This window comes from Endozoicomonas sp. Mp262, assembly GCF_025643335.1.
In the GTDB taxonomy this organism is placed as follows: Bacteria; Pseudomonadota; Gammaproteobacteria; order Pseudomonadales; family Endozoicomonadaceae; genus Endonucleibacter.
Window position 1 is genome coordinate 173,014 of record NZ_CP092489.1, and the last position, 57,671, is coordinate 230,684.

General features: G+C 47.3%; 36 protein-coding genes (2 of these 36 only partly in view). 18 read left to right on the forward strand and 18 right to left on the reverse strand.

Annotated features, from left to right (window positions below):
- Window positions 1-106 carry the 5' portion of a UDP-N-acetylmuramate:L-alanyl-gamma-D-glutamyl-meso-diaminopimelate ligase gene (gene mpl, locus MJ595_RS00685; protein ID WP_263080606.1) on the reverse strand. 1,241 nt of this gene lie to the left of the window's left edge, so the window shows 106 of its 1,347 coding nt (coding positions 1-106); it begins with the start codon at window positions 104-106; its stop codon lies beyond the left edge, outside the window.
- A gap of 170 nt (window positions 107-276) precedes the next feature.
- Here mpl and MJ595_RS00690 point away from each other — a divergent pair, with 170 nt between their 5' ends.
- Complete coding sequence (locus MJ595_RS00690) at window positions 277-1,545, forward strand: 6-phosphofructokinase (RefSeq protein ID WP_263080607.1); 1,269 nt, start codon at window positions 277-279, stop codon at window positions 1,543-1,545.
- A 276-nt stretch (window positions 1,546-1,821) separates the two neighbouring features.
- Window positions 1,822-2,868, forward strand: a complete 1,047-nt coding sequence (locus tag MJ595_RS00695) for an FUSC family protein (protein ID WP_263080608.1) — start codon at window positions 1,822-1,824, stop codon at window positions 2,866-2,868.
- A gap of 326 nt (window positions 2,869-3,194) precedes the next feature.
- Here MJ595_RS00695 and MJ595_RS00700 read toward each other — a convergent pair whose 3' ends face one another.
- The 7 genes from MJ595_RS00700 to rpiA form a co-directional block, all read right to left on the reverse strand.
- Window positions 3,195-3,713 carry a threonine/serine exporter family protein gene (locus tag MJ595_RS00700; protein ID WP_263080609.1) on the reverse strand — a complete coding sequence of 173 codons (519 nt, stop codon included), beginning with the start codon at window positions 3,711-3,713 and terminating at the stop codon, window positions 3,195-3,197.
- Window positions 3,713-4,504, reverse strand: coding sequence for a threonine/serine exporter family protein (locus tag MJ595_RS00705; RefSeq protein ID WP_263080611.1), 792 nt, complete (start codon window positions 4,502-4,504; stop codon window positions 3,713-3,715). The genes MJ595_RS00700 and MJ595_RS00705 overlap by 1 nt, the downstream gene beginning before the upstream one ends.
- A gap of 114 nt (window positions 4,505-4,618) precedes the next feature.
- On the reverse strand, window positions 4,619-6,052 hold the full coding sequence (locus MJ595_RS00710) for a diguanylate cyclase (RefSeq protein WP_263080613.1): 1,434 nt from the start codon (window positions 6,050-6,052) through the stop codon (window positions 4,619-4,621).
- A gap of 54 nt (window positions 6,053-6,106) precedes the next feature.
- A complete protein-coding gene (locus tag MJ595_RS00715; RefSeq protein ID WP_263080615.1) occupies window positions 6,107-6,697 on the reverse strand; it encodes a chemotaxis protein CheB in 591 nt (196 codons plus the stop codon).
- Complete coding sequence (locus MJ595_RS00720; protein ID WP_263080617.1) at window positions 6,694-7,518, reverse strand: protein-glutamate O-methyltransferase CheR; 825 nt, start codon at window positions 7,516-7,518, stop codon at window positions 6,694-6,696. The genes MJ595_RS00715 and MJ595_RS00720 overlap by 4 nt, the downstream gene beginning before the upstream one ends.
- Entirely contained in the window at window positions 7,515-11,687 is a 4,173-nt protein-coding gene (locus tag MJ595_RS00725) for a response regulator (protein WP_263080618.1), read from the reverse strand. Before MJ595_RS00725 ends, MJ595_RS00720 begins: the two co-directional genes overlap by 4 nt.
- Window positions 11,688-12,189: 502 nt before the next feature.
- Entirely contained in the window at window positions 12,190-12,864 is a 675-nt protein-coding gene (gene rpiA / locus MJ595_RS00730; RefSeq protein ID WP_263080619.1) for a ribose-5-phosphate isomerase RpiA, read from the reverse strand.
- Between the two features lie 138 nt (window positions 12,865-13,002).
- On the opposite strand from rpiA, the gene ilvA reads away from it, so the two are divergent.
- Window positions 13,003-14,544, forward strand: coding sequence for a threonine ammonia-lyase, biosynthetic (gene ilvA, locus MJ595_RS00735; RefSeq protein ID WP_263080620.1), 1,542 nt, complete (start codon window positions 13,003-13,005; stop codon window positions 14,542-14,544).
- 526 nt (window positions 14,545-15,070) lie between these two features.
- On the opposite strand, the gene MJ595_RS00740 is transcribed toward ilvA, so the two are convergent.
- The 6 genes from MJ595_RS00740 to MJ595_RS00765 form a co-directional block, all read right to left on the reverse strand.
- Window positions 15,071-15,415: a hypothetical protein gene (locus MJ595_RS00740; RefSeq protein ID WP_263080621.1), complete on the reverse strand. Its 345-nt coding sequence runs from the start codon at window positions 15,413-15,415 to the stop codon at window positions 15,071-15,073.
- A 134-nt stretch (window positions 15,416-15,549) separates the two neighbouring features.
- Window positions 15,550-15,984 carry a type II toxin-antitoxin system VapC family toxin gene (locus tag MJ595_RS00745; protein ID WP_263080622.1) on the reverse strand — a complete coding sequence of 145 codons (435 nt, stop codon included), beginning with the start codon at window positions 15,982-15,984 and terminating at the stop codon, window positions 15,550-15,552.
- Window positions 15,984-16,223, reverse strand: coding sequence for a type II toxin-antitoxin system prevent-host-death family antitoxin (locus MJ595_RS00750; protein ID WP_263080623.1), 240 nt, complete (start codon window positions 16,221-16,223; stop codon window positions 15,984-15,986). Before MJ595_RS00750 ends, MJ595_RS00745 begins: the two co-directional genes overlap by 1 nt.
- 167 nt (window positions 16,224-16,390) lie before the next feature.
- Window positions 16,391-16,834 carry a response regulator gene (locus tag MJ595_RS00755; RefSeq protein WP_263080624.1) on the reverse strand — a complete coding sequence of 148 codons (444 nt, stop codon included), beginning with the start codon at window positions 16,832-16,834 and terminating at the stop codon, window positions 16,391-16,393.
- Between the two features lie 15 nt (window positions 16,835-16,849).
- On the reverse strand, window positions 16,850-18,109 hold the full coding sequence (locus MJ595_RS00760; RefSeq protein WP_263080625.1) for an HlyD family type I secretion periplasmic adaptor subunit: 1,260 nt from the start codon (window positions 18,107-18,109) through the stop codon (window positions 16,850-16,852).
- Between the two features lie 23 nt (window positions 18,110-18,132).
- Window positions 18,133-18,735 (reverse strand): hypothetical protein, encoded by a 603-nt coding sequence (locus tag MJ595_RS00765; RefSeq protein WP_263080626.1) that lies wholly within the window; start codon window positions 18,733-18,735, stop codon window positions 18,133-18,135.
- A gap of 222 nt (window positions 18,736-18,957) precedes the next feature.
- On the opposite strand from MJ595_RS00765, the gene MJ595_RS00770 reads away from it, so the two are divergent.
- The 14 genes from MJ595_RS00770 (at window position 18,958) to MJ595_RS00835 (ending at window position 34,499) form a co-directional block, all read left to right on the forward strand.
- Window positions 18,958-20,244: a TolC family protein gene (locus MJ595_RS00770; RefSeq protein ID WP_263080627.1), complete on the forward strand. Its 1,287-nt coding sequence runs from the start codon at window positions 18,958-18,960 to the stop codon at window positions 20,242-20,244.
- A gap of 25 nt (window positions 20,245-20,269) precedes the next feature.
- A complete protein-coding gene (locus MJ595_RS00775; RefSeq protein ID WP_263080628.1) occupies window positions 20,270-21,901 on the forward strand; it encodes a hypothetical protein in 1,632 nt (543 codons plus the stop codon).
- 11 nt (window positions 21,902-21,912) lie between these two features.
- Complete coding sequence (locus MJ595_RS00780) at window positions 21,913-22,902, forward strand: M23 family metallopeptidase (protein WP_263080629.1); 990 nt, start codon at window positions 21,913-21,915, stop codon at window positions 22,900-22,902.
- Window positions 22,903-23,044: 142 nt separating this feature from the next.
- Window positions 23,045-23,641, forward strand: a complete 597-nt coding sequence (locus MJ595_RS00785; RefSeq protein ID WP_263080630.1) for a restriction endonuclease subunit S — start codon at window positions 23,045-23,047, stop codon at window positions 23,639-23,641.
- A 12-nt stretch (window positions 23,642-23,653) separates the two neighbouring features.
- A complete protein-coding gene (locus MJ595_RS00790) occupies window positions 23,654-25,183 on the forward strand; it encodes a type I restriction-modification system subunit M (RefSeq protein WP_263080631.1) in 1,530 nt (509 codons plus the stop codon).
- Entirely contained in the window at window positions 25,176-25,994 is an 819-nt protein-coding gene (locus MJ595_RS00795; protein WP_263080632.1) for a PDDEXK nuclease domain-containing protein, read from the forward strand. The genes MJ595_RS00790 and MJ595_RS00795 overlap by 8 nt, the downstream gene beginning before the upstream one ends.
- Window positions 25,991-26,152, forward strand: coding sequence for a hypothetical protein (locus MJ595_RS00800; protein WP_263080633.1), 162 nt, complete (start codon window positions 25,991-25,993; stop codon window positions 26,150-26,152). The genes MJ595_RS00795 and MJ595_RS00800 overlap by 4 nt, the downstream gene beginning before the upstream one ends.
- Window positions 26,142-27,350, forward strand: a complete 1,209-nt coding sequence (locus MJ595_RS00805) for a restriction endonuclease subunit S (RefSeq protein ID WP_263080634.1) — start codon at window positions 26,142-26,144, stop codon at window positions 27,348-27,350. Before MJ595_RS00800 ends, MJ595_RS00805 begins: the two co-directional genes overlap by 11 nt.
- A complete protein-coding gene (locus MJ595_RS00810) occupies window positions 27,350-27,619 on the forward strand; it encodes a hypothetical protein (RefSeq protein ID WP_263080635.1) in 270 nt (89 codons plus the stop codon). The genes MJ595_RS00805 and MJ595_RS00810 overlap by 1 nt, the downstream gene beginning before the upstream one ends.
- Before the next feature lies 1 nt (window position 27,620).
- Entirely contained in the window at window positions 27,621-28,673 is a 1,053-nt protein-coding gene (locus MJ595_RS00815; RefSeq protein WP_263080636.1) for a PDDEXK nuclease domain-containing protein, read from the forward strand.
- A gap of 103 nt (window positions 28,674-28,776) precedes the next feature.
- Window positions 28,777-30,159 carry an AAA family ATPase gene (locus MJ595_RS00820; RefSeq protein WP_263080637.1) on the forward strand — a complete coding sequence of 461 codons (1,383 nt, stop codon included), beginning with the start codon at window positions 28,777-28,779 and terminating at the stop codon, window positions 30,157-30,159.
- Window positions 30,143-30,337, forward strand: a complete 195-nt coding sequence (locus tag MJ595_RS00825; RefSeq protein WP_263080638.1) for a hypothetical protein — start codon at window positions 30,143-30,145, stop codon at window positions 30,335-30,337. Before MJ595_RS00820 ends, MJ595_RS00825 begins: the two co-directional genes overlap by 17 nt.
- A complete protein-coding gene (locus tag MJ595_RS00830; RefSeq protein WP_263080639.1) occupies window positions 30,337-33,699 on the forward strand; it encodes an HsdR family type I site-specific deoxyribonuclease in 3,363 nt (1,120 codons plus the stop codon). The genes MJ595_RS00825 and MJ595_RS00830 overlap by 1 nt, the downstream gene beginning before the upstream one ends.
- Complete coding sequence (locus MJ595_RS00835) at window positions 33,699-34,499, forward strand: M48 family metallopeptidase (RefSeq protein WP_263080640.1); 801 nt, start codon at window positions 33,699-33,701, stop codon at window positions 34,497-34,499. The genes MJ595_RS00830 and MJ595_RS00835 overlap by 1 nt, the downstream gene beginning before the upstream one ends.
- Window positions 34,500-34,885: 386 nt before the next feature.
- On the opposite strand, the gene MJ595_RS00840 is transcribed toward MJ595_RS00835, so the two are convergent.
- Complete coding sequence (locus tag MJ595_RS00840) at window positions 34,886-36,337, reverse strand: hypothetical protein (protein ID WP_263080641.1); 1,452 nt, start codon at window positions 36,335-36,337, stop codon at window positions 34,886-34,888.
- Here MJ595_RS00840 and MJ595_RS00845 point away from each other — a divergent pair.
- Window positions 36,311-37,984 carry a transposase gene (locus tag MJ595_RS00845; RefSeq protein ID WP_263078486.1) on the forward strand — a complete coding sequence of 558 codons (1,674 nt, stop codon included), beginning with the start codon at window positions 36,311-36,313 and terminating at the stop codon, window positions 37,982-37,984. The two genes, MJ595_RS00840 and MJ595_RS00845, sit on opposite strands and share 27 nt — an antisense overlap.
- A 4-nt stretch (window positions 37,985-37,988) precedes the next feature.
- On the opposite strand, the gene MJ595_RS00850 is transcribed toward MJ595_RS00845, so the two are convergent.
- From MJ595_RS00850 to MJ595_RS00860, 3 genes are all read right to left on the reverse strand, one after another.
- Window positions 37,989-38,228 (reverse strand): hypothetical protein, encoded by a 240-nt coding sequence (locus tag MJ595_RS00850; RefSeq protein ID WP_263080642.1) that lies wholly within the window; start codon window positions 38,226-38,228, stop codon window positions 37,989-37,991.
- 809 nt (window positions 38,229-39,037) lie between these two features.
- Window positions 39,038-41,125, reverse strand: a complete 2,088-nt coding sequence (locus MJ595_RS00855) for an ATP-binding cassette domain-containing protein (RefSeq protein WP_263080643.1) — start codon at window positions 41,123-41,125, stop codon at window positions 39,038-39,040.
- Window positions 41,126-41,173: 48 nt separating this feature from the next.
- Window positions 41,174-57,671, reverse strand: the 3' portion of a protein-coding gene (locus MJ595_RS00860; RefSeq protein WP_263080644.1) for a hypothetical protein. The gene runs 9,266 nt beyond the window's last position; only the last 16,498 of its 25,764 coding nucleotides appear in the window; the start codon falls outside the window, past its right edge — the gene reads right to left on this strand; its stop codon occupies window positions 41,174-41,176.

The window sequence follows — 57,671 nt, forward strand, 5'->3', positions numbered from 1 at the left end:
GGTAAACGTGCTGGTCAGAGCCAGACACCTTAATACCGAGTTCTCTGGCAAGTATGGCCAGACTCCCCATAAAGGTTCCACATATTCCCAGAATGTGTACGTGCATCAACCGCCTCCAGCCTAGAAATACTCTGCCCGGCAATAAAAAAGTACAGCCACGGGCACAGTATTGGAAATCAATAGTATATCAACCACAGTAATTAACTTTGACAGAAATACCGTTTCAAATCATGCTGATGTTCACAATAAGAAGCAGAAACCAGGAGTATTTGGAATATGGCCAAACAACATGCACTTTACGCGCAATCGGGTGGCGTTACGGCAGTTATTAATGCCAGTGCCTGTGCCGTCATTGAAACAGCCAGGCGATACAGTGACCGGATTGATACCGTCTATGCTGCTCACAACGGCATTCTCGGTGCGCTTCGGGGAGAGCTCATTGATACCAGCCAGGAGTCCGATGAAACTATTGGCGCACTGCTTCGAACCCCCGGAGGCGCTTTCGGTTCCTGTCGTTATAAATTAAAGCCATTTGAGGAAAGCCAAGATGAATACCGGAGACTGATTGAGGTTTTTCAGGCCTACAATATCGGCTATTTCTTTTACAATGGCGGTAATGACTCCATGGACACCGCCCTCAAGGTTTCACAACTCAGTAAAAAGCTGGGTTATCCCATTACCTGTATTGGCATCCCCAAAACCATCGATAATGACCTGGCAGTCACTGACAATTGCCCCGGTTTCGGCTCCGCCGCCAAATACCTTGCTGTTTCCACAAAGGAAGCCAGCCATGACATCGCCTCCATGTGTGATACCTCAACCAAAGTCTTTGTTATGGAGGTGATGGGCAGGCATGCAGGTTGGCTGGCAGCAGCGGCAGGCCTTGCGGCCAGGCAGGCAGGAGACCCGCCTCATATTATCGTTTTTCCTGAAGCGCCCCTGAATAGAACCCATTTTTTAAGCAAGGTCCGGCAAACAGTGGAAGCCAAGGGCTATTGTGTAATAGTGGCTTCTGAGGGAGCAAAATACGACGATAACAGCTTTGTTTCTGCCTCCACCACAGTGATTGACTCCTTTGGTCATCACCAGCTTGGTGGCGTAGCTCCTGCCCTTTGCACGCTGATCAAAAAAGAACTGGGCTATAAATACCACTACGCAGTGGCCGACTACCTCCAGCGCTCAGCCCGACATATCGCTTCAAGGGTTGATGTTGAACAGGCCTATGCGGTAGGAAAAACGGCAGTGGAATTAGCTGTCACCGGTCATAATGCCGTTATGGCTTCTATTGTCAGGGAATCCAGCACTCCTTATCGCTGGTCAACCAGCCATGTTGCCCTTAGTGAGGTGGCCAACTTCGAACGAAAACTGCCCGGGAATTACATTTCAGCTGATGGGTTCGCTATAACCAGGGCATGCAGGGAATATCTGGAACCCCTTATAGAAGGAGAGGAATATCCCCCCTATTTAAATGGCCTGCCACGGTTTGCGAAATTAAAAAAGGTATTTGCAGAAAAAAAAATCAAAGCACCTTTTGCAGTGGCTTAAACAGGAATTAAAAGAAACCCTGACCCGGATATTTTACAAATCTAAACATACCTGATCGAGTCATCACATGAAATTAAATAATTAATCCAGTGACTCGACCGGGTAACCAAAAACTGTAGTTTAAGCCGTTATACGTTTTAAGTCTTTTTTAGCCCCGATACAATTCCAATTGCCAGCAACACAAAACTACTCTGCTAGCATTACTTATTGCTGTATCTGTCAGGCAGGCGGAGAATAGTCATTAAAAGCATATTTTTTTCCCTGCCAAATCCTCTCATGAAATTACAAGATCGGCTGGAAGGCCTTATTTTTTCCCATTACCGCACCGTGAATGCTGTAAAAACAACGTTAGGTGTGGCTATTGGCCTTTACTGTATGATCATTCTTGCCATGCCTCACTCCGCATGGATGGTTGTAACCACTATTGTTGTTATGAGTGCCATGCCCCAGGTGGGTAGCGCTGTTAATCGGGCAAAGTTGCGTATTGCCGGCACCCTGGTTGCCGCTGCCATTGCCTATGCATCCTTATTTTTCTTTGGCCCAAACCCCGTTTATATTGGCCTGACTATCGTGATAGGCACTTTATTATTTTCCTACATGGCCACTGATCGCGAACTTGGCTATGCGGGGACTCTAGCAGCCCTAAGTCTTGCCATCATGCTTGGCTATGGCTCTGCGAGCATTGAAGATGTAAGCTGGCGCCTGGTCAATATTATTGCCGGCTCTGTAATCGCTTTAGTGGTCAGTGCTGTGGTTCTACCCATTCGAGCTAAACGCAAATTGACGCTTAACACTGCAACCAGCCTGGCTGCACTGGCAGAACTCTACAACCACTATCGGGCTTCAGACCAGGTTTCTGACTATATGCGGGATATGCTCTATAAAGTCTACCAGCAAATTCCTGTGCAAAGACGATTACTGGCGGAGTCAATTCATGAAAGCCAGCATATCCGCATGCATGAAAGTAGCTATGAACGATTAATATCCCTGCAACGATCCCTGGCTGCTATTTTGGAGCTACTGTTTGAAACATCCTGGCGTAATGGTTCTCTTAATACAGAAGAGGAAGAGAGTTTATTACAGCGCTTCCATGGCCATTTTAATGGAGCACTGATGGAGTTGAGCGATGCCATACGGAAAGAAACGCGAATAGATACGAATAAAACCCTGGGCCAGCTGCATAAGCTTGCCCATGAGTTAAAGCATTTTGCTGGCCTCAGGGATATACATGCCAGCTCATACCTCTGGCTGCACTTACAAATGAGTCGAGAGCTGGAAGAGGTAGCCCACTATATCAACTCTGTTTCCCGCACTCCTTCATAGCGTTAAACATTAAGCTCTTAGAACCTGTCAAAACACATTCCCGATACCCTCTCTAGCCTGGGAGTGCATATCTCTCCAAGCTATAACAGTTAGAGGTATCCGTATGCATTACCAGCGAGGAGAGGGTGTCGCGAAACTGAATGCAGCGTGCACAAAACGAGATTGATTCTCTTTTTTTAACCACAGAGACACGGAGGCACAGAGTTTTTATATCTTTAAACTATAAAACTCCGTGCCTCCGTGGTTAATAAAAATAACTTTCGCGACAACCTCAGGACGCTGGGAACGTGACTAATTTGAAATAATTTACTAATTATACTGCTCCGTTACTGTGATTTAGGCTCTGTTTTCCTACGTAGCCACCTTAAGAGCTTAATTTCTTTGACACTGCGATTTTTAAACAATAAAGACGGAAGTGAAACCCCCACAGCCAGAGCCAATAAAATAAAAATGGTATTCAGGCCATTGCTGGCAGTTTGTAGTAAAAACTCTGCCGATACATCCGACGAACGACTGATTTCCATCAATCCCATCATGGTTCGATAGGCAAATACGCCCGGAACCATCGGAATAACAGAGGGAAAAACAAATACCATGGTTGGTGTATGAACCCAGTGAGCCAGCTGGACGCCTATCAGGCTAATAAAGCATGAGGCAACCAATGAGCCAACAATCAAATCAAGGCCGTTCATAAGAGCGATTGAGCGGGATCCATAGGCTACGGATGCCAGAACTGCAACAGCCCATAGTGCCCTTTTCGGCACAGTAAAGAATATGGCAAAGCCCAGTGCTGCCAGGGAAGCCCAAAAACAGTTAGTGATGACCAGAATTATGGTAGAAGCCATTATAACTTGCCTATGCCCAATAACGCCGAACTCAAAACAATACCCAAAGCAATCGCAAAGGCCATAACGGTCACCTGCATGGCCCTTCCCTGCCCAGTCACAGTATGGCCCTGCAATAGATCAATAACCGCATTGATCATCGGCACCCCGGGAATCAAAAACAGCACCGAGGTGGCTACTGCTATTTCAGGGCTTATCCCCAGATGGAAAACAATGCCCAAGCCACTTATACCACTTGATGTAAACGATGCAGCACAAATACTAAGAGGCAGATTATAACCAGAAGATAAAAACCTGCTCCGAACCAGAAAACCGGCAGCCGTTGCCACTCCTGCCAATAAAACAGCAAGTAGCTCCCCTCCTGCCAGATAACAGAAGGCCATACCGGCAAGGGCAATCATGGTTATGATCACTGGCTTGGGGTAGTGAGGCAAACTTTTCAATCTCTCAACTTCAGTCCGAAGTTCAGCAATGGTCATTCCCTCCAGACAGAGCTTCCAACTCATCCGGCTTACACCAGAGACTATGCCTAAATGAACACCATAGCTCTTTATCCTTCGAAAAACAGTGTAGTGCGCTCCTGTGTCACAGGGATCAGAGAGTGTCAGGGTAATCCCTGCAAGGGAGAATAAAATTTCTTGCTCATAGCCAAGAGCCTTGGTAATTCGATGCAGATTACGATTGACCCTTTCCGTATGAGCGCCAGAAGACATCAACAAGACGGCAATATCAAGTAATAAATCAGCGCATTTGCGCTGACGAAGCCCTGGCAAGGCAACAGGCGTATCCATGTCAGTACAGCAGATAAAACGTGAAGTGTTGAATGGTTGATTTTGCGATAGTTTGTCAATAGCTGCAAGACATAACGATTTGCAACACCCTGTTTTCTGTCAGTGCATTTACCTTTAGTCAGACTTTTTTTTATTTCCAGCTACCGGGTTACGAAGTCCCTGGTTTGGCTCAGCTCCAGACACCGGCTTTACTTTATTAAACCGGTTATTATTCCATGGTTTCGATATGTCTGAATAAAAGCGATAGCCATTACGACCTTCCTTTTTAACCACATACATTGCCTGATCTGCCGCCTTTATCAGTTCGTCAGGAGACTTTCCCGCATCAGGGTAAGTGGCGATACCTAAACTGGTGCCAACGGTTCGCTCATCATCTCCAAATTCATGGGGTGGTCGCATTTCTTCCAGAATCTTTTCAGCAACAATTCTTGCGTCCTCCGGGTCTCCCACATCATCTAAAATTATGGCAAATTCATCCCCCCCAAGCCTTGCAACCATATCTCCCTTTCTGATACAGGATAACAAACGCCGGGCAACACTGGTCAATAGTTCATCACCGGCATCGTGTCCAAGGGTGTCATTAATGTCCTTAAAATGATCCAGATCCAGAAACATAACGGCAGTAATTCTCTTTCTTCTATCGCTTCGAGCCATGGAAGCGCCAAGGAATTCACGAAACAATGTTCGATTGGCCAACCCGGTTAGCCCGTCATATTTCGCCATACGAACCAGTTTATCTTCCAGTTTTTTACGTTCAGTAATGTCTTTAAAGACCAATACAGCACCCTTGACTCTCTTTTTATCATTGACTAATGCCGCCAGGCTGTACTCTGCGGGAAAACTCCGTCCTTTTTGGCTATAGATTGCCGCTGTTGTCTGAACATTCTCTCCTTCACCCAGACATTTCTGCTTAATATCTGATTGATTCCATAACGCCTCGACATCCCCCTGTGTTTCATCAAAAAGGAATTGACTGATATGTTTTCCTGACAGTTCTTTCTCAGTACCCTCCAGAATTTTACAAGCTGCCGGATTAATAAAAGAGATTTCTCCATCTATATCCAAGCCCACAATACCTTCTCCTGCACAATGCAGCAGAAGCTCATTCTTGGTACTAATCCAACGTAATTCGTTGGTCACTGCTTCCAATTCCAGCCGCTGTTTTTCCAGTTGTAAAAAAACTTTTACCTTACCCAACAGGATGTCCGGATTAATAGGCTTGGAAAGATAGTCAACGGCTCCGGCCTTGTAACCTTTGCTGACATAAGCCTGGTCTTTATTAATGGCTGTAACAAAAATAATGGGAATGCTGGCTGTTTGTTTATTACTATGAAGCAGGGCCGCGGTTTCAAAGCCATCCATACCTGGCATCTGCACATCCAGTAAAATCACGGCAAAATGATGATGAAGCACCTCTGCCAGAGCCTCTTCACCAGAACTCACTTTATGCACTTTCGCTCCCAGGGGTCTGAGAAGCTTATCCATAGCCAGCAAATTTTCTGGCCGGTCATCTACCACTAGAATTTTTACTTTGCCGCTATCGTCCATGACAGCCCCATGATAATTCAGGTCAGATTTAAATCATCCTTCAAACTATACGTGTTATGCAACCAGGCAATTCAAAAAATGGCTAATTTCCCCAAGGGTCATTATCTGATCGACGCAGCCAGTGGCTATTGCCGCCCGGGGCATCACATCCACTTCTGCTGATTGGGGCTGCTGAGCAATGGTATATCCCCCGCCCCTGGCAACAGAGCGCACACCCTCTGCCCCATCTTCATTAGCGCCCGTCAAGATAATCGCAAGCAGCCTCTCACCATAAACATCAGCCGCTGACTGAAACAACACATCTATAGAGGGCCGAACATAACACGCTTTCTCATCAGTATTAAGGCAGAGCAATTTCCGATTCTCCACAAGCATATGATAATTGGAAGGTGCGATATAAACACAGCCTGCTTCAATAACTTGCTTATCCCATGCTTCAACGATCGTGAGGTCTGTCAACTTATTAAAAACCGTCACTGCGCCCCCCCTGTCATCAAGACCAACATGCTTGGCAATAAAAATAGGGAAAGAAACGGCCCTGTTCGTTTGGGCAAGAATATCTGTTATTGCATTCACCCCGCCAGCAGAAGCTCCAATGACCACTGCATCAAAAGTACGAAAATTACTTTTATTAATACCTGTCACTCTTTTTTCCTGTATATTCGCTGGCATAAATCGAGACTTTCCAGGCGTTCAGCCACTTTACAAAACCGTAGATTCTCCCGTTTACCAATACATAAAATACCAAAAGGACAAAGGCTATCAACTAACGTACCCAAAACCCGCTCTTGCAAAATTTGATTGAAGTAAATCAGAACATTGCGACAAAGCACCAGGTTCATTTCGCCAAAAACACCATCGGTAACCAAGTTATGATTTGCAAATGTTATTTTCTTTGATAGTCGATCATTGAGCTTGAATGAGTCATACATCTGATAACCATAATCACTTAATTGGGTTTGACCACCAGACTGTCGGTAATTACCTTCGTAGCGCTCAAGCTGTTTTGATGAATAAATGCCTTTCCGGGCTATAGATAGCGCCTGATCGTTGAAATCAGTGGCATAAATCTGACAACGATCAAGAAGCCCTTCTTCCTCTAGCACAATGACCATGGAGTACACCTCTTCCCCTGTAGCACAACCTGCATGCCATATTTTTATAAAGGGGTAGGTTTTTAATACAGGAATAACCTGTGTTCTCAGCACCTGAAAAAAATCCGGGTCACGAAACATTTCTGTAACAGGTACCGAAAGTTGTTTTACAAAGAGAGAGAATGAGTTTTCATCATACAAAAGCAATGAAATAAGATCGCTGATATAAGAGCGATTGACCTGACCAAGAAATTTTCTGACCCTGCGCAATAATGAAGCCCTGGCATAATTATGAAAATCATAACCATAATGACGCTCTATAGCATCAAGTAACAGTGACAGTTCAAGAACATCCTTTGAATCTGTGCTCACTTCGATAACCAGACTTTTAACATGGCAACCAGCTTGTCCATATCGACGGGCTTGGTCATATAATCATTTGCCCCGGCATTTATACAGTTAGAACGATCTTCCGCCGTAGATTTAGCTGTCAGTACAATGACCGGCAGGTCTTTATATGACTTGTGATTTCTCAATGCCCGGGTCGCCTCAAAACCATCCATAACCGGCATCATGATATCCATCAAAACCAGCTCCACATCACCTTCGTCGTCCAACTTTTCAAGGGCCACTTTACCATTGTCAGCGATAACAACGTCCATCCCCATTCCTTGAAGCGCTTTTGATAAGGTGAATGTATTTCTAAGATCATCATCGACCAATAGTACTTTATGACCTTCCAGGGTCTTTTCTGAAACCGGTGTCACCAGGTTGTCTTTTTCTCCTGCAGAAGATACTTTTTCAACCGAATGCAAAAATAAACTCACTTCATCTAATACCCTATCTTCTGAAGCACTGTCTCCCTTTAAAACCATGGTATTTGTATACATCTGGAATTCATTATGCTCAGCTTCGGTCATTTCCCTGGCAGTGTGAACGATGACAAACGGCATCCTTTCCCCTAAATGCTCCCTGGTTTTCTTCAGAAATTCAATGCCACTGGAATCCTCAAGATCACAGTCCATAACCAGGCACTGCCATGGATTATCATATATTAAGGACTCAGCCTCCCGGGCTGTCGCTGCCAAGGCCACATCGATACCTTTGTTCGTCAAAATACTGCCCAAATGATCTCGAGCCTGTTTATCACTATCTAAAATCAGAACCCTGTTCAAATCACCCTGCAGCATATTGCTGAGTTTTACAAAGGCTCTGTTTAACTCTCCCATGGAAACAGGCTTGAATAAATAGCCAATCGCCTCATCCATTGTGGCAGATGCAGGGTCTCGGCCAGAAATGATGTGAACCGGTATGTTTTTTGTTGAATCCCTGGACTTCAGCTCAGTGAGCACATCCTGTCCATCCATATCAGGAAGCCCCAGGTCCAGAATAATTGCATCAGGCCGCACTGCCTGTGCCAACTGAAGGCCACTCGTTCCAATATCTGCATGTATATATTGAAAACTGTGTTTTTCTGCAATACGTTTAAGAATATCTACAAAGTTTGGATCGTCTTCAATTAATAAAAGGCAGGGTTTCTCTGGATCTAATTCAGGAATATTGAGGGAGTCTTCTGTGTGGTTCGCTTCTGTTTCTTTCAGTTTCAGACGAGTTTCGCCCATATCGCTGTTACTGATTTGTTCCTCACCATCAACAATGGCAACTTGATAACTATCCGCATATACCTTTTCCCTGGTCAAGGAGGATACTGGGTTATCAGGCAATAACACGGTGAATGTTGTCCCCTCCCCTTCAACACTATCGAGCTCTATCAGTCCTCCAAGCATACTGGAAAGCTCTCTGGAAATGGCAAGCCCTAACCCTGTCCCGCCATATTTCCGGCTGGTAGAGCCATCAGCCTGTCTGAAAGCATCAAAAATTGCAGACTGCTTGTCTTCAGGTATCCCTATGCCGGTGTCCCTTACAGAAAATGCAACATAGCTATCTTCCCCATAGCGCCCTTTTCTAACAGCAGGAAATACCTTTACATAAATTCCACCAGACTCCGTAAACTTAAAGGCATTGGACAGGAAATTCTTGATAATTTGCATCAATCTCTGACTGTCAGACAGAATGGTTTGAACAGTCCCCTGTTCAAGGGTGACTGAAAAATCAAGATTCTTCTTTTCAGAAAGGGGTTTAAACAGCGTATTAATACCATTACACAACTCAGAAACATCAACATCCTCGAAATTAATAATCATCTTTCCTGCTTCAACCTTGGACAGGTCAAGAATGTCATTAATCAGCTCAAGCAGTTCATTACCACTGTTGTATATAACCTGAGCGGATTCTTCTTGATCCTCTGTCAGGTTCCCCTCATCATTTTCAGCCAGCATTTGAGCCAATACCAGCAGAGAGTTTAGAGGGGTTCTAAGCTCATGGGACATATTAGCCAAAAATTCAGATTTATACCGGCTTGTCTGCTCTAACTCCTTAGCCTTTTCTTCAATGGCCTTTTTGGATTGCCGGATATCGTAGTTCTTCTTTTCAATTTCTTCCTTTCGCTCCAGGAGAAGTTCACTTTTTTCTTCAAGCTCTGCATTTGATCGTTGAAGTTCTTCACTTTGAGCCTTTAACTCTTCTTCTGATTCCTCCAGAATGGCTGCCCTGCTTTCTAACTCCTCATTCACCGTCTTTAGTTCTTCCTGCTGTTCTTTCAACACCTCAGACTGTTTTGTTGTTTGCTCAAGAAGCTGGTTGACACGGTTCCTGTACTGTCCTGAGTTAATGGCAATAGCCACATTTTCAATGGACTGTTTCAGGAAACTGGACTGCTCTTTCGATACAGACCTAAGCAAAGCAAACTCTAAAACACCTTTAAGCTCATCTTCATAAATCAGTGGAACGATTAAAACACTACAGGGTCTCGTACTTCCCAGGCCCGATTCAATCACCATGTAGTCGGCTGGAATATCAATAATTTCTATAGTCTTTTTTTCCAGTGCGGCCTGACCAACAAGACCATCACCAAGTACAAACTTATTGGCATGTTGCTTACGGGTTCTCCATGCATAGGTTCCCATAAGATGTAAGGACTGATCCTCACTTAACACATACATTGCTCCTGTCTGGAATCCCAGATAACGACAATAAAAAGCAACAATATTCTCACAAAGATCAACGATGGAGAGATCACCACGAAGACTATCATTCAAGCTTGCCAAGCCTTCCTGCAACCAACTACGCTGCTCATTTTCATTACTAATATTACGCAGCTTCTCTGTCATTTCCTTAAAACTACGACTCAACTCGCTAATTTCAGAATTAGCATCAAGGATCTTCCCCTGGACATAATCACCAGAAGCCACTCTCTTTACCCATGATGTAATAATATTGATGGGTTTGACCACACTCCTGGCCACCAGGGCAGCAAATACAAATACAAATACAAATACAATAAAAACGGCATAAAGTAATCGTTCACGCAAATCTTTGATGGGATGAAAAACAGAATCCTCCAGAACCTCGGATACAAGAAAAAATGAAGTGCCTTTCACCACCACGGGATGAAACATACCGAGAACCGTTTCATTATGAAATCCTTTATAGCTTTCTATATGAGATGATGCCTGAATACGTTTTGCCTGCTGATCAGTTACATTTTCAATTTCATCATGGTGTTCATGATGAGTATGCCTGGAATGCCCATCATGAACATGCTCCATGTGTTCTTCTTTTTCTGTATACTCTCCCGTTTCCTGGTCAAAATGAGCCAGCCATGACCGGTATAATGGATTACCTTTATTCAACCTGAGCTTTGATACAGGTGAATACTGATTCCCATAAACAACATCCCCCCTTTCATTAACCAGATATACATTAATATTTTCTTCTACATGCATCATTGATGCATAACCCTTGAATAAGTCCTGAACCAAGCCTGCAGATAGTTTAACTGCAATATACCCCATATTCTTACCGCTATTGCTTAAGGGCTTTACCATATAGCTGGATAGCGTATTTTTATCGCCATGCCCCCGCAGCGCACCATACCTTGTATCCCCACTTTCAATACTTGCCTTGACAGTCTTTAAAAAAAGGGTATTTTCAATATCACTGTTAAATATACTCTTACCAATAAAGCCATTTTGACTGGTAGAATAAATAATCCCTCCTTTGTCATCTAAAACAAAAAAGTCCGCATAACCATATACTGAAATAAAGCTACTAAATAATGGAGAGTAATACTTAAAAACCCTTTGATATTCATTATTTCCAAATAAATTATTGAAATTCATGCCTCCAGACATCATTATTTCTTTTACATCCTGTACCATTTTTTTGGCATTTACTTCCTGATAACTTAAATTACTCTCAACTGCGTCAAAAAAATCATACAGCCTGTGAGCAAATAAAAAGTTTGTATGTGATAGTCGTTGATATTGGCTAGCCCTTATAGAATCTTTCCCTTTTTCATATTCAAGGGTTCCGATGACCATCAATGGCCCAAGTGACAAGACAAAAAACCAAAAAAACAGCACCATCCCCAGCTTTTTTTTCAAAGTTACCTTATCGGCCCCGGCCATGACTGTATTCATACCCCATCCTTTGTAAAAAAACGCCAAGTTAAAACAATAAGTTCCTCCCTATTTCATCGTATCTTTGATAGAAAATTTAAGCAGTTATTTGAAAAACAGCCTCTAAGCACCCGCAGGCTTCTGCTGACTCTTTAGCCAGTCCAGGGAATATTTTTTATTACTAATTAATATTAAAATAACTCCAGTCATACAAAGTTAGCGAATAACATCAAACTAATACCTATATCTAACTGCATACCTCTAACAACTTCACTAATATTTATATATCTGGACGTAATAATTCAGGTTCAAGCTGTTATTCAAGGAGGTACTATGGATATGAACCAGGATGAAGACCTTAGCTTCAAAGAGATTTCTATCCTTGCAGCATCTTTTGGCTTACTACTAGCATCATTGCACTTCCTTCTCCACAGTCTGTTTTAACCCGTTACTGAGAGTGATTGTCTCAGTCTGCTGGCATCCCTGCCAGTCAGATTGGTTCAATAGAGAGAATCCCGAACCCCTAGGCTCTGTTAACCTCCTTTACCCCATCCGTAGTCCCAAGCAGCATCACGTCAGCTGATCTCAGGGCAAAAATCCCGTTAGTCACAACACCGGTAATTTGATTAATGCGTGTCTCCAGTTCTTTAGGGTCAGTTATCTTGAGATTCCAGACATCCAGGATGATGTTACCGTTATCCGTTACAACCCCTTCACGATAGGCAGGATCACCTCCCAGCTTAACCAGCTCTCTGGCCACATAGCTTCTGGCCATTGGAATAACTTCCACCGGCAGTGGGAATTCACCAAGAACATCCACAGACTTGCTTTCATCAGCAATACAAATAAATTCATCAGCAACCGCTGCGACAATTTTCTCCCGGGTGAGAGCCGCACCACCGCCTTTTATCAGATGCAGCTGGTCATTGGCCTCGTCAGCACCATCAATATAAAACCTCAGGCCCTGAACTGAATTCAGGTCATAAACAGGTATACCATGGGATTTTAACCGTTGGGCAGATGCCTCAGAGCTGGCAACACAACCATCAAAGGCGGCCTTATGGGCCGCCAGGGCATCAATAAAGTAATTAGCAGTGGAACCGGTGCCAATGCCAATCACCATATCATCTTCCAGAAATGGTACGATACGCTGCAATGCAGCTTCTGCGGTAGCTTTTTTCAATTCATCCTGTGTCATGATGGAGGGTTCCTTAAATATCCAGATTATGAAAAGGCGATAAGTATACAGCGTCCGGGGTGGTTTCAGGGTGAAAAAAATTAATTTAGAATGAGCTGTGGTTTAGCTTAATAAATAGATAAAAAGCAGCAATTAAGAATGACCCATAACTATATCAGAAAAATTCTTGAGTCCCGGGTATATGATGTAGCCACTGAAACCCCCATTCATCCTGCATCATTTCTTAGCCGTCGGCTCAACAACCAGATATTGATCAAGCGTGAAGATCTCCAGTCCGTCTACTCCTTTAAAATTCGTGGTGCCTACAACAAAATATCCTCTCTGACACCCGCAGAGAAAAAGCGGGGGGTAGTCACTGCTTCCGCCGGGAATCACGCCCAGGGTGTTGCACTGGCTGCCAGTAAACTGGGTATCAATGCCGTCATCGTGATGCCGGGCACAACCCCAGAGATTAAAATCCGTGCTGTTCGTGCCCGGGGGGCGCAGGTCATTCTAAGGGGGGATACCTTTGATGAAGCCCTGGCTCACTCAATGGAACTGGTGGAACAGCAGGGTTACAGCTACATTCACCCCTATGATGATCCAGAGACCATTGCCGGCCAGGGAACCATCGGAATGGAAATTCTTCGCCAGCATAGCGGAGATTTAACCGCCATTTTTATACCGGTTGGCGGAGGTGGGCTGGCCGCCGGAATCAGTGCCTATATAAAATACCTGCGACCAGAAATAAAAGTCATTGGCGTAGAGTTTGAAGAGTCCGCCTGCCTAAAGGCCGCACTTGAGAAAGGAAGACCCGTCACCCTCCACCATGTGGGCTTATTTGCCGATGGTGTTGCTGTTGCCCGCATAGGAGAAGAAAGCTTCAAGCTGTGCCAGGAATATATTGACGAAGTTGTCACAGTGACCTCGGATGAAATCTGCGCAGCAATCAAAGATATTTTTGACGACACCCGTTCTATCACTGAACCTGCCGGTGCCTTGGGCACTGCCGGCCTGAAAAAATACATTGAGGAAAAAGGCCTTTCCGGGCAAACCCTGCTAGCCATTAACAGTGGTGCCAATATTAACTTTGATCGACTGCGCTATGTCTCCGAAAGGGCTGAAATTGGCGAGAAAAGAGAGGCCATACTGAGTGTCACCATTCCAGAGCAACCCGGCAGTTTTAAACAGTTCTGCGAGCTACTGGAACGCCGGAATATTACTGAATTTAACTATCGTTACCATGATCCGGAAAACGCCAGGATTTTTGTAGGTGTCCAGGTCAGTCCTGACCAGCTGCCCATTGCCAGGCTCGTTGAAACATTGATCAACAAACACTATGCAGTAGAAGATTTAACAGACAATGAGTTAGCCAAGCTTCATATCCGCCATATGGTAGGTGGGCATACCGCTGCTGTGAAACACGAACGCATATACCGTTTTGAATTCCCCGAAAGACCCGGCGCACTCCTGAACTTTCTTACCAAACTGGGCAGTGATTTCAATATCAGTTTATTCCATTACAGAAATCATGGGGCGGCCTATGGCAGGGTTGCCGTGGGCCTGGATATTCCTCCAGAGAAGAAAGACCATATAGAAAGGTTTCTGGATGAAATTGGCTATAGCTATAAGGAAGAGACAGAAAACAGCGCTTACCAGAGTTTTCTGGGCAATGGTGAGCCTGTAAGCAATTCTGTGTAAACGCCGCTTTTAAATTACAACCTCGGCATGACTGTGAAAATCACTGCTGGCATGCATGCCCTTCTGTGGGAAGTTGACTCAAACTTAATACCACTTCGTGTCAGTATAATCCACATGCTGGCCGTTTTCTCCTGAGAGTTGCCCACCTAAACTGCCAGGTTTTACCCTATAATAAACTGGGCGTACTTTCTCTAAAATAACTCTTAGCAGAAGCAAAAAAACTGGTTAGCACATCCAACTCAAAAGATAATACCGTCACTTGTATGGTTGATTTTTTAGTTGGAACGGGTAAAGTGACAGCTATTCTTGAAAACTGTGTAGCTTACCGAATTATAAAGAAACTTGGAAATCAGTTTTCGCAAACCATTTCTCATAAAATATAATTATATCAATAGGTTAACCTGTTTTTTAGCGGGAATGGTTGGTAAAGTGAAGCCCACTTTGAGCTGTAACTGGAGGCCTTATGTAGTGGTTTGAACAGTGTATGGCTCTTGTTTGAGAATATGCTGAAATATCGTAGCTGCTTTTAACGAAAAGCATTCATGATTGCACCGATCATAAGCAATAAAATTAATCCAGCTCCTACAAAAATGGCTAGTTCAGGTATTAGGAGAAATAATGCACCTGCTACGGAACATAATATAAGAGCATCTATTCCATCTTTTTTTGATTTTTCAAATCGTTCATGAATATAAAGCACACCAAAGAAAACAATAAGGAAATACCCAAAATATATTCCATCACCTGTAGATTCTCCCTGCCAATTATTGTACCTAGCATAAGCAAAGTTAGGTAGAAAGAGATAAGCACCTGTTAAAAAAATTATTTTTAGCATTCTTCCTATCCTTTGATACATTTCAACTTGAGCCATAACGCGAAAATCTGGTGAGGTACAATATCTCCCAAACCGCTCCAACATAGAAATTACAATTTTCTAGCCCTTTGACTAGTGCGGTTTAGTATAGGGTTATTGGGACAGTTATCTTTAAAAACTCCGGTGTTCAATTAATTTTTACCCTTGAGATATAACTTCACACCGGCCTGTTTTGCTGCAAGTTCTAAAGCATCATCCAGTGTTGCCAAGGGCAATCCTTCACGTATTGCAAGTTCCAAATAAGCTGCATCATAGCTACTGAGCTTATAGCTTCTGGCAAGCCCCAGCGTTCGGCTAAACGCCTGATTAGCAGTCAATGGATCAATATATATAGGTAGGTTTTCCAATTGGGCAATAAAGCCTTCACTCTGCCCTGGATCAATTTCACCACGACGCTCTGAACGAGATACTACATTACATACCTCTAAATGCCAGAGATTGGGAACCAGTGCATCAACATGAGCCAGCGTTGTCATTACATCTTCTGCATACTGTTGGTCTGCAACATTATTTGTCACCATCAGCCAACGCATCGTTACTGAATTATCCAGAACAAAATCAGTCATTACCGGCGGCCTTCTTCACGAATAGCCTTTAAATCTTCATCAGAGACTACAGTTTTTTTCATCTGTAAGAGATTGTTGATAGCCGCCTGAGCCTTTAATCGGCTTTTGGCACGACTTGGAATCAAGTCGGCAATGGGTTTGCCCCGATTGGTAATGGTAAACGCTTCACCCGCTTCAACACGACGTAGGATTTCGGGGAGCTTGGTTTTTGCATCATAAGAACCGATTTCTTCAAGCATGTCAGGAGCCTCTTTTGTCTTTATTTATATAGACCAGTATATAAGTCTACTAGCTTGTCTTCAAATGAACAGACCATATTTATAGTCTAATAAGCATTCAATATACAGCTTGTTTTTTACGAAACAAAAAAGACCATTCTATTCTTACTACCCTGACAAATTTAGAGTCACTTCTGGCTGTCCTGTAGCTCTTTCAGCTTACTTTCACACTCTCGTCTACGTCTGATCTCATTACGTAAACGAAAGGCAGCCCGAATCCTGGCTGCAAACTCAACCCGGTTCACATATTTACTGACAAAGTCGGTAGCCCCGGCATCAAAGGATTTTTTTAATGTTTCCACATCGGTATCACCTGTCACCATAATCACAGGGATATCAGACAGTCTGGGGTCTTGCTGCAGCTTTTTACAAACCTCAATGCCATTAATATCCGGCATCATAATGTCCAGTAAAATAAGATCAGGGGTCAGCGTTTCAAGCAGGCTGAGCGCTTCATTTCCCCCGGAAGCATTCTCAGTCTCATACCCCTGTGATTCAACGATTTTGGTAAGAATCTTTAAATTGGTTCGATCGTCATCAACAATCAACACTTTGCTAGTTTGCTCATCCACAGCCCAGTATCCTTATTATGTTTCTGTAGCGGTAAACTGAAATGTCTCCCGTAAAGGCCCCAACAGATAACCTAACAGCGTCCTCTTACCTGCCAGAATATTAACATCAACAGTCATTCCCGGAATCAGCAGATTATTTTCATCAAACCCTGGTGTTTCGGTTTCAATAACGGCCCTGTAATAGTTTTGATAAACGCCTTCCTGTTGATAAGTATCGGCACTCACCTCCTTTATAATGCCAGAAAGCGCCCCAAATACCGAGTAATCATAGGCTGATACACGCACATGCACTTGCTGTCCGGGCCAGACCTTGGCCCTGTCAAAGGGCGCAATTCTGGCCTCCACCATTAAAGGTACGCCATCGGGCACTATCTCGGCAAGAACCGTACCCGGTGCAACCACTTCCCCAAGGGTATTGACGTGGAGCTTATGCAGTACGCCTGTCACGGGTGACTTTACTTCCTTGCGAGACTCCCTTTTCCTGGAGGCAAGAATCTGCTCTTTGACCTGGGCGATCTCCGCCATGGTACTGTTGTAATCATCCTGAGCTTCCTCCATAAAGTCTGTTAACAGCTTTTCCTGCTTTAACTTCAGTTCGCCCAACTCCGACTCAATCACTACCTTCTGCTTAATAGACTGATTGATTCGGGTCTCTATTTTTAACAGGGCCATTTTTTTCTGTAATTGATTTTGAATAGAGCCAGCGCCGTCTTTAAGCAAACTGGACAGTATATCTAACTGCTTTTGAGCCACAGCACGTTCATTATTCAAGTCATGGATCACCTGACTACTTTCCTCAAGCCTGGCCGACTCCCGGTTAACCTGGGTTTTGACGATAGATTGCCGTTCCTGTAATGCCTTTTTTCTTTTCTGATAGAGTTCAAGCTCATTGAAATAATAACTATTGGTCTTGGCTATAGCCTCTACACTGTCCTCCAGATCAACCCCATTCATCTCGGCATAGAGCCTATGTCCTCTGGCAATCAGGCCATTCAACCGTTGTTTTTTGACACTGATATTTTCCGTCAGGGTTGGATTCTGTACGGTAAACAACAAAGAGCTTTTATCCACCCGCTGCCCTTCCATGACATGCATTCCTGCCAATATGCCACCTTCCAGGTGCTCAACTATTTTATTATTGGTAAATGTTGTCACCCGGCCTTCGCTCTTCACCACAATATCAATATTGGTGAATGAGGCCCATAAAACAAACAGACCTATAAATAATGTAATAGATAAGGTAATTGAGTATTTAACAATAATTTTTCTACTCATGTACGAAAACAAGTGCATATAAGCTACTCTGCCAGCTGAATTAACACTTCATTCTTATTTTCTTTACCCGAATCATCCACCCGGACTTTCAGGTTTTGTTTTGGCACGCCCAAATCGGTAAAGACTTTTCTAATGGCCATCACTCTATTGAACGAGACATAGTAGGACGTGGTTGTCGCCACATCACTACTATGAAGCAAGCCCACAATAATCACCTTACGACTCTTGATTTTCTCCAGATTTTCCTGAATCCACTGATTCAATTCATCATTGGCTTCAGGATTCATAAGGGCACTGAGATCCTGATATTTAACCCGGATCCTTTCTTCCCCGGTACTCAGGTTAACTGTCTTGATTTGAACTTCATCCGCTTTGGCCTCGGATACAATTTCCTTGGCAGAATCGGACTTCAGGCTTATGGCATTGCCCACATTGGCTTCATCAGACTTTCCAGCGGCCTTCACTTGCTGCTCCACCAGAGCCGCAGCAATATCTTGCCCCACTTGTACGCTTAACCCGGTGACAACCAGTACCAATACCACCACCAGAAATACGAATACCAGCAGGGTTGTTGATAGTGCATCAACAAACCCCGGCCAGGGATTACTTTCAGGTTCTTTTGCCATATTCAGCCTTAATTCTTTATATAAACAGCCTCCCTTCCTTTATCGCCACTGGCGGGGTTGATCTTGATTTTTTCTTACACGGAAGAGGCTTCAGATCCTTTTATTAGCGCCGATTCACTGAGAAGGCACTCAACCTTTATGAACAACTATTGCCACAGTACTAACAGTGACGTTCATTAGGCTCTAACTGATAACCGGGTTCGAAAATACAGGGTTTTAGCTATGAGGATAACAGCGATTCTGGCCACAGGATTATTAGTTATTGCTACCGATAACAACGCATTATCCCTTCAGGATGCAGTAGGCAAAGCCCTTGACTTCAACCCCAATGTCAAATCCCTGGGTGCTGCCGTTGATACCAATGACGCACGATTCAGACAGAGCATGGGCGCCTACCAGCCCGTTATAAAAATTAAAATGGATAAGGGGGCAAACAGGAAAACCAACGGCGGCAACGAACCTGCCAGTGCCGGAGACTGGTACAACAAGACCAAATCCACCCTGACCTTAAGCCAAATCCTCTATGACTTTGGCCGAATCAGCAGCCAGGTCCGGGCCCGGTCATTCAGCCTGCAAGCCAGTCAACATCAGCTGGATAGTGGCAAAGAGAAACTGGCTCAGCTGACCGCCAGTGCTTTCCTGGAAATATTAAAGCTTGAGCAGATTATCAAACACGTTGAAGACAATATCGAATTTTATAACCAGTTTTTGGAGATTCTGGAAAAACGGGAGCAGGCCGGTGCTTCTGCAAAATCCGATGTTCAGAGAATCCTCAGCCTGGTGCAAAATTCTGAGCTTGAGCTGATCGGCTATAAAACCGATCTCAGCTTTGCCAGGCAGACCTTTAAGGTCATTGTGGGTGAGGAACCCAAGGATCTGGAAGTTCCGGTGCTGGATGCCCTCACTATGGATATGTCCATAGACCAATTGCTGGAATTCGCCCTGGAAGAAAGCCACAGCATTCTTGCCAGGAAAGCCACGGCAGATGCCGCCCTGCAAAATCTTGAAAAGTCCCGCTCAGACCTCTATCCCAAGATCAAACTGGATCTTGAGGTGGCACGGGAGCGTTCAAAAGATACCTCAGAGACCTGGCAGACCACTGAAAGCGGCACTGTCACTTTCTCTTACGATATCTGGGACGGTTCCATTGCCCGACGGAAGGTGGATGAAAAGCAGGCTCAATTAATGCGGGCACAGTATCAGGTGGATGAAGCCAGGCTTGCCGTAGAGCAGCAGGTTCGTGAAGCCTATAATGCCATGGAAAAGCTCAAGGATGAGAAAAAAGTAATAGACGCGTCTTTGGAAAACAATGCCCAAATTGTGGAGCTTTATTACAAGGAGTTTGAGCTGGGAGAAAAAAGCCTTCTGGATATTACCACTGCCCAGGGAGCCTACCACACCAGCAGAATACAGAGCGCTTCCTTTTACTACGATTATTACAAAAGTATGTTTGACATCTACTTTTTTATGAATGATGTCATTGCCACTATCAACAGATTGGATGCCTAAAAAAATTTAAAAGAGGCAAAAGGATATGTCAGAGCTTCACATTGCCAACCCTGGAGTTATAAAAGGGTTTCTCAAGAAGATGGCGGTCATCGTTATAGCCGCATCCACAATGGTCTATGTTGCCCAGGATTTCTTTGTTACTGCATTTATGTCCAATGTGCCATTAAATGGCTCGATCCTCACCGTCTTCATTATTGGTACGGCCCTGACTTTTTTATATGTTTTTCATCTTAAAGATGATGTGACCGTCATATCCAATCTCGATGAATTGCTATTTGCTGATGAAAATGATGAATCCATAAAAATGCATATGATGAGTAATACCCTGGTATTGCTCCGGAATAACATCACCTCCCTGGGCATGATCAAACTGTCTGCCCCCGCCACACGCTCTCTCATCAACTCCCTGCAAGACAGTGTTGATGACAAAATTGCATTTATCCGTTACTTCACTGACCTGCTGGTTTTTATTGGCCTGCTGGGAACCTTCCTGGGTCTAACCATTACCATTGCCTCCATCGGTGGCATACTGGCAGACCTTGCCGAGGGTCTTGGCGGTGGTGGCGATATCATGGATACCCTGATCACCCTGATCAAGGGTCTTGAAGGCCCGCTTGGGGGTATGGGTACAGCATTCGGCTCGTCCCTGATGGGGCTGAGTTCATCCCTGGTTTTGGGCATTCTCGCCCTGAACCTGAATAAGGCCAGTAGCTACTTTACCGGTGCCATGGAAAACTGGCTGGCACAGCATACTGTAGAGAGTCAACCAGGTGCGCCACAGCCCGCTGCCAATCAGCCTGGCTCTTTAATGGAAATACCTGCCGATGGCCTGATGGCTCCCCCGGCCCCCCAGCCGGACCCTCGCCTGAATAAAGTGATAGAGCAACTAAGCCTAGTTGCCCAGGCCCTTGACTCAGCACCGGCAGCAAACAGCGGTATCAATGAAGAAAAATGGGATGCTTTCATGGCGATGTTTCAAGCCAGTAATAAGGCGCTGCTTGAAACCTTCCATAACGACCAAAGGGAGCTTATCAACCAGACTCACCAGGATCATAAAGAACTGATGGATCTGACCCATCATAACCACGAAGAACTGGTCCAGGTTTCCCATCATGACCATGAAGAACTCCTGGAAACATCCCACAAAGACCTGGAAGCCCTCAATCAAAAACAGGCGCGGATGATTACCGTGGTGGAAAAGCTATCAGAAACCCTGGAAAAATCTGTTCAGATTCAGGCACGCCAACTGGAATACACTGAAGTACTTAACCAAAATGCAGAAATGCAACTAAGGGAATCTGAAAAGCTGAGAGCGCTATTTTCAACCAGCACAAACAGCTCAGTGGAAGCACTGGGAGCGATTCATGAGAGCAAACAAAGGCTGATTCAAATCGTTTCATCGCTTCTGGATGAACAAAAGCATGTTACCCAGACACAGACCAAAACCACAGAACAGCTGGATCAATTAAAAGAAGAAATCAGGCAGCAACCCTCGCCCATATCAACAACGGATCTTGACCACCTGGCACAACAAATCCATGACTGTACTGAAAAGGTTGAAAAAGAACGCAGAAATAACGACATCCGCCAAAGCCGTATGGAAAAGATGATGCAAGCCATTGGCAAGGCCGTGAACCATATCCGGGGACGAGGGTAAGCCCACTCAATATGAAAATCGGCCTTTCTATTCTATCACTCCTGTCTATCAGCTCTGCTCTTGCTAATACAGAATCCAGCCCACCCGATTTCAACTTTCCACTAAAGTGTCATTACGGCAAAAACTGCTTTATACAAAATTACTTTGATACCCAGCCAGGGCCTCAGGCCAAAGACTATCGCTGCGGTAGCATGACCTATAGCGGTCACAAGGGAACCGATATCCGAATTAAAAATCTTGTAGAAATGAATAGTGGTGTCAATGTTATCGCAGCGGCTCCAGGGACTGTCCACGCTATTCGCAATAATATGAATGATACCTACCTCAGAAAGCAGGACAGGGCACGACTCAATCCCGTTGGACTTGGCAACGCAGTGATTATTAATCACGGCAGTGGTTGGCAAAGCATTTATGGGCATATGAAAAAGAGCAGTGTCAGGGTAAAAAAAGGCGACCAGGTCACCACCGGCATGGTGATCGGGGAAATTGGCTTATCAGGCTTAACCGAGTTTCCCCACTTGCACTTTGGAATAAAACATCATGGTGTCAATATTGACCCATTTACCGCCTCCGGGGCATCTGGCTCCTGTGGAAACACCATGAGTTCATTATGGTCTGAACAAGCACTGGAAACCCTTGTTTATCAGCCCGGCTACCTTCTTGATTACGGCTTTTCCGGTACAGCTCCAAAAAACTATAGGGAGGTTGAGACCGGTGCGTTTTACAACAATATAACCCCGGATGATAAAACCCTGTTTTTCTGGGTCAGACTGGCTGGACTCATGGCCAGTGACAGTATCGAACTCAAACTCTTTTCCAGTGACGATAACCTGATTAAAACCCACCGCTTTCCAAAAAATAAAAACTATAAGGCACAGCAAGTCATTTACCTTGGCGTGAAGAAAGACCCCTCCACACTTCCTGTGAAAAAAGCCCAGGTCAATGTCTGGCGTAACCGGATTCTCTATATCAATAAAACAGTAGACACACCAAAGGAATAAGCGGTAATCCCTGCCTGACCCAGATACCCCAAAAACAATGCACCATACAAATACTGCAAAATAAACATTGAAAAATAAAATAACTGTGACAGAATAAAAACGCCTCCTTATGAGGTTTTTTTATATAACACAGGTAGGGATAATGCCCCCGGTCTTACACATCACATTATCCGAACTTGTAACCATTCAGGCTGGTTACCCCTTTCGGGGGGCTATTCAAGAAGTGCCAAAGGGTACTGTGAAAGCTGTACAGCCGAAGGACATTTCTGACCTGGGTGAGTTGTTGACGGACGAGTTAGTCACAACAGAGCTGACAGGCAAGCGAGCGGCAGACTGGCTGCAACAGGGGGATATCCTCTTTATCAATAAAGGGTTGCGACACATGGCCTGTTGCGTACCAGAGGATATGGCTCAAACCACCCTGGCTCCCAGCCTGTTCCTGCTACGGGTAAAACCGGAATTGCAAGGCAGGCTAAACCCGCAATTCCTCACCTGGCAGATTAACCAGCCCCCTGTTCAGCGTTACTTCAATAACAGTGCTGAAGGCAGCCACCAGGTGAGTATTCGCAAGCCCATACTTGCCGCAGCCCCGGTAGCGCTGCCGGATATTAATACCCAGAACACCATTGCCAGGCTTTATACAGCGAGCATCCGTGAAAATGCCTTGCTACATCAATTGATCATCAACAGGCAACGACAGCTTAACGCCATTGCCAGCGATTTAGCTTCAGGAAGTTAACCCAATACCGCTATGACACACGCCCCCATTAATCAGCAAGAGATCAACACCACTGTCTGGAAGGCCTGCGATACCTTTCGTGGAACCGTTGATCCCTCCATCTACAAAGACTTTATTCTCACCATGCTGTTCCTGAAATACATCTCCGATGTGCATCAGGATAAGGTGGATGAACTCACCCAACAGTTTGGTGATAACCCCGCCATGATCGAAGCGATGATGGCCAGCCAGTCCTTTAAAATCCCTGCGGGTTGCACCTTCCAGGATCTGTACGAACACCGCCATGAAGCGGGTAACGGCAGCCGTATCGACCAGGCCCTGCATGCCATCGAAGAAGCTAACGGCACCAAGCTGAAGAATGTGTTCCAGGATATTAGTTTCAATACCGATAAGCTGGGCGATGAAAAACAGAAGAACGATATTCTGCGTCATCTGCTGGAAGACTTTGGCAAGGAAACCCTAAACCTGCGCCCCAGCCGTGTAGGTTCTCTCGATGTGATTGGTAACGCCTACGAATACCTGATCAAGCACTTTGCCGCAGGCAGTGGTAAGTCAGCGGGTGAATTCTATACGCCACCGGAAGTGTCTGACCTGCTCGCCATTCTGCTGGAACCCATGAAGGGCGACCAGATTTGTGACCCGGCCTGTGGTTCCGGTTCTTTGCTGATGAAGTGCGGCAAGCAGGTACAGAAGAACTATAAGGGTTCCAAACAGTATGCGCTCTTTGGTCAGGAAGCCATTGGCTCCACCTGGTCACTGGCAAAAATGAATATGTTCCTGCACGGCGAAGATAACCACCGCATTGAGTGGGGCGACACTATTCGTAATCCCAAGCTGCAAACACCGGATGGCGGCTTGATGCATTTCGATGTGGTAACCGCCAATCCGCCGTTCTCTCTGGACAAATGGGGGCATGAAGATGCTGAAAACGATCCTTTCAGCCGCTTCCGCCGGGGCATTCCCCCCAAGACCAAAGGGGATTACGCCTTTATCTCCCATATGATTGAAACCCTGAAGCCCGCTTCTCATGGAAAAACAGGGGGGCGTATGGGTGTGGTTGTGCCCCACGGCGTGCTGTTCCGGGCTTCATCCGAAGGCAAAATCCGCAAGAAGCTGATTGATGAGAATCTGCTGGATACGGTGATTGGCCTGCCGGAAAAACTGTTCTTCGGCACCGGTATTCCTGCGGCTATTTTGATCTTCCGCAAGCAGAAAACCGATAACAGGGTGCTGTTTATAGATGCCTCCCGTGAGTTCAAAAATGGTAAAAACCAGAACCAGCTTACCCCTGACAATATCCAGAAGATTGTGGATACCTTCCAGGATCGTCAGACCGTAGACAAATACGCCTACCTTGCCACCCTGGAAGAAATTCAGGAGAACGACTACAACCTGAATATTCCCCGCTATGTGGATACCTTTGAGGAGGAGGAAGAGATCGACCTGATGGCGGTTCGGGCTGAACGACTGGCACTGCAAAATGAACTGGCGGATCTGGAGCAGGAAATGGCGGGATATCTGGAGGAGTTGGGGTATGAGTAAATTAACTACAAAAAAGCAATATCAGCACCTGGTACAGATTATTTCAGATACCTTTACACAAGGGCAGCAAAAAACAATCTCTGCAATAAATTCAGGACTAGTTATAACTTACTGGAATATTGGACAGCATATTGTTGAGTTTGAGCAACAAGGCAGCGCTACGGCTGAGTACGGAAAAAAGCTTCTGACAACTCTGAGTAAAGACCTGAAGCTCAGACACGGCAAAGGTTTCAGTCTGTCAAACCTGAAGCGGTTTCGGCAGTTTTATCTTGCTGATCCAAATGGTGCGACACTGTCGCACCATTTGAGCTGGTCTCACCATGTCGAGCTATTAAAAATCAGCAACACAACAGAACGGGAACAATACAGTGAAAATGAGCTGGAATCGGCCTTGTGCAACCATCTGGAGCAGTTTTTGCTTGAGCTGGGCAAAGGGTTTACTTTTGTTGGTCGCCAGTACCGAATTACGCTGAACAACCGTCACTATAAAATCGATCTGGTTTTCTATCACCGCATTCTGCGCTGCTTTGTATTGGTTGATCTGAAAATCAACGAGGTCAGGCATCAAGATATCGGTCAAATGAATATGTATCTGGGCTACTTCGCCGCAGAGGAAAATATAGAAGACGATAATCCTCCGGTTGGCATAATTCTCAGCAGAGACAAGGACGAACTGATGGTGGAATACGCCACCTATGGCATGGACAGCCAGTTATTTGTGCAAAAGTACCAATTATACCTGCCCAACGAAGAGCAGTTAAGGCGTGAGATTGAAGCGACCCTGGCGGGACAGAAAGGAAACGATCAATGAGCACTCTGACAAAAGGTGCGACACTGTCGCACCTGTTTTATTTGCCCCTGTATTTTATGCAACGCACCGTTGCACAATTTCGAGTTGAAACCTCTCAATCGGCTGGTTTGGATAGGAAAATGGCGGGTTACCTGAAGGAGTTGGGTTATGGTGCCTGATGGATGGGAAAAGCATCCCGTTGGTAAGTTGTGTCGATCAATTGTTCCGGGAAGAAATAAACCGAAAGAATTTGGTGGAGCAATTCCTTGGGTCACAACGCCAGAAATTTCTGGACGTTATGTCCCCTCTATCAAACAACAGCATTACATTTCAGAAACGGCAGCCAAAGAGTGTGGAGCGAAAATTATTCCGAAGGGATCTGTAATTATTGCAGCAGTTGGAGAGCTTGGACTGACGGCTATTGCCTCACAAAATGTCATTTTGAACCAGCAACTCCACGCATTTGTATGTCCTGATAATGTTGATAATGAATATCTTGCATATTTTTTGAGTTCACAGAAGCCATATATGGATACCGTCGCTTCAAAAACGACAATACCTTATATGAATAAAAGTAACTGTGAGAGCATACCCGTTCTACTTCCCAAATTGATAGAACAACGCAAAATTGCCAAAATCCTTGGTACTTGGGATAAAGCCATTGCCACCACAGAAAAGCTGATTGAGGCCAGCAACCAGCAGAAAAAAGCCTTGATGCAACAGTTGTTGACTGGGAAGAAGCGCTTTGCTGGGTTTGAGGGGGAGTGGAAAACAGCACCCCTATCTTCCGTTTGTACAAGACTAACTGAGAAAAACAAAGGCCAAAGCACGAATGTAGTAACCATCTCAGCACAGCACGGCTTAATTAAACAAGAAGAGTTTTTTAAGAAGTCCGTGGCCTCAGCAACTTTAGATAATTACTTTATCCTTCGAAAGGGCCAATTTGCCTACAATAAAAGCTATTCCAGTGGCTACCCTATGGGGGCTATAAAACGATTAAATCGCTATAACGATGCTGTAGTTACAAGTCTGTATATCTGCTTTGAAATTATTGATGAAAGCAAAACTTCGGCTTGCTTCATGGAGCAGTACTTTGAGTCTGGCTTATTAAATCGCGGCTTGACTAAGATAGCTGCTGAAGGTGGTCGTGCTCATGGTCTCCTGAATGTTAAGCCAGCGGATTTTATGAGACTAAAAATCACGATTCCATGCTATGAAGAACAAAAGAAGATCGCTTCTATATTAACGGCTGCGGATAAGAAAACTGCGGAGTTGCAAACCAAACTCACCCACCTCAAACAAGAAAAAAAAGCCCTGATGCAACAGCTCCTGACCGGCAAACGCAGGGTCAAGCCAGACATAGGGGAAACCGTCTGATGCCTGATAACACTCCAATGGTTCCTCAGGGTGAGCAGGAATCCCGGACAACTATCCGGACATTCCGGATAGTTCATCAGGAAGGGGGGCGACAGGTTTCCCGTAAACCCCATCGTTCCCATACTCCTGAGGGTTTTGCAAAAGGTGTTTTTATTCACCACCGGCAAACATACCAACCCTATTTGGGCGAAAAGCGAACTGGAAGAAGATTCAGTGGTTCGGTTTTACCGAATAACTGCCACAGGCAGTTTGGTCTAGAGGAGACCTGAGATGACACTCAATACCCCCGCCAGCCCTCACAACAAGCTGCTTGACACTATCCGCGAGTTGCTAACCCGGGGGCGCCAGCAGGTAGTCACGGCGGTTAATTCCGCCATGGTACAGACCTATTGGGAAATCGGCCGCCTGATTGTGGAGGATGAGCAGCAAGGCGAAATCCGTGCTGCCTATGGTAAGGAGGTCTTGAAAACCCTTTCGGAAAATCTCGTCCGGGAGTTTGGTAAGGGCTTTTCTGTTCGTAACCTGAGGAATATGCGGGCTTTTTTTCTGGCATTTCCAAATCGGCAGACACTGTCTGCCGAATTGAGCTGGTCTCATTACAGCAAGCTGATTACCGTGGAAAGTGCCTCTGCCCGACAGTGGTATATGAAAGAAGCCGCTGAACAGAACTGGAGCGTCCGTGCCCTTGAGCGCCAGATGGGGACGCTTTACTATGAACGGCTCCTTATGACACAGCGGGGCAAGCAGGCGTTAGAACCGGTGCTTAATGAAGCAAATGATAAAACCACCGCTCTGGCCTCAAAACCGGAAGACTACCTGCGAGACCCCTATATTCTAGACTTTCTCAACCTACCCGCTGGTTCTGTCCAGGAAAGCGAGCTTGAACAGGCGCTCATCAATAACCTGCAAAAATTCCTGCTGGAACTGGGCAAGGGCTTTGCCTTTGTGGAGAGGCAGCAACGCATCAGCACCGACGACGGCGACTACTTTATCGACCTGGTGTTTTACAATTTCCACCTCAAGTGTTTTCTGCTCATCGATCTGAAAATGCACCGGCTCACCCATCAGGATGTGGGTCAAATGGATATGTATGTACGCATGTACGAAGAGAAAAAACGCCGCACCGATGACAACCCCACCATTGGCCTGATTCTCTGCTCCGAAGGCAATCACACCGTCGCCAAATATTCGGTACTGAACCACAGCCAGCAACTGTTTGCCTCCAAATACCAGCTGGAGCTGCCCAGTGAAGAGGAGTTGCGCATACAACTGGAGCAACAGCGACAGTTGCTCAGTGAAAAAATGGGGGATAACAATCAGTGAATTTGCCTTTTAAACAAAAGAGAAAAGCCCTTATACAGCCATTGCTCACCGGCAGGTGCAGGGTTAAGGTTAAACCAACACCCAATGAACAGGGAGAAAGCTGATGGAGGTTAAAAAGCTGACGTTGCGCAATATCGGGCGTTTTTCCGAGCGGGAAATCCTGCTGGCACCGTTAGGTAATTTAGATAGCAATGTGACTGTTTTTGTGGGTAATAACGGGTCAGGTAAAACCTCGATTTTGCGTTCACTGGCAACTTCCCTGAGCTGGTTGGTATCCCGCATTCAAAGTGACAAGAGTGCGGGCAGCCCGATACCTGAACTGGTTATAAAAAACGGTAAAAATTCAGCGGCTATGGCGGTGGATGTCTACCAGTTTACAGGAAATCCCCATGATCCTGATGCTGAAGGCTACTCTGATGATGCTAATTATTTCTCATGGTGCGTAGCGAAAACCCGTAAGGGTCGAAAAGGTGAGTTTAAAAGCGAGTACTCAGGTGCTAAATCGCTGGCAGACCATTATCGCTCTGTGCTTTCAAAGGATGAGGCTAGCAGCCTGCCACTGATAGCGTTTTACTCCGTTGAACGGGTTGTGCTGGATATCCCCCTGAAGATCAGAGACAAGCACACGTTTTTACAACTGGATGGTTATGATAAATCCCTAAGTCAGGGCGTCGATTTCAGGCGTTTTTTTGAATGGTTCAGGGAGCGCGAGGACAGTGAAAATGAATCCGGTTTATCGGATGATATTCTGGAAAAACTTCGGCCGGTGCTGGAAAACGATGACAATACCTGGAAACGTCTCACTGAGTTAAAAGCTTCGTCCAAAGACCGGCAACTGACAGCCGTCCGTTCAGCAATCTACAAATTCATGCCTGAATGCTCAAACCTGCGTGTCAGACGTAAGCCAAGATTGCATATGTCCATAGACAAGGCGGGTGAGGCTTTAAACGTTGCCCAGTTATCCCAGGGCGAGAAATCACTAATGGCCTTGATTGGTGATATTGCCAGACGGCTGGCCGTGATGAATCCGGGGCTGGAAAATCCTTTGGAAGGCGATGGCATCGTCTTAATTGATGAAGTGGATATGCACCTTCACCCCAAATGGCAGCGTAGTTTAATCAACCAACTGACAGCCACATTCCCTAACTGTCAGTTTGTACTGACCTCACACTCGCCGCTGGTGATTAGTGATAGTAAAAACATCCTGTCCTACCTGATTGATGGGGACGAACTGAAACAACTTCCTTCCTTGTTTGGTGAAGATGCCAATACGGTTTTACTGGATATTATGGACACAGATATCAGAAATGAAGGCATTAACATCCGGCTAAATGACCTGCTTGACGCCATTCATGATGATAATTTCAAACGTGCCAATCAACTGCTTGCTGAGCTGGAAGATGATCTTCCGGAGAGAAATCTGGAGCTGACCAAAGCCCGAATGATGCTGCGTAAAAAGGAGTTGCGTAGTGCGAAGAATCATTGAAAAGAGAAAACAGCTGGTTCAGTCCATTCTTTTTACCAACGGTATTGACCCGTCTGAAGGGTTGGATGATGACGATCTGATCAATATGGTCATCGATGATATTTCAACACCCAGTGGTGGAAAATTGGAAGGCTTCTCTCCTGTTGTGGTCAATGTGTTAAGGCAGTGGGTAAAATAATGTCTGATATAATTTTACCCAGCTTTAAAGAAGAGCAAAGCGCAAAAATCCCTGCTCTCACTCTGTTGACCAACCTGGGCTACCAGTTTATCCCCCCCAGCCAATGCTCCGTTGAACGTGGCACTCTCTCAACCGTTATCCTGCCCAACGTATTACGTGAGCTACTGGCTAAAAAGACCTTTACCTTTATGGGTAAAGAGCACTCGCTATCATCGGCTGCTATCGACAAGATTGTTCAGGAGCTTGCCAGCCCCGCCATGAACGAAGGGTTAAGAGCCGCCAATGAAAAGCTCTATAATGCCCTGACCTACGGTATCGGTGTCACTGAATTTGTGGCAGGTAAAAAAGCCAGCCCCACTATTCAGGTGATTGACTGGGAAAACCCTGACAATAACGTTTATCACTTTACTGAAGAGCTGGAAGTAGAGAACAGCCAGGGAACCGGGAAGCGGATTCCCGATATTGTCTGCTTTGTGAATGGTCTCCCCTGGGTGGTGATTGAGGCAAAACGGCCTGATTCCTCTACTGGAGGCAAGCCAACCATCTCTGAGGGTATTTCACAGAATATCCGTAACCAGAAGGTTGATGAGATTCCTCATCTGTTTGCCTATAGCCAACTCTTGCTATCCGTTAATGGTCATGAAGGGCTTTATGGTACTTGTGGTACACCGGAGAAGTTCTGGGCAAAGTGGAAGGAAGAGGAAATTGCTGAAGATGACTTTGCTCGCCTGAAAAACAAACGGCTTTCCGAGTCTCAGCTTGATGCCATTTTTAATCATCGCCCAGACAAGGTACGGGCAGAATATCTTTCCCTGGTTGCCGGTGGTGATCGGGTGGTCACTGACCAGGACCGGTTGCTTGCTGCAATACTGCGCCATGACCGTTTATTGGAAATGACTCGCCTTTTCACTTTATTCGATAAAAAGGCGGGCAAAATTGTTGCCCGTTATCAGCAGGTGTTTGGTATCAAGGCGCTGGTTGAGCGTATTACCTCTTTCGATACCTCAGGTACTCGTAATGGTGGGGTTATCTGGCATACCACAGGTTCCGGCAAGTCCTTTACCATGGTATTCCTGTCTAAAGCGCTGATCTGGCTAAAAGAGCTGGCGAAATGCCGGGTTGTGGTGGTGACTGACCGGGTGGACCTGGAAGACCAGCTTGCCCGTACCTTTGCTTCTGGTGGTGCATTGTCCGGCAAGGATAGGAAAGACGCTATGGCCACCACCGGCAAACGCCTGGCCGAACAGATTGGAAGGGGCAATGAGCGCATTATCTTTTCTATCATCAATAAGTTCGGCACAGCGGTTAACTTGCCAGAATGCTATAACGACAGCCCGGATATCATAGTATTGGTGGATGAAGGTCACCGCAGCCAGAACGGCGAAAATAATATTCGTATGCAGCAGGCGCTCCCTAAGGCTGCGTTTATTGCCTTCACCGGAACGCCGTTATTACAGGATGATAAAACCGAGAATAAATTTGGCTCTATTATCCACTCCTACACCATGCAACAGGCTGTTGAAGATAAAACCGTTACACCGCTGTTGTATGAAGAGCGTATCCCGGAACTGAGCACCAATGATAAAGCCATCGATGCCTGGTTTGACCGGATGACTGAAAAGCTTACGGAAAAACAGCGGAGCGATTTAAAGAAAAAGTTTGCCCAAAAAGGACAGATCTATCAAACCGAAGGTCGCCTGGAACTCATTGCCCACGATATTTCTGATCACTTCCAGAACTTTAAGCAGCAAGGGCTTAAGGGGCAGCTGGCCTGTGATTCAAAGGCTTCTGCCATCCAGTACAAAAAGCTTCTGGATGACATTGGCAAGGTGACTTCCGTGGTTGCCATGTCGCCACCGGACACCCGTGAGGGGCATGACAGTATTGATACAGAGAGTACTGATCGGGTGCAAAACTGGTGGAAAGCCAACGTTGTTGATGCTGGATATGGGCAGGATGAAAAGGCTTATACCAAACAGATCATCGAAGAATATGGCAAAGAGGACGGGCCAGACCTGATGATCGTCGTAGACAAGCTGCTGACCGGATTTGATGAACCCAAAAATACAGTGCTTTACATTGATAAACCCCTTAAACAGCACAATCTTATTCAGGCCATTGCCAGGGTAAACCGCCTGCACAGCAAGAAGCAGTTTGGCTATTTGATCGACTATCGGGGTATTTTGAAAGAACTGGATGCCACCATCGAGAAGTATCAGGATTTGGCAGAGCGTACCCAGGGCGGCTTTGATATCGAAGACCTGAAAGGGCTTTATAGCCCTATGGATACGGAATATAAAAAGCTGCCCGGTTTATATGCTGACCTCTGGGCTATTTTTGATAGCGTTAAGAATAAGCAGGATGGGCAGGCGCTACGACAGGTGCTTGCCCCCAAAATAGATACGGTTGATGGCCAGCTTACCGACACCAACCTGAAAAAACGTGATGACTTTTATTCCGCGTTAACGGCTTTTGCCAATTGCCTGAAAGTTGCCCTGCAATCCGCCACTTATTTTGATGACAAGAGCTTTGATGCTGCTTTCACTGGAACAACAGTGAGTACCCGTCAGCATTACAAGGACACCCTGAAAATGATGACCCAGCTTCGCCAGCAGGTGCGGGAGGATGCTGAAGAAACCATAGATTATGATGAGTACACCGATGATATTCGGGCATTGCTGGATAAGCATATTGGCGGTGTAGAGGTTAGGGAGTCGGAAGGCGTGTATCTTGTGGGCAATATGGGGAAGGATGCCAGGCCTGAACAAATGACCGATAATGAAGCCCGTAATAAGAAAGATCAGATTACCGGCAGAATCACCCGGATGATTGAGCAGGATCTGGCGGATGACCCTTACGCTCAGGAATACTTCTCCAGGCTGCTGAAAAAAGCCATTGAGCAGACCAAAGAGATGTTTGATGCCCCCGTTAAGCAATTCATGCTGTTTGCTGATTTTGAGCGGCAGGTAAAGGAACGCAAGGTTGAAGGTATACCCACCGATCGCTTTGAGGGGCTGGATGCCAATATCAAGCGACACGTGCAGGCCTATTATGGTTTGTTCCTGAAGCATCTGGGAGAGCAGCTGCCTCCTGAAGGCCAAGATACACCTACCGAAGAACACTGTTTTGACTATGCTGTGAAAATTGATGAGGTGGTGCGGAGGTCAGTGGCTGAGTTCTCCATCAACCCGCAGGAAATCGAGAACCAGATCACGGTTGGACTGCTGCCCCTGTTATTTTCTGACTTGGGAATTGAGAAGGCGCAGGCGTTGATTACCGATGTTGTTCAAATAACCCGCCTGGGTCTTTCTACCAGCTCAAGGCTTTCTACCGGCTCAGGGCTGTCCGGGTTAAATCCGTAATGACTTCAGTGAGTTCAAACGAACAAACAAAAGAAGAATACAGCTTCATCTATGGTGATGAAGCTGTCCCTTATCAGGTGGTTCGTAAGCCCATTACAACAGACAACTCTCCAGACGGTTCTTCCAGCAAGCCCAGGAAAATCACCATCCGGGTTCACCCGGATGGTGAGGTTGTGATTACCGCTCCGGATAATGCAGAGAATACAGATATTCATGAGGCCGTGATGAAACGGGCTAAATGGATTTGGGATGCCATTGTCGAATTTCGTAGTCATCAAAAGTACGTGCAAACCAAACAGTATGTTAGCGGTGAGATGCAGTTTTACCTTGGCAGGCGTTATGTCCTGAAGGTCATAGAAGACGGGGAAAAATCAGCCTCTGTAAAGATGGACAGAGGTAAACTTCTTGTTTCCCTGCCCCGGTTTGATAACAAAAAGCAGTCTCTGGCAAAGGGGCTTGTTAATGACTGGTACAAGTACAGGGCCCAATACATTTTTCAGGAACGATTAAACCACCTGTTACCTCAGGCCACCTGGGTCAAGGGGGTTCCAGGTTTTAGCATTCTTGCCATGCAAAAACAGTGGGGCAGCTGCTCAGCCAAAGGCACATTGATGCTCAACCCCCATCTGGTTAAAGCACCCAGGGAATGCATTGACTACGTCATCCTCCATGAGCTTTGCCATATTGCCGAACATAACCACAGTGAGCGATTCTGGCGACTGCTGACTCAGGTAATGCCTCAGTGGAAGGAGGTCAAAAGCCGACTGGACGGGATGGCGGAACTTTATTTGAATGAGTGAGCTGGGGAAAACTGTCGTATTTCTAGCACATTATTTCAATGAAATCCTCTCGTTCCCAGGCTATAGAGGGTGTCGCGAAACCCAATTCTGTAAATAAAAAGTTGTTTTTTTACTCTTTTTTTTCACCACAGAGGTTTATGCTTTAAGAGTATGAAAACTCTGTGTCCTCTGCGCCTTTATTATGCCCTTTAGGGTGCTGTGGTGAATCAAAACACCTTTTTCGACACCCTCGAGACGCTGGAAACGAGAAAAATTATGTTTCCAGACCGGATCAAGGCGTAATTAAAAAGTGGCGTTTACACAGAATTATTTACAGGCTCTATTTGTATCTAAAAATTCAGCAGGAGGCTTAAAAATGATCAGCCAATCTGAGAAAGCCCCATTTTTTACTTGTTTAATATTGCTTCAATCCTATTAACTATGTTTTCAGATAATAAGGACGTCATGCTAAAAAATCGCTCGACGTTATCTCTGATACAAAGTTTTGGGTGAAAAACACAACTACCAAAACCAGCAACTTCATAAATCATCTGCATCAGCACATTGTGAAAAGAAGTTTTACAATACGCAGCCATATATTCAATACTCTCTACATGTAAATAAGAAGGCCTGAGAGACACCATTGTTAGATAATTTTGAACACATATATCAATATCACGAAATTCAAATCCCAAACTACCCGTACCTACATTACACAACTCACAAGCTGTCACTTCTGTTTTTCTAATAAGTTCTTCTACTCCAGCCTCTAATTTACTACTACCCGTCGATACATAAAAAACACCTCTAACAGACTCTGCTTCAAAAGATCTAAAGTTATCAGATAAACAGCTGCAAGGTGTAATCACAAAATTACCTAGCACTTCATTTTCAACATGTTTTTTATAATATTCTAACAACTTATTTTTACTTATTCCTTGTATATTAACACTACTGCTAGCTCTTACTCGTTTTTTAGCCACTTTTTTTTCCTCAAACAGGAAATAAATTATATCGTCCACACACCCTATCTTCTCATTAATACTACGCATTAGTTTATTTTTAGCCTCCACACCTCTCTCTCCTTGTTGACATATTTCATACAGCATTCTTTTAAAGGTTATTATATCTGGATTGATTGCTGTTTCCAGGGTCCATGACATAGCAACCTTTTCATCCGGTGAGTTCAATTTCTCCTTTAGATCAGAGGTACATAGCTTATCAGTTACAACACCTGCTTTTGCTACTAATTTTTCAATTAGCTCACCCTGCCGCATTTGCCCCACATTCTTTCCAAGTACACGTTGAAGAATCTGCCTAAAATCATCGTCTGAAAAAATACCACCATCTAAAACCGCCCCTTTTACTCCACATAATTCAAGATCAGCTATTTCAGCCACATCATCACAAAATCTAAAAATCAAAATCTGATCTTTAGAAGATGGCTTCGACATAAAAAAAATTTGCGATACAACTGAATATAACCACGACGAGTATTGGTTAGAATAATATCCTTCAAAAGGGTCAATAGCAGTTGCACAAACCACCCGTTTTAATTTATCAGGATATTCCTCAAAAAACGCAACAACAGTTTCAATCCAATTTATTTCAGAATCACTGCCCCATTTTTCGGCGAACTGCCAAAAGGAAAGATTACTTTTATCTTGATACTCTAAAAGGTCATGAAGACTAACAATATCTGATTCCTTTAAACACACTTCAGCCATATATCCTTTCTCCATTAACTTCCCACAATACGACTTACTTACAACGTAAGTTCTCAATAACTGCTGGATAGCTGCAAAATTCTGATATACATCTATCCTTCCCTCATGCAACCCCCAATCAATCAAGAGCAAGTGTACTCACCTGCGAGATTACTGAATCTTGTTGCTCAGCAGCAAGGGCAGATTACTCAGCAGCAAGAGCAGATAGCGAAGCTTCAAGCGCTTGTTGAGGCACTGCAAGCGCAGATTCGTCGTCTTAAAAAACTGCCGCCAAAGCCTGATATCAGACCCAATACAAAACCAAAAGATGATGGTAAAAAGGGTGATAATGGTCCCGGTGATGACAACGAACCGCCTGATAATTCAGGGAAACGTAAGGTTGAGAAGCCTGGCGAACGAACACGAAAAAATCGCCAACAGCCTGATAAGCCAGCAACAGAAAAAATCATCACCGTAGAAGTATCTGATGTCCCGTCTGGTTCGACACCAAACGGATTTAGCTCTTTTTCTGTACAAGAGCTGACTATTCAGGCGTTCACGGTCGAGTATCATTTGGAGCAATGGCAGACGCCCGACGGACAAACCATCACAGCAAAACCTCCCGAAAGCCTGCATGGACATCACTATGGACCACAACTCCAGTCCTATTTGTTGTACCAGCATCACGGTTGCTCGGTGACTCAGCCGCAGCTGTTGGACTGGTTGTGGGATATAGGAATCTCAATGTCCGCGGGAGAACTTCATCGGCTACTCACTGAAGGTCATACTGACTTTCATGAAGAAAAAGACGCTTTGCTGGCAACAGGGTTCAAATGCTCCCGCTACATCCAGACCGATGACACCGGAGCTAGGCATAAAGGACAAAATGGCTACTGTACCATTATCAACAATGAGCTATTTGCCTGGTTTGAGAGCACAGGCAGTAAGAGTAGGGAAAACTTCCTGAGCCTCTTGCATCGCCCCTGGAAGACTTATTCCGTCACGCAGGACGCCTTGGACTATCTGGAAAAATTTGATTACCCGGAGAAGTGGCTAAGCATCATCAGGCAATACATGGGCGTTACGTTTTTAAACCGGGAAGCCTGGGAAGCAGCCCTTAACGACCATGGGCTAACGGGAAAGACCCGGCGCAAGCAAGCAGCAGAAGCGCTTATTTACAGCAGCTTAATGGCTCATGGTATGGGACACCTGACCACATTCAGTGATGGTGCTCAGCAGTTCAACGTATTCAACCATGCTCAATGCTGGGTTCATGCGGAGCGGGGATTGGCTAAAGTCCACCCGGTCAATGAGCAGCAAGCCAGTGCACAGTACTGGTGTCGTACATGGTTCTGGGCTATCTACAACGATTTAAAAGTCTTCAAGGCCAGCCCCGATAAAAGTAAAGCTCAAAACATACGTCGCGATTTCAAGGCCCTGACTAATACCCAGGTAGACTTTCCTGATTTACAGGACGCACTGTCAGGGCTGGTCGTTATAGAGAAGGAATTGCTACAGGTACTCGATGCTCCAAGCCTTCCGCTCCATAACAACCTGAGCGAAAGCCAAATACGGGAATACGTGAAACGACGAAAAATCAGCGGCGGCACAAAAAGCAAAGCGGGAAGAAAGTGCCGGGATACGTTTGCCAGCCTGAAAAAAACTTGCCGGTTGTACGGTTTATCGTTTTGGCATTATCTGAAAGATCGAATCATGGGCAGTGGCAGTTTTCCCTGGTTGCCCGACCTGATAGAACAAGCATCCAGCGACTTTTCGTGTGGGTTAACCAGCAGTTATTGAGAACTTACCTTACAACTTCCTTATTATTGTCTTGCAGGTTATCATGGTGGTGCCTATAAAAGGTAAAACTATCCCCTGCCAATTCACTACCAGAAGGAAGGTATTTTATGGATAAATGATCATAATCACCATGTTGATTATAAGAAAGAATTTGACTTAAACGATCATAACCATTGCCATCCGCGTAACTTATATTTTTAAACACGAACAAAAGTGAGATAATAAAAAATATTTTTTTAACCATAATCACTAAAAACAACCTGTATATTGCACCAAAAAACTAATTAACTAATTAACTAATTAACTAATCATTTAGACAATATAGACAAAAAAATAGAAAACGCGATGTGTGACTTTTCAGAATAATTAATGAAGACATGACCATCATCTAGAGTGATAGTACTAAAAAATCACCAGACGGTGACAGCCATGCCTATTGAAGGATCCATCATCACTATCTTCTGCCTGATCAACGATTTGTATTCTGAGTTGATTTCTCGTCCTATCCGTCAAGGACGGCTTCTCTCCAAAACTTACTGATGGCAAAGTCATCACTATGGAAATTGTTACTGAATGGCTCGACCATCACGAAGATCTATCTATCTGGAAATATTTTCACCGGTATTGGCTGCACTTTTTTCCTACCATTCCAGATCGTTCGCAATTTGTCCACCAAGCTGCCAACTTGTAGCGAGTTAAGCAAATGCTCCAAGAAGCACTGATTCAGAAATTATACCAATCGCATTTTCTAACTACCGTAATGAGCATGGCAAGCTGAACGCCAGAACAAGGTGGAATGACGAGTAATAGCGAGCTATTGCGAGGAGTTTCAACGCAGAACTGGTATTCAGATTGCCAGCACAATAGCATAGTTAGAATGTGCGATTGGTATTAAGAACAGGTCATTCAGACCTATACATATCAGTATGAACAACTAATCTCTACAGCCCTTGTATATCAACCCAGTTAGAGCATGAGAACAGAAATTTAGGGCTTTCGCGACAACCTCAGGACGCTGGGAACGAGACTGAAGAAGGAAACTTGCTGATTATTTTATGCGGGCTGTGCAGAAGGCTGCTGAGAAAGAGATTGAAGTACTTTATCCCGTTCACCATCAGCGATGATCTGGCCGTCAGCTAAAATAATAATTCTATCAACCAGTCGTAAAAGGCTATGTCTGTGGGTTACCAGAATCAGCGTCTGGTCATCTCTTAAAATATCGGGCAGGCGTTTGCAAAACAGCGATTCATTGAAATTATCATAGGCACTGGTGGGTTCATCCAGTATCACGATCTTGCCATCACGTAATAATGCCCTGGCCAGGCCAAGAGCCTGACGTTGCCCACCTGATAGATTATTTCCCCGCTCCTGAACCTTATGACTGTAACCGTGGGAGCACTGTGCAACAAACTGATCAAGACCGGCGGTGTAACAGGCCCTATCCATTTGCCCGGAAGATGCTGACTCCATGCCAAGCAGCAGGTTGCTCCTTAATGTACCGGAAAAAACAGAGGGCTTTTGCGGAGCCATGGCACAATGACTACGGTAGTCGTCCAGATTTAAATAGGCCAGATTCCGACCATCAACCAATACATTGCCAACCGAGGGTGTCAGTAATCCCTGAATCAACCGGACCAAAGTGGATTTTCCCGAGCCTGAAGCCCCAAGAATAGCGACTTTTTCCCCTGGCTTGATTCGCAGGTTGATATTTTTAAGGACTTCCGGCTCATCAGGATGAAAACGGAAAGAAACCTTATCACACTCTATTTCTCCACGAACCACAGGAACATCCAGTTTCCCTACCGAGTCGTTTTCCCCTTCCTGATTCAATAATTCGTTAATCTGCTTCAGGGATTTTGCTGCAAAAGCCATGCGGTTTACGGCCATGGCAAGATGCATCAGCGGGGCAATGGCCCGGTTACCCAGAATCACACAGGCAAACAGGCCACCCGCAGTAATATCACCACTATGGATCAGAAAAACCCCAAGAACCAGACTACCAATGACCACCAGCTGGGTGGCACTGACCACCAGGGTATTTAACAAAACATTGGATTGCTTGCTATCCAGGGCAGCTCTGGATGAACCTGCCACCAGCCCTCGCCACCGTGCCAGCATTTTCTTTTTCACACCCAGTAGTTTCAGGGAATCCAGCTCTGAACTGGTTTCAAACAGGAACGCGGTTTTTGCTTTATTTGCCCGGCTCGTACGGCTGACATTGCGCTGGTTATACCGATAACTGAGCCAGGTAACCGGAATAAGTACCAGGGCAACCGTTAAGGGTATCAGCACCATTTTTCCGCCAATAAGCCAGATCACCAGGGTAAATAATGCAAAGAATGGAATATCCAGCAGTGATAGCAACACTGTCCCCGACAGCACCTCTTTTACCCGGGCAAAGTCTTCAATAATATGTGCTATTTTTCCGGCGGAGTCTGGCAAGGCCGATTGCTTTAGTTCCATTAACCGGGAAAAGATAAGTTGCTCACTGTGTTTTTCAATAACCCTGCAGGAGTCATCAACAAAATAGCTTCTAAGCCAGCGTAAAATAAAATCAAAGACCACGATCCCAAGCATACCCAGGCTGATAATCATCAAGGTATCTGTGGCATAGGTAGGAATTAACTTATCAAACACCATATTGGTAAATAGCGGCAATGACAGTGTCAGCAAGTTCACCATAACGGTGGCCAGTACCACCTGGATATAATGGGGCCAAAGCGCCTTAATTTGCTTACCCAACCAGGAAGGGGCTATAGCCGATGAGGTGCGCTGTCGGCTTTTATGGATAAAACAGAATATGACACCGGAAAAAAGGGGCTTTACTTTGTCAATATTCAGCCAGAACCCCTGACCTGATGCACCGTATAACACATGCAAGCGCCCCGACTTAATGGCCGTAACCGTCAAAAAGTATTTTTTCCTGAGCTGAATAATACAGGGAAGGTCGTCCTCGGTAATATCTGTAAGACGACGCTGACTTCTCAATGAAATAAGGCCGCAGCGGGAAGCCGCCTGGCTTAACTGCCGGACATCAAGGCTTGAGTCGGCAGTCAGGGGGTCTAAATGTTCATTAACAACATCGGTTCCCAGATGGTGACAAATGGAAAGAAAGCATTCCTTCAGGGTGAACTTGCGCATAGTGCCGACTGTATTCCGTTACAGAAGATTTCTGCGAGTGAATCCAGACTACAGGAAATTCACTGTTATCGTATTGGTGCCATCCGAGTAAACATGCTGGTTCGGATCAGTGGTATCCAGGGTGGTATAATCAGTCACGGTTACAGAATCGGTTCCGCCATTATCCACATCAATGGTTAAACTGTTGGCCCCGGAAATATCATCCGTATCATTGATGGATATATTAATGGTATCGGCATTGCCTCCGGTAAAATCAATCTTTTCCATATTATCAATCAGGTCTTTATAGGAAGAGAGGTTATAGGTCACCCCGTCCCCCAGCTGGAGGGTATCCCCTGTGGCGGTGTTGGTTCCACCATCAATCACCGTGGCACTGTCCTGCAGGGCGGCCAGGTTAACACTGAGCACATCATCCCCGGCGCCTCCTAACAGCTGATCCTTGGCAAAACCGGTGAGGGTATCATTGCCACCCTCACCATTAAGGATATCCACCACCGTATCAATGCCACCATGCAGGGTATCGCCATCATCACCGCCATTTAGGGTATCAGCACCAGCCCCGCCATTTAGGGTGTCAGTTCCCCTGCCACTGCTCAGCACGTTATTGCCACTGTCACCGGTCAGGGTATCGTTGCCATGGTCTGTGGTGACGTTTTCGAAGCCCTTCACCCTGTCAGTGCCCGTTACCATGCCGCCCCCATAACTCTTATTGACGGTAATATAACCCTCACCATCCACTGTCGAGGAAAGGTCTACCACTATATCATCGGGCGTATCTCCCGGATCCGTCACATTACCCACCATATCCAGGGTATCGCCCGCTGCGGTATTGTTCCCCCCATCCAGGGTGTCATTACCAAAGCCACCATGGATCACATCATCACCGGCATTGCCTTCGAGGATGTCGTTATCCTGGTTGCCATTCAGGGTGTCATTATCGTTACCACCAGACAGGGTATCTGCCCCCATTCCCCCAAAAATGGTATCGTCACCACCCCGACCGTCAATGATATTATTGGCAGTCGTTCCGTTAAAACCGTGACTACCCTGCAGAAGGTCGGCATGGTCACTGCCCCGGATATTTTCAATAAGGGACAGGGTATCCATTGCACCACCACCATCAGTTCCAAACCCGGCACTCAGGTTAACAGTGACCCCACTTGAGTCCTGGCTGTAATCAACGGTATCACCACGGGTTTCATGGTTTGAGCCACCATCCAGAATATCAGCACCGGCACCGCCGCTGAGGGTATCATCCCCTTCTCCACCCTGCAGGTGATTGACACCGCTATTCCCTGTCAGGGTATCCTGGCCACCGGCACCGTCAGTGCCCACAACATGATCAATATCCCTGAGGATATCGGTGCCTCCGCTTTTCGTGGCAGAGCCGTCATTGGCAGTTTCGGCCAGGGTGACAGTGACGCCGCCGGTTATGGTGCTGTAGTTAACGGTGTCAGTATCAGCAGCGTCACCGCCATCCAGGGTATCATCGCCGGCAGTGGCAAAAAGAATATCATCACCCTCAGCTCCATTAATCCAGTTATCGCCACTATCGCCGGTTAATGTGTCCCCAAAATCACTGCCGTGGATATTCTCGATATTGATCAGGGTATCCGTACCCTCGCCGGAACCACTGCCAGACCCGGCATCAAGATCAACGGTAACCCCACCGCTTCCTGCGGTACTGTAATCCACCATATCGCCATTATCGTCGTCGCCGCCGTCCAGGGTATCATTGCCTCCACCGCCCCTCAGGGTATCATCACCCGAGTTACCCTCAAGACGGTTAACACCGCTATCGCCAATAATAGTGTCAGAGGAGAAACTGCCCATAACATGCTCAATGCCATAGAGCTGGTCATTACCATCCCCGACTGCACTGTTGGCGGCAAGGTTCTCACCGGTGGTGGTGGTAACCACAGATCCGGATAAATTCACTTTTACGGCAGCGCCATTGTAGAACCAGGCAGTATCATCATTTCCGCCGGTATCACCGGCATCACCGCCATAAAGAATATCGTCACTGGAACCACCTTCCAGGGTATCTGCTCCCGCATTGCCAAAGAGGGTATCATTGCCAAAAGCACCGGATAAATAATCACTGCCGCCGTTACCCGTCAGGATGTTCCTGGCGCCATTACCGGTAATCACATCAGCCAGGCCACCGCCGGTCACATGTTCAATACCGTTAATGTTGCCGCTGCTGTCAGAGGTGTTGTAGCCATCCTGGCTGGCTTCCCGGGTGCTGAGATTCACGTTAATGGCATGGGTGGCAGTGCTTATATCCAGCAGGTCATCAGCGCCACTGCCGCCATTAATGACATCATTGCCCTTGCCACCATTAAGGGTATCCGTATCGTCACCGCCATTCAGGGAGTCATCGCCGTCACCGCCACTGATCACATCATTACCATCATTACCTTCCAGGGTGTTGGCGCTGCCATCACCGGTTAAGGTATCGTTGCCATCACCGGTCCGGGCACTCTCAATACCAGACAAGGTATCAGTATCACCATTGCCATCAGTGGCGGTCTGTTGGGCAAGGGAAAGATTAACAACCACATTGCCAGCATCGTCACTATAATCGACGGTATCGTTATCCCCGGCATGTTCTCCGCCATCCAGGGAGTCATTGCCCGTACCACCGATCAATATATCATTGCCTGCCCCACCCTCCAGGATATCCGCACCGGCAGCACCCGACAGCACATCATCATTGCCATTTCCCACCAGATGATTAACATTGCTATCACCGGTAAGGCTGTCAGCGGCGCTACCACCCGATATATTCTCAATATTGGTGAGAGTGTCGTTAGTACCTGTACCGTCTTCGGCATTAGTGCCAACAAGGTCACTGAGATCAGCATTCACACTGCCAGCCGAACTGGAATAATCAGCCCAGTCACTGCTTCCCGAGCCACCATCCAGGGAGTCATTGCCAGCCCCCCCTTCCAGGGTATCCTCGCCCGCATCACCATTGAGGGTATCGTTATCATTGCCACCTATCAGGGTGTCAGAGTCATTACCGCCATTAAGCACATCAATGCCATCCCCCCCTTCCAGGGTGTCATTGCCCGCATCACCATTCAGCGTATCGGCTTCTCCCTGACCTCGAAGAATATCGTTGCCTGAACCACCGGAAAGGGTGTCGCCATCATCGCCCCCTTCCAGGGTGTCATTGTTATTACCGCCCTCAAGGACATCCACACCGGCATGACCAAACAACTGGTCATCACCGTCATCACCTTTCAGCAGGTCATTATTTTCATTACCCTCCAGAATGTCGCCATCAGCCCCACCTTCCAGGGTGTCATTACCAATACCGCCCACCAGGGAGTCACTACCGGCATCACCATAAAGGCTGTCATTGCCATCATTGCCCAAAAGGGTGTCGTTATTGTCGTTGCCGTGGAAGATATCCACACCGGTATTACCGGTCAGGACATTCACACTGGCATTACCGGTAACTGTCCCCCCATTGACGCCCAGGGTTACATTTTCAATACCACTGATACTGCTGTCGCTGGAACCATAGCCGTCGTTACTGGCACTTCCCGCGGAGAGATTGATATCAACAGCCTGGGTGATACCGGCATCCGTCAGTAGCAGGGTATCGATACCGCCACCGCCATCAAGGGTGTCATCGCCAGCTCCCCCATCGAGAATATCATTATTGTTTTCACCCCAAAGGGTATCGTTCTCGGTACCACCAAGGAGGGTATCGTTGTTATTGCCCCCTTTAATAAAGTCATCCCCCTGGCCACCGGTTAGCAGATCATCATTACCATTACCCTCAAGGGTATCCGCATCACTGCCCCCATCCATGGTATCGTTGCCAGAACCACCCACCAGGCTGTCCTGTCCTCCATTACCATTGATAATATCTATGCCATTCCAGCCTTCCAGGCGATTGTTATCGCTATTACCGATCAATGTATCGTTATTGGCCGTTCCGATAATATTTTCTATACCCACCAGGGTATCCTGTCCTCCCTGGCCGTCGTTGCTGACCTGGTTAACTGACAGGGTCATATCAACGGTTATGGCACTACTGCCATCATAATCTACGGTGTCACCACCGGCATCATTAGCCCCACCATCCAGTACGTCATTACCACTGCCACCCACCAGGCGATCATCCCCGGCATCACCATAGAGTGTGTCGTTGCCGGCCTCTCCCCTGATGGTATCTATATCTTCACCGCCATAAAGGGTGTCACCGCCTTCACCACCATCAATGGAGTCACTCCCCCCGTCGCCGTAAATGGTATCAATGCCCAAACCGCCATCTATGAAATCCACGGCACCGTTGCCCCGGATCAGGTCAGCACCATTGCCACCATCAATAACATTGGTGGCATCATTACCATTCAGTGTGTCGCCATGACTACTGCCTGTAATGTCTTCAATGCCCAAAAGGGTGTCGGTATCCACACCATCAGTGGCTGAACCATTGCCTAAAGCCCCTAATGTCACCGTGATACCACTGCCATGGCTTGAATAGTCCACACGGTCACCGGTACCGGAGCTGCTGCCACCAATCAGGGTATCTGAACCACCACCGCCGTATAAAATATCAGCCCCATTGTTTCCATCCAGGGTGTTAACCTCTGCCGTACCGGTAATCCTGTCATTGCCTGCCCCTCCAAATACAGATTCAAAGTTGGCAATAGTGTCCGTTCCCCGCCCCACATCAACCACAGTGGATGCATTTAAATCAATGGTTAAGTGACTACCGGCATTGGTGACATCAGAGTAATCAAGAACATCGTTATCACCGGCATGTTCACCCCCATCAAGGGTGTCACTGCCATCTCCCCCCTGGAGGACATCGTCGTCTTCATTACCACTGAGGGTATCATCACCACCCCGTCCTTCCAGGGTATCGTTACCGATGCCTCCTCCGTATACATTATTCTGGTCATCACCAATAATATGATCGTCACCTTCCCCCAGAATAAAGTTCTCAATACTGATCAGGGTATCGGTATTACCCACCCCAAGCACCACATTGAACGATTCGCCACCGCCGGAGCGATCAATGGTCAACTGCCCGGTAAATGTACTGAAGTCAACGGAGTCATTACCATCCCCGCCATTCAGGATGTCGTTGCCATCCCCTCCCTCAAAGAAGTCATCACCTCCCCCACCCAGCAGGGTATCATCACCACCATTACCGATAAGGGTATCCGCTTTATTACCAGCGCCACCGTCAAGCTGGTTATTGTTATTATCCCCGGCAATGGTATCGCCCTCACTGGAACCAATAACATTTTCAATGCCAAAGAGCCTGTCCGTAGCACCGTCACCATCATTATTGGCCCGGGTATTTAACAGATCCACATTCACAGCTCCGGCGGCACTGCTATAGTCCACCGTATCCACAGTACCTGCATGGTTCCCGCCCACCAGCGTATCAACACCACCAGCGCCGTATAACGTATCATCGCCATCACCGCCACTGAGACTATTACCCGCGGCATCACCACGAATAGAGTCTGCCTGGCTGGTACCAATCACTCGTTCAATATCAATAACATCATCACGGTTTCCAAAACCGTCATTGGTGGCTTCTTCATTGGCAAGGTCAATAGTCAGCGAGCCTGTGGCGCCACTATAGTCCGCCACATCACTGTTACTGGTATCTGTGGTGACATTGCCGCCCCTTAATACATCGGCACCATCGCCTCCCTTCAGGGTATCCGCGCCATCGCCACCCATCAGGATATTCACCAGATCATTACCTATCAGAGTATCGCCAGAGCCACTACCGGTGAGGTTTTCTATCTCGATTAAGGTGTCTACGTCGGAGGTCGCCTGATCGGTGACAGAGCCACTGCCACCACCGCCATCCGTCAGTGTCGCCACAACACGGCTGCTGTGGCCGGTATAGTCAGCGGTATCAGTGCCGTTATCACCCTCCAGGGTATCGGCACCGGCACCACCCAGCAAGGTGTCATCGTTTTCACCCCCCAGCAAGGTGTCAGCTGCGCCGCCGCCACTTAAGATATCATTGCCATTATTTCCGGTAAGCACATTAACCTGGTTATCACCAATGAGGGTATCGTTGTTGGAACCCCCGGTAATATTCTCGATATCCGTGAGGGAATCCTGCCCCCCCTGACCATCATTATTCACCGCCTGATTAACAAGATTAATAATCACACTTGAAGACTGGGCACTATAGTCGGCAGTGTCAGTATGTGCGCCCCCCTGTAAATTATCCGCCCCGGCCCCGCCAATCAGGGTATCGTTCTGGTCACCTCCTCTCAGTATATCCGCGTGATTGCCGCCATTGAGGGTGTCAGCACCATCCCCCCCTTCCAGAGTATCGGCCCCATCAAGGCCCCTGAGATTATCAGTATCATCGCCCCCCAGGAGGGTATTGGCAGAATCATTTCCCGTAAGGGTGTCTTTATGGTTACCACCCACCAGATTTTCTATGGATATTAATCTGTCAGTGCCGCCTAAAGTATCGTTAACGGTTACTGTTCCAGCAGAAAGGTCAATAGACAGGTCATTGGTGGCATTACTGTAATTTGCGGTATCACTGCCGCCATTGCCATTAAGGGTATCACTGCCGCTGCCACCAGCGAGCGTGTCATTGCCACTACCGCCATCCAGGGTATTATTTTGATTATCGCCAGTTAACGTGTCGTTGTTGGAACCCCCCGTAACATTCTCTATATCAACCAACCGGTCCCGTCCGCCATGACCATCGTTATTATTGGTATCATTCGCAAGATTAATAACCACACTGTTAGACTGGTAGCTATAGCTGGCAGTATCCCCACCACTGCCTTCAGCATCGCCATCCAGGGTATCATCACCGGCCATACCCACCAGGGTATCGTCACCGCTGCCGCCATCAAGGCTATTGACTTCATCATTACCGGTAATACTATCGTCTTGGCCAGTACCTATAATGTTTTCTATATCTTTAAGGGTATCCGAGCCAGGCAGACTGTTAAGGTTGGAAAAACCGGTGTCAAAACCACTGTCATTATCCAGATCCACGGTGAGTCCGCTGCCCGTCACGCCACTGTAGTCCACCGTATCTGACTCGCTGCCACCATCAATGGAGTCATTCCCCTCGCCTTCTATGAAGTAATCATTGCCCGCATTACCATACAGGGAGTCATTGCCAGCGCCGCCAGTAATGGTATCGGCCGCCTCATTACCCTCAATTTTGTTAGCACCGCTATCACCAGTTAGAGTGTCACTCTGCTGTCCGCCCCTCAGGTTTTCAATGCCGCTAAAGGTATCGGTGCTGACACCGTTCTCCTTTGCTGTATTGGAAGCCAGGCTGGCTTCAATGGTAACCGTAGCACCACTGTAGTCTGCCGTATCCCCTGTTCCTCCTGCCCCATCGAGATAATCAGCGCCATCGCCACCGCGCAGGGTATCGTCGGCCTCGCCACCATAAAGAGAGTCCGCCCCACCAGCCCCGTCCAGAATATCCTCTCCATGATTACCATAGAGCAGGTTATCTTCACCATCCGCTGTTATCTGGTCATTGCCCGCCCCTCCACGAATAACCTCAATACCGCTTAAGGTATCAACGCCACCCAGGCCATCCTGGTTAAGGGCCTGATTACCGAGGTTAATAACAATGCTTTGTGCGCTGGAATTGGAAGAGTAATCCGCCGTATCAAGATCGGTGGCATCACCACCATCAAGGCTGTCATTACCGGCACCACCGATCAGGGTATCATCTCCTGTACCACCCACCAGGGTATTAACCGCCGCACTGCCGGTGAGGGTATCGCCTTCGCCGGAACCCACCACATTTTCTATATTTCGCAGGATGTCCGTATCACCACCGGAAACGGCTGAACCATCAGCCCCCTGAACCAGCGTAACAGTGACTGACTGGCCGGCACCCAGATTGCTGTAATCAACCGTATCAACGGACACCTGATCACCACCATCAATAGTGTCATTACCGGCACCTTCAATAAACCAGTCGGAGAGCAGCCCCCCATTAAGTGTGTCGTTACCCGCACCACCGGTCAGGGTATCTGTACCACTATTGCCGTTTAGTAGGTTGGCGGCATTGGTACCCGTGAGCTGATCATTACCGGAACCGGAATCCACCGCCTCAAAACCGCTGATTGAATCGATATCGGATGCCCCGGCATTAACCTGACTGCTGTTCAGGTCAATCACTAAATTGGCGGTGTAATCATGGTAATCAAGGGTGTCAAAACCGGCGCCACCAGAAAGGTCATCATTACCGGCACCCCCACTGATGGTGTCGTCATTGGCATCACCGGCAATGGTATCGGCATCTGCACCACCGTATAAGGTATCGTTATGGCTGCCGCCATACAGGGTGTCGGCTCCCCCTTCCCCGCGAATCAGGTCATCATCATCAAGGCCTTCAATCACATTGACATTATTGTCACCCGTCAGGGTATCATCGTGGCTACTGCCCCTGATATCTTCAATACCTATCAAAGTGTCATTGCCTGCACCACCGGAGGCTGACTGCATCGATAGATTAACAATTACTTTATCCGGGGCATCATCGTACTCAACCCGGTCAGCCCCGGCACCGTCTCCCCCCACCAGGGAGTCATCACCCAGCCCGCCATTCAGGGCATCACTGCCATCACGCCCCTCAAGGGTATTTGCCCCGGAATTGCCTTTCAGGGTATCCCCCTGATTGCTGCCAATAATATTTTCTATGCCTTCAAAGGTATCCCGGCCACTATCGCCATCGCTGGTTGCCTCCCCTTCACCACTGGCACCGCCCACCAGGCTGGCATTAACACTTCCCGAGACACTGCTGTAGTCCACCGTATCATTACCACTATTACCCCTTAGTGTGTCATTACCGGCATTACCGGTCAGGGTATCGTCATTATCCCCGCCTTCCAGAATATCGGCCCCGGCCCCACCCTGAAGGCTATCATTGCCCGCTTCCCCTTTAAGCAGATCATTGGCATCACCACCATCCAGGCTATCACTGCCGGAACCCCCTTCCAGTGTATCCGCACTGCCGCCGCCAGACAGGGTGTCATCGCCGCCTAAGCCCTGGAGAAGGTTGGTTGAACCATCGCCGGTCAGCGTGTCAGCATAGCCACTACTGCCCGTAATATTTTCTATGGATTCCAGCTCATCCGTTGCGCCATCACCATCATTGGATGCCTGATTACTGCCAAGGGTCAGGTTAACGGTCACACTCCCACCGGCACTGGTATAGTCAGCCGTGTCAGTGCCATTGCCACCTTTTAAGGTGTCAGTGCCTGCCCCGCCAATCAGTACATCATTCTGGTTTTCACCTTCCAGAGTATCATTGCCACCCAAGCCAATCAGACGATCATTGCCGTCTCTTCCCTGAATAACATTAACTTCATTACTACCCGTCAGCGTGTCACCACCAGAATGGTCACTGCCTATCAGGTTTTCAATATCAATCAGGTCATCGGAGCCACCATCACCGTCTATGGCAGCGCTCTGGGAAGACAGGTCGGCAGTGACAGAGCCTGCCGCATTTTCATAATTAGCGGTATCAACATCAGAACCGGCACTACCAACAAGGCGGTCGTTTCCACCCCGACCCTCGAGAATATCGTTACCGGTATTACCGGTCAGTGTATTATTTTCATTATCGCCAGACAGGGTGTCATCACCGCTTCCGCCCACAAGATTTTCAATCTCAGTGAGAGTATCCCGATTACCCTGGCCATCATTATTAAGATTCTGGTTCAATAGGTTGATGGTGACCGCCGTTGTTTCGGCACTATAGTCAGCGGTGTCACCATGGGTTTCAGCGGTGCTGCCCCCATCCAGGGTATCCACACCGGCTCCCCCCGTGAGCGTGTCATCACCCTCTTCGCCAAACAGGCGGTCAATGCCACCATTACCTTGCAGGGTATCACCCTGTAGCCCGCCATAAATGGCATTGTTATTATTGTCACCGGTCAGTGTGTCAATGAAATCACTGCCCCGAAGGTTCTCGATACTGATTAACCGGTCAGTGGCATCACCACTCACCACAGCCTGTGGTGTAGCACTAGAAAGGTCGGCATGGACAGCTCCGGAAGCATCACGGTAGTCAGCGGTATCACCGGTTCCATTTTCAGCACCACCATCCAGGGTGTCAGCACCTGTTCCTCCACGCAGCACATCGTCGCCATTACCGCCCAATAGTGAATCATTACCACCCTGGCCGATAATCAGGTCATTGTCGTTTTCACCCTCCAGAATATTACCGGCCAAATCACCAGTGAGGGTATCAGCCAACTGACTGCCCTTAAGGTTTTCAATATCATTGAGGATATCCGTATCAACGGTGCCATCCGTTACCGAACCGGTTTCCAGACTGGCAACAATAGACCGGCCATGATTACTGTAATCAACGGTATCCCCTGAACTTTCAGCGCCTTCCCCCCCCTCAAAGGTATCACTGCCTAGGCCACCCACCAGATTATCGTCACCATCATTACCGAAAATCCGGTCATTGCCACCATTGCCAAAGAGGGTATCTGCCCCGCCATTACCAATGAGGGTATTGATATTGTCATCACCGGTTATGATGTCGGCCTGATGACTTCCCGCAATATTTTCAATACTGATCAGGGCATCGGTTTCTGACCCTCCGATCGTGGCAGAGTCTGAAGTGCCCGATATATCGGCCACAACACTGCCACTGGCCAGGCTATAGTCTGCGGTATCCTCATTACCTCCACCATTCAGGGTGTCATTGCCGGTGCCGCCATCCAGGGTATCGTTACCACTCTCCCCTTCGAGGGTATCATTACCCCCATCACCAAACAGGGTATCGCCATTATTACCCCCTTGCAGGGTATCCCCTTCTCCGCCACCATGAAGGGTATCCTGACCATCCTTGCCCTGCAGGATATTTATTGCACCATCACCAACAATGCTGTCATTACCACTTCCCCCAATAACATTCTCGATGCCGGTTAACGTGTCAGTTCCGCCGGAGCCACCGGTACTCTGGGACGTGATGAGGTCAGTAATAATGCCATTGGTTTCACTGCCATAATCAACGGTATCAATCCCTTGACCACCATCTAACTGGTCAGAGCCGGAACCACCCAATAGAGTATCCGCATCATCCCCCCCTTCAAGAATGTCATCATTGGCTCCACCGGAGAGAATATCGTTACCATCGTCGCCTCTTAAGGTGTCAGCTCCCTGATCACCATTAATGACATCTTGGTGATTTCCCCCCTCGAGGGTATCGCCACCGGCTCCACCGGAGAGGGTATCCGTTCCCTCACCGCCCAGCAGGACATTGGTCTGGCCATCACCGGAGAGGGTATCCCCGAAATTACTGCCGGTGATATGTTCGATATTGATCAAAATATCAGTGGCATCACCCGTCACGGAAACGGTATCGGTTGATCCGGACAGATCGGCCACAATTAATCCGGAAGCCAGGCTATAGTCCGCGGTATCGCCGTAGCTACCATTAGTCCCGCCATCCAGGGTATCAGCTCCGCCAAGACCGGCCAGGGTATCATCCTGCTGCCCACCCTCAAGGGTATTAACCCCTGATGTACCGGTTATGGTGTCCCTGAAATTACTGCCTTTAACATTCTCAACACGGGTTATATTATCTATTGATCCACTGCCGTCTGTAGCATGATTTGAAACGGCAGACAGATCCACAATAACGCCGATGCCATCACTATTGGCATCACCATCGGTGGAGTAATCAACGGTATCAACCCCGGAGCCATCGCCACCATCAATACTGTCTGCACCGATGCCGCCTACCAGATTATCGGAACCATCCCCCCCTTCCAGGCTATCACTGCCACTACCACCCACCAGAACATCGTCGCCCATCAACCCTTTGATAATATTGTTATTACTGTCGCCGGTAAGGGAGTCATGACCATTGGCATTATTACTGCCTGTGAGATTCTCAATACCAATCAGGTCATCCTGGCCGGAGTCTCCGTCATTGATGGCTTTATTGATGGAAAGGTCAGCTGTTACCGCATTCGCTGCCAGGGTGTAATCAGCCGTGTCGCCAATGCCCGTGGTGGCCTGGTCATCTGCTCCACCTTCCAGCCGGTCATCCCCTGCCCGGCCACTGAGGGTATCATCGCTGGCATTCCCTATCAGGGTATTATCATTGCCATCACCGGTGATGGAGTCTGCGTGGGCACTGCCTTCAATATGGTCAATATCAAAAAACTGATCCTGACCACCATCACCATCATCAGTGGCCTGGCCTGCGGTCAGGTTGGCAACAATGCCACCAGCGGCAGCGCCATAATCAACGGTATTGGTATCAGCACCATCCGAACCACCCCTGAAAATATCATCGCCCTGCCCACCAGAGAAGGTATCACTGCCTCCCATACCAAACAGCTCGTTGTCGTATTGACTGCCAATCAGACTATCATTACCGTCACTGCCGATAACATTTTCAATGCCAATAAGTTTGTCATTACCCCCAAACCCATCCTGAGCCTCACCGGTCACCAGGTTGACAATGACGTTCAGGTCACTGGAACTGTAATCAACCGTATCGGTATCCTGGTCAACGCCATTGTCGCCAATCAGAGTATCATCTCCCCGGCCACCAATAAGGGTATCATTGCCTGCACTGCCATCCAGGGTATTGACATTATTATCACCGGTTAACTGATCGTTATTGCTGCCCCCGGTAATATTTTCAATACTGATCAGCCGGTCACTGCTACCTGTTCCATCCTGGGTCGCTTCCGGTGTTGCCGCTGACAAGTCAGCAATAACAACGCCGCTTTCATCGCTGTAGTCGGCGGTATCAGAACCTCCGGTGGTACCTCCATCCAGAGTATCACTGCCCGTCCCTCCCTTGAGAACATCGGCACCCTCCTGCCCCTGCAAGGTATCATTCTGGCCACCGCCAATCAGGCTATCAGCCCCATCGCCTCCCTGAAGCAGGTTGACGCCGTCATTACCGGTAACGGTGTCTCCATACTGGCTACCGATAACATTCTCAATACTTCTCAACGTATCTGTCTGCCCCCAGCCATCGGTAGCCGTAGCCGGTGTGGCGCCATTTTCAACAGAGAGGTCAACAACAACACCATTGCTATCCTGGCTGTAATCAGCGGTATCAACGCCACTACTGCCACCGTCCAGGGTATCTGCACCATCACCCCCACGTAAGGTGTCATTTCCGGATTCTCCCAGAAGATTATCAGCGCCCCCTTCACCGGATAGAAAGTCAGCCTCCTGCCCCCCCCGCAACTCATTGGCATTACCATCCCCTGTAAGAGAGTCAGCCTGGTTACTGCCAATCACATTTTCAATACTGATCAAGGAGTCCTGGGCACCACTGCCGTCGGTTGATATTCCCCCCAGGTTAATATTGACTGCGCCACTGTCCTGGCTGTAGTCCGCCGTATCTTCTTCTGTTCCACCATCAAGGACATCCGCCCCCAACCCACCACGGAGGGTATCATCCCCCCCATTTCCCATCAGGTCATTGGCAACATTACTGCCATAAAGGGTGTCGTCTGCACCGCCACCAAAAACATTCTCGATGCTATCCAGATTCTCGGTGATGGAACCCTCAATAGCCTTGCCATCATGGCCATTATCGCCATTGGCCAGGTCAACGGTGACTGACGTTGTTGTAAGGTAGCGATAGTCTGCCGTGTCCTCACCAGAGCCACCATTCAGATAGTCCTGGCCAGCCCCACCTGACAGCACATCACTGCCTTCATTACCATTTAGCGTATCGCTCCCGGCCCGGCCATCCAGGTTATCATTATCCTGCCCACCGCTGATGGTCTGATTAGTGCTATCGCCCCTGATGGTGTCCTGTCCGGAACCACCAATAAAAACCTCAATTCCCGAGACCGTATCCTGACCACCCTCACCATCGTTATTAACAGACTGATCTTCAAGGTCAACGGTGATGTTACCGGATACACCGTCATAGGTCAGGGTATCGTTATTGGCATCATCGCCACCAATAATGGTGTCGTTACCAGCCCCGCCCTTAAAGGTATCAGCGCCGAATCCACCATTAAGGGTATTACCCTCTGCATCACCGGTGAGACTGTCACCAAAGTTACTGCCGATGACATGCTCTATCCCCTCAAGGGTATCGATGTCTGATGTGGAATCCGTTGCTTCCCCAGAGCCTGAGCCGGTATTAAGAGTTACAGTTATTGAACGACCATGGTTGCTATAATCAACCGTATCCCCAAGGGGTTCATTTCCCTCGCCGCCACGCAGTAAATCACTGCCGTCACCACCGCGAAGGGTATCGTCCTGATCCCCACCCTCGAGGGTATCGTCACCGCCGCCCCCTGATAAGGTGTCATTGCCACCCTCACCTCTCAGGATATTAACGACACCGTCACCACTGATTTCATCGCCAAATCCACCGCCAATAATATTCTCGATACTTTCCAGGGTGTCTGTAGCATCACTAACCACAACGGCCTGGGGGTTAGCCGCATTCAGGTCAACCGTGAGTTTTCCTACAGCCCCGCTATAGTCAGCGGTATCGAAGTCAGGACTGCCGGTATCTGTTCCCCCTCTGATAACATCGGCTCCCAGCCCACCCTGAAGGGTATCACTGCCCTCACCACCATCCAGGGTATCGGCTCCCTCACCACCGATCAGGGTATCAGAACCTGCCTGCCCCTCAAGGGTGTCATTGCCTCCGTTGCCAGTCAGTGTATCTGCAAGGGCACCGCCTCTTAAGAGGTTATTATCGTTGTTACCGGTCAGGGTATTTTGCTGGCTTCCCCCCCAGATATTTTCAATACTGATCAGGTCATCTGAAGCCTCTCCCGCTATGTTTCCTTTGGGATTTGCAATAGACAGGTCAACATTAATTGCCTTATTGACAGCGGAATAATCCACCGTATCTCCCATTGTTTCTGATGCTGTACCACCATCCAGGGTATCCGCTCCCTCACCACCCACAAGCACATCATCGCCGCCATTACCACTCAGGGTATTGGCGGAACCATCACCAATAAGGGTATCGCCCTGGGCGCTGCCAGAAATATTTTCAATAGAAGACAGAGTATCGGTAAGAACACCATTTTCAGTGGCTCGATTGACTGTCAAATCAACCGTTACTGAAGTGCTGTTATCAGAGTAATCGGCGGTATCCTGACCTATGCCCCCGGCAAGGCTATCTGTGCCAGCCCCCCCATTGAGGATATCATTACCGCCATCACCGGTCAGGGTATCGTTATTGTCATTACCCTTGAGAATATCATTATCATTGCCGCCGGATAGCGTGTTAACCTCCGCATCCCCCGTCAAGGTGTCAGCGTGGATAGTGCCAATAATATTCTCAATATCAATCAGGGTATCAGTGAAGACGGCTCCCTCTTTCACCTGGTTGGAACCGGCGGAAAGATCAACCTCAACACCCGCACTATTGCCGCTGTAACTGACGGTATCACCCGCAACCGAGTTAGTCCCTCCGTCCAATGTGTCAGCACCGGTGGTGGCTCCTGAACCACCGGATAAAACATCATCACCGGCATTACCGGTTAGGACATTATCGCTACTGTTGCCAGTCAGGCTGTCATTTCCGGCACCGGCTGTGACATTCTCAATATTGATCAGAGTGTCAGTATCACCAAATTGATCGGTGGCGGTGCTGCCTCCCAAATCAATCGTCAGATGTTCAGTGGCAGTTGCCGCACTGTAATCTGCGGTATCGCCATTGCTGCCATGGGTTCCGCCATCCAGGGTATCATCCCCTTCGCCACCCGCCAGGACATCATCCTCACCCATGCCCTGAAGCTCGTTATCAAACTGATCACCGGTAATGCTGTCAGTGTCGTTAGTACCAATGACATGTTCGATTTGCTGAAGCACATCACTGCCACCCGCGCTATCGGTAGCCGTTCCACTGGCAAGGTTTACCGTGATGCCGCTGGCGCCATCAATAAAGTCAACGGTATCACTATCCCCTCCACCTACCAGGGTATCGTTACCACTACCGCCCGTAAGCAAATCATTACCATCACCGCCGCTTAAGGTATTGCCAACAGTCAGGTCATTTCGTCCAATAAGGGTATCGTCACCGTCGCCGCCAACCAGGTTCTCAATATCGGTAAAGCTATCTATGCCCCCGGCACCATCATTGCCCGTTCCGGTCTGGAGGTTCGCAGTCACATCGGCCAGGGTGCCCTCATAGCTGGCCGTATCAAGGCCATTTCCACCCTCAAAGCTATCGTTGCCAGTGCCGCCTATCAGGGTGTCCGCACCATCGCCTCCCTGAAGGATATCATCTCCCCCGCCACCACTAAGGGTATCCGCACCATCAGAACCCCCACTTAAAATATTACCCTGACCATCACCGGTAATATCATCGCCAAACTGGCTTCCTGTTACATTTTCAATATTTTGCAGGGTATCAATATCACCGGTGCCGTCAGTGGCATCGCCATTGACCAGATTAACGGTGATGGCATTGGCATGGTCACTGTAGTCAACAGTATCCCCTGAGGCTTCAGCGCCTTCACCGCCATCCAGGGTATCACTGCCACTCCCCCCGCGAAGGGTATCGTCATGATTCCCCCCCTCAAGG

What these genes read in the sequence shown, in the direction of transcription:
- MJ595_RS00850 (WP_263080642.1), bottom strand. Translation starts at nt 38,228, where the DNA reads ATGGTTAAAAAAATATTTTTTATTATCTCACTTTTGTTCGTGTTTAAA.
- MJ595_RS00830 (WP_263080639.1), top strand. Translation starts at nt 30,337, where the DNA reads ATGTCTGATATAATTTTACCCAGCTTTAAAGAAGAGCAAAGCGCAAAA.
- MJ595_RS00700 (WP_263080609.1), bottom strand. Translation starts at nt 3,713, where the DNA reads ATGGCTTCTACCATAATTCTGGTCATCACTAACTGTTTTTGGGCTTCC.
- MJ595_RS00750 (WP_263080623.1), bottom strand. Translation starts at nt 16,223, where the DNA reads ATGCTTGAAGAAATCGGTTCTTATGATGCAAAAACCAAGCTCCCCGAA.
- MJ595_RS00780 (WP_263080629.1), top strand. Translation starts at nt 21,913, where the DNA reads ATGAAAATCGGCCTTTCTATTCTATCACTCCTGTCTATCAGCTCTGCT.
- MJ595_RS00835 (WP_263080640.1), top strand. Translation starts at nt 33,699, where the DNA reads ATGACTTCAGTGAGTTCAAACGAACAAACAAAAGAAGAATACAGCTTC.
- rpiA (WP_263080619.1), bottom strand. Translation starts at nt 12,864, where the DNA reads ATGACACAGGATGAATTGAAAAAAGCTACCGCAGAAGCTGCATTGCAG.
- MJ595_RS00760 (WP_263080625.1), bottom strand. Translation starts at nt 18,109, where the DNA reads ATGAGTAGAAAAATTATTGTTAAATACTCAATTACCTTATCTATTACA.
- MJ595_RS00710 (WP_263080613.1), bottom strand. Translation starts at nt 6,052, where the DNA reads ATGGACGATAGCGGCAAAGTAAAAATTCTAGTGGTAGATGACCGGCCA.
- MJ595_RS00745 (WP_263080622.1), bottom strand. Translation starts at nt 15,984, where the DNA reads ATGACTGATTTTGTTCTGGATAATTCAGTAACGATGCGTTGGCTGATG.
- MJ595_RS00810 (WP_263080635.1), top strand. Translation starts at nt 27,350, where the DNA reads ATGCCTGATAACACTCCAATGGTTCCTCAGGGTGAGCAGGAATCCCGG.
- MJ595_RS00740 (WP_263080621.1), bottom strand. Translation starts at nt 15,415, where the DNA reads ATGGCTCAAGTTGAAATGTATCAAAGGATAGGAAGAATGCTAAAAATA.
- MJ595_RS00785 (WP_263080630.1), top strand. Translation starts at nt 23,045, where the DNA reads ATGCCCCCGGTCTTACACATCACATTATCCGAACTTGTAACCATTCAG.
- MJ595_RS00690 (WP_263080607.1), top strand. Translation starts at nt 277, where the DNA reads ATGGCCAAACAACATGCACTTTACGCGCAATCGGGTGGCGTTACGGCA.
- MJ595_RS00800 (WP_263080633.1), top strand. Translation starts at nt 25,991, where the DNA reads ATGAGCACTCTGACAAAAGGTGCGACACTGTCGCACCTGTTTTATTTG.
- MJ595_RS00725 (WP_263080618.1), bottom strand. Translation starts at nt 11,687, where the DNA reads ATGAATACAGTCATGGCCGGGGCCGATAAGGTAACTTTGAAAAAAAAG.
- MJ595_RS00855 (WP_263080643.1), bottom strand. Translation starts at nt 41,125, where the DNA reads ATGCGCAAGTTCACCCTGAAGGAATGCTTTCTTTCCATTTGTCACCAT.
- MJ595_RS00815 (WP_263080636.1), top strand. Translation starts at nt 27,621, where the DNA reads ATGACACTCAATACCCCCGCCAGCCCTCACAACAAGCTGCTTGACACT.
- MJ595_RS00845 (WP_263078486.1), top strand. Translation starts at nt 36,311, where the DNA reads ATGCAACCCCCAATCAATCAAGAGCAAGTGTACTCACCTGCGAGATTA.
- MJ595_RS00790 (WP_263080631.1), top strand. Translation starts at nt 23,654, where the DNA reads ATGACACACGCCCCCATTAATCAGCAAGAGATCAACACCACTGTCTGG.
- ilvA (WP_263080620.1), top strand. Translation starts at nt 13,003, where the DNA reads ATGACCCATAACTATATCAGAAAAATTCTTGAGTCCCGGGTATATGAT.
- MJ595_RS00820 (WP_263080637.1), top strand. Translation starts at nt 28,777, where the DNA reads ATGGAGGTTAAAAAGCTGACGTTGCGCAATATCGGGCGTTTTTCCGAG.
- MJ595_RS00765 (WP_263080626.1), bottom strand. Translation starts at nt 18,735, where the DNA reads ATGGCAAAAGAACCTGAAAGTAATCCCTGGCCGGGGTTTGTTGATGCA.
- MJ595_RS00805 (WP_263080634.1), top strand. Translation starts at nt 26,142, where the DNA reads ATGGTGCCTGATGGATGGGAAAAGCATCCCGTTGGTAAGTTGTGTCGA.
- MJ595_RS00795 (WP_263080632.1), top strand. Translation starts at nt 25,176, where the DNA reads ATGAGTAAATTAACTACAAAAAAGCAATATCAGCACCTGGTACAGATT.
- MJ595_RS00770 (WP_263080627.1), top strand. Translation starts at nt 18,958, where the DNA reads ATGAGGATAACAGCGATTCTGGCCACAGGATTATTAGTTATTGCTACC.
- MJ595_RS00695 (WP_263080608.1), top strand. Translation starts at nt 1,822, where the DNA reads ATGAAATTACAAGATCGGCTGGAAGGCCTTATTTTTTCCCATTACCGC.
- MJ595_RS00775 (WP_263080628.1), top strand. Translation starts at nt 20,270, where the DNA reads ATGTCAGAGCTTCACATTGCCAACCCTGGAGTTATAAAAGGGTTTCTC.
- MJ595_RS00705 (WP_263080611.1), bottom strand. Translation starts at nt 4,504, where the DNA reads ATGGATACGCCTGTTGCCTTGCCAGGGCTTCGTCAGCGCAAATGCGCT.